This window comes from Nocardia sp. NPDC006044 (assembly GCF_042871115.1).
In the GTDB taxonomy this organism is placed as follows: Bacteria; Actinomycetota; Actinomycetes; order Mycobacteriales; family Mycobacteriaceae; genus Nocardia.
In genome coordinates, this window is record NZ_JBIAID010000005.1 from 588,951 (window position 1) to 645,021 (window position 56,071).

Consider the following 56,071-nt stretch of genomic DNA (forward strand, 5'->3'; position numbering starts at 1 on the left):
GCCTGCTCGTCGGCGTCGCCGTGCTGATGCGCCCGGACGGCGACAAGGTCGCGATCGGCGAGTGCGCGAAGCTGTCCGGCACCACGTTCAAGGCGGAGTTCGCCACCAAGGAATGCTCCGATCCGGAGGCCAATTATGTGGTCGCGCAACGGATCGACGGCGCGAACAAGGACTGCGCGACCAAGGACTACGCCAGCTACTACCAGACCGGCCGCAACGAATACACGCTCTGCCTGCGCCTCAACGTGAAGGAAGGCGACTGCGTGCACAGCAGTCCGCTCGGCGCCAGCACCAAGGTGGCGTGCACCGCGACCGCGGACTACAAGATCGGCCGCGTGGTCACCGGTTCGGCGGACAAATCCGCCTGCGGCGCGAAGTACGGCGCGGACAGCACCATCGTCTATCCGAAGCCGGACCCGATCACGCTGTGCCTGCTGCCACCGAAGTAGCGGCGGCTCAAGCCGATTCGGTGCGGGCCGGGGCGACGACCCCGGCATAGCGGCAGCACACCAGCACCGCGAGCAACGGCACGGCGATCGCGGTGGTCAGGGGGACCACCGCGGTCAGCCAGCCGATCACGGCCGGGCCGGCGAGCAGGCCGAGATAGCCGACGCTGAACACCCGGGACATGTCGGTCGCGGCCTTGCCGGAGCCGAGATTGCCTGCGGCGGTGAAGATCTGCGGGACGCTGCCGGACAGGCCGAGGCCGGTCAAGCCCCAGCCGAGCAGGGTCAGCGGGATCCACGGAGATACCAGGATCAGGGTCAGGCCGAGCGCCGAGACGAGCATGCCGTAGCGGACGACGGCGACCCGGCCGAAGGCGCCGCTCACCCGGTCCGTGGCGAGCCGCCCCGCGGTCATCGTGACCGAGAACGCGCCGAAAGCCAGTGCGGCGGTGGCCGCGTCGGCGTCCAGGTGCTCGCGCATCTGCAAGGTGCTCCAGTCGCCGGCGACGCCCTCGGTGAGCAGGACGGCGAAGGCGATCATGGCCAGCGCCAATACTTTTCGGCGGTGCGCACGGGCGTCGGTGGCGACGTGGTCCGTTGGCTCGGCGCCGTCGGGGAGCGACTCGGCGACCGAAGGCTTCGGGTCGGCGTCGCGCAGCAGCCGCGGCAGGGCGGCACAGGTCAATGCCACGCAGCCGATTGCCGCGAGGCTCAACGTTATTCGAATGTCCAGTCCGGCGCGCAGGGTGGCGGCGCCCAGCAGCGACCCGAGCAGTCCGCCACCGGAGAACAGCGCGTGAAAGGCGGCCATGATCGGCCGTCCGTACGCCCGTTCCACGTGCACCGCTTGGGTATTCATCGACACGTCCAGCGCGCCGTTGCCGAAACCGAAGCAGGCCAGCGCGATCGCCAGGCCGACCGGCCCGGTCGCGAGACCGGGACCGATGACCGCGACCGACGCGATGACCGCTGCGGCGGCGACCAGTGTCCGGCTGCCGAATCGGTCGGCGAGCGGGCCGGCGATGCGCATGCCGACGATGCCCGCGCCGGCCATCAGCAGGATGAACATCCCGAGCGTCGATTTCGCTACGCCGGTCCGATCGGTGATCGGCGGAATGTGCACGACCCACATGGCCAGCAGGAACCCGTTCAGGCCGAACACCGTGAACACGGCGGCCCTGGCGACGCGCGTCGGTCGATCGGCAGTCGGAGTCAGCATTATCTCGACGGTACCGATGATCGTTCGATCTTTGCCCCACCCCCTCGATGTCGGCCCAGACCGGCGCAACCACACGGCATCCGGGGCGGGACATCCTCGGCCCGCCGTCCGGAAGCCGGATCGCACCGTTGCGAACCGGCTCCACGGGTCGTCTGCACAGCCTGTACTCGGTCCAACGCCGCACTAGCCCTGGATGTTCCAGATTCCGGTCGATGCCGTGTGACGTGCGTATTCGGTGAAATCCCTTGGCTCCCGGCCCAACGCGCGGCGCACACCGTCGGCGGTCTTCGAGTTGCGGCCGTCCAGGATCGTGCCGAACAGGTAGTCGAGCAGGCTGACCACGTCGGCGGGTACCTGGTAGTCGGTCAGTGCCGCAACGAATTCCGTGCGGGAGACCGGGATGAAGGCGATGTCGCGCCCGGTCGCCGCCGAGATCTCCGCGACCGCCTCGGCGAAGGTCAGCGCGCGCGGACCGGTCAGTTCGTAGATCTCACCCTGATGCCCGTCCGCGGTGAGAGCGAGTACGGCGACGTCGGCGATGTCGTCGGCATGCACGAACGGTTCCGGCACCTCGCCGTTGGGCAGCGCGACCTCCCCGGCCAGGATGTAGTCGGTGAACGCGCCCTCGCTGAAGTTCTGCGCGAAGAAGCTGCACCGCACGATGGTCCAGTCGAGGCCGGACTCCTGCACGATCTCCTCGCACTCCACCGCCTCCGACTCGCCGCGACCGGACAGCAGCACGAGCTTGCGGACTCCGCTCTGCTTCGCCGCGGCGGCGAACGCGCGGAGGGTCTCGGGTGCGCCGGGCACCGCGAGGTCGGGCTGATATGCGACGTACGCGGCCTGCACGCCGGCCAGCGCGGCGGGCCAGGTGGCGCGGTCTTCCCAGCTGAACGGGATCTGCGCCGAGCGCGATCCGATCCGGATCGAATGCCCCGCCTGCTCGAGCCGGGCGGCGACGCGGCTGCCGGTCTTGCCGGTCCCGCCGGTGACGAGGATGAGGCCGGTTGTGTTGCTGTTTGTCATGATTCGAGTACACCGGCCGGAGGCGAGACGGGACATAGTTCAGCAGCTCATGGCCATGTGTAATCGTCTACTGTGGGTGGGGTGGATGCGCTCGCCAGTCTGCTCGAAGGTCCACGTGCCCGAGGCGCGTTCCTGATGTGTTCGTTGCTGAAACCGCCGTGGTCGTTGCACATTCAGGACGAGGCGCCACTCACCGTGGTGTCGATGGTGCGCGGTGGCGCCTGGGTCATGCTGGGCAAGAACTCGCCGCGCCAGCTGTGCGAGGGCGATGTCGCGATCTTCCGCGGGCCCGACCATTACACGGTCGCCGACGACCCGGCCACCGAGCCGCAGATCTTCATCCATCCCGGCAACGTGACGAAGACGCCCGACGGTGAAGTTCTCTGCGAGACACTGAGTCTCGGCGTGCGGCAGTGGGGGACCGACGCCGAAGGCGCGACCATGATGGTCACCGGCACCTACGAGTCGGCCGGTGCGGCCAGCCAGCGCCTGCTGCGTGCGCTGCCGCCGGTCATCGTGCTGCAACGCGGCGACTTCGACACCCGGCTGCTCGACATCCTGGTCGACGAGGCGATCAAGGACGAGCCCGCCCAGGGTGCCGTGCTCGACCGCCTGCTGGACATGGTGCTGATCGCCGCCCTGCGCGCCTGGTTCGCCCGCAACGACGCGCCCGCCTGGTACCACGCCTACAGCGACCCGCTGGTCGGCAAGGCGCTGCGGCTGCTGCAACACAATCCGGCGCACGGCTGGACCGTGGCCGGCCTGGCCGAGGCGGTCGGGGTGTCCCGGGCCGCGCTCGCCCGCCGGTTCACCGACCTGGTCGGCGAGCCGCCGATGTCCTTCCTCACCGAATGGCGGCTCGCGCTGGCCGCCGACCTGCTCGCCGAGTCCGACGCCACCATCGAAGCCATCGCCCGTCAGGTCGGATACGGCAGCGCGTTCGCCCTGAGCACCGCGTTCAAACGCCACTTCGGCGTCAGCCCGCGCGACCACCGGCAGGGCGCCACGCCCGCTGAGCTATCGTCGGCCGGGTGACGCAGCAGTATCCGGTCCTCTGGCCGATGCCGACCCGCTGGGCGGACAACGACCACTACGGTCACGTGAACAACGTGACGTACTACTCGTATTTCGACACCGCGGTGAACGCGTGGCTGATGCACGCCACCGGCACGGACATCCGGGAGCTGCCCGCCCTCGGCGTGGTCGCGCAGACCTCGTGCCAGTTCGTCGGCTCGCTGAGCTTCCCGGACCAGCTCCAGGTCGGCCTGCGCGTCTCCCGCCTCGGCCGCTCCAGCATCACCTACGACCTGGCCATCTTCCGCGACACCGACGGCGAACTCGAACTAGCCGCCACCGGCGTCTTCGTCCACGTCTACGTCGACGCGGAAACCCGCAAGCCCGTAGAGATCCCGCCCGTGATCCGCACCGCCGCCACCACCCTCGTCACCGACTGAGCCGACGCGGCAGCAGTCCTACCGCTGCGCGAGCACGACGATCCGCGCCGCCGGGCCTGCGACTGAGTCGGTGCCGCAACCGTTTTGCTGATAGTTTCGGTATGTCGGTCTGGGAGTGATCGCCGGGAAAGTCTGCTTCGCGGGGTGGGGGAATGATGTTCAGTCGGTTGTTCGGTGTGTTGGTGGCTGTCGTCGCATCGATCGGAAGTACTGGCATTGCCGATGCTTCGCCGGGGGTGCCGGTGTTGCCGCAGCCCGGCGGCCAATTCTCCATCGGCACAACGGTTCTGCACCTGGTCGATGTCGCACGGCCGGATCCGTTCCGGCCCGAGCGGTCGCGGGAGTTGATGGTGTCGGTGTTTTACCCGGCCGCCGAGATCGACAAGTATCCGCGATCGCACTACGCGTCCACTGAGCTGATTCCCGCGCTGGAGAAGCGTTTTGATGTCGAGTTGCCCGGTCTGCTCACCAATTCCTACAGTGGCGCACCCGCTCTCGCGGGGTCTGCGTATCCGGTAGTTCTCTTCACGCCGGGGGCAGGGGTATCGCGAGTGATCAGCACCGGCCTCGCCGAGGATCTCGCCAGCCGCGGATATGTGGTGGTGACCATCGACCACACCTATGAACCGCCGGTGGTGGAGTTTCCCGGCGGCCGCTTGGTCCGGGCGGCGCCGATACCCGCCTTCGACAAGGAAACCCGGCACAAGTTCACCGACGCCAGAATGCTGGACACCCAGCTCGTCCTGAATTCGCTCACCGCGCTGTCGCGTGGCGAAAACCCGGACGCGGAACATCGCGACCTGCCCGCGGGTCTCGACCGCGCCCTGGACCTGGACCGGATCGGCATGATCGGGCACTCCCTGGGCGGGTTCATCGCCGTCGAATCGATGCACGAAGACCGCCGCATCGACGCCGCGATCGACCTCGACGGCCAGATCGGCATCGACGAGGACTTCGGCCGCGCCGCTACCGAAGGCGTCGACCGTCCCGTACTGGTGCTGCGCAGCCAGCAGATCGCCGAGGTCGGCGACGCCGAACCATCCTTGGATGCGTTCTGGCAGCACGGCACCGGCTGGAAGCGCGAGCTGACCATCCAGGGCTCAGCCCACTACGACTTCACCGACATGCCCGCCCTGGTCCCCGACGCGACCCGCCCCGCCACCAAGCAATACATCGGCCCCATCCCCGCCGCCCGCGCCACCACCCTCGTCCGCACCTACGTCGCCGCCATGCTCGACAAATTCCTCCGCGCAAACCCCGACACCCCCCTAGACCACCCACCCACCGCCCCCGAACTCACCCAAGACCGCTAACCCCCGCACATCAGCTTTGCAGGGCGGCCTGGAAGCGGCGCATGCCGTCTAGCCAGCGGTCGTAGTCGGTGCCCTTGTAGCGGTACATCTTCAGGACCTCGGGGTGCGGGAGGATCAGGAAGTGTTCGGCGTCGACGCCGGCGGTGATGACCTCGGCTACCTCGTCCGGCGAGAGGACCGCGCCGGCGGTTTTGACCGCCTTCACCGCGAGTTCGGCTTCGGCGGCGTGCTCGGCCGGGACCAGGCCGCCGTTGAGGAGCTGGGTGTCGACACCCATCGGGCAGATGCAGCTCACGCGAATGCCCTTGTCTCCGTAGGTGACCGACAGCCACTCGGCGAAGCCGACGGCGGCGTGCTTGGAGACCGCGTACGGCGCGGAACCGAGCTGGGTGAGCAGACCCGCGGCCGACGCGGTGGTCACGAAGTAGCCGGTCCCGCGTTCCAGCCAACCGGGAACCAGCAGCCGCGCGGCCCGGACATGGGCGAGCACGTTGACCTCGAGCGCCGCCGCCCACTGCGCATCGGTGCTGTCGAGCCCGGCCCCACCGCCGATGCCCGCGTTCGCGAAATACAGGTCCACCGGGCCGAATTCGGCCTCCGCGCGCTCGATCAGCCCGCGAATCACCTGCTCGTCCGCGACGTCGCCGCCCACCGCAACCGCTGCGGCACCGAGGGATTCGGCAACCCGGTCCGCTGCCTCGGCATCGAGGTCGGCGAGCACCACCCGCGCCCCATCGGCGACCAGCTTGCGGGCGAGCGCCGCTCCGATCCCCGCACCGGCCCCCGTGACGATCGCAACCTTGCCCGAAATCTCCATCCCCGCACCCTAGCTTCAGCTACCGCGCGATAGTCGATTCAGCAGTGGAGCGGTACGCGGGCCGACCAATTCGCGCATCACCAGCGCCATGTTGGTCCGCTCGACGCCGGGAATCTTCAAGATCTGCCCCGCAATTCGATACAGGTCGTCGGCGTCCCTGGCGACCACGCGCACCGTCAGATCGGTGAGCCCGGTCATGCCGCACACCTCGGTGACCTCGGGCACTTCCGCGAGTTCGTCTACCACGGAATCCAATTGGTGCTGATCGACCACCACCGCGACGAACGCCGCCAGCGGATAGCCGAGCGCGCGCGGCTGCACCCGGCGCTCGAAACTGCCGAGCACGCCGCCGGCTTCCCAGCGCGACAGCCGCGCCTGCACGGTATTGCGGGACAGCCCGAGCCGGGCGGCGAGCTCCACGCCGGTGGCTCGCGGATTGGCGACCAGTTCCAGCAAGAGCCTGGCGTCGGTGGCGTCCAAGGTCACGTCGACGTTTTCTCTGGTCATGCAACGCAGTATGACATTGCCAAAGGGGTAAGAATTGAGCATTCTGCGCATTCGCGTGTCGATCACTTGCGCACATCGCATTATGGTGGATGCTGTGAGGTAGAGCACACCTGAATGGTGAGGAGGCGACCACCGATGCCAGACAAGGTCGAGTATCCGGTGCAATTGGTCCAGCCCGACGGTCGTCGTGTCCTCGATCGAGAACACGCCGCCCTGGTCGCCGACGTCGGACCGGAGGAGCTACACGCGCTCTACGAAGACATGGTCGTCACCCGGCGGATCGACACCGAGGCAACCGCGCTGCAACGGCAGGGCCAGCTCGGCCTGTGGGCTCCGTTGCTCGGCCAGGAGGCCACCCAGGTCGGGTCCGCGCACGCCCTGCACCCCGACGACTACGTGTTCTGTAGCTACCGCGAGGCCGCCGTCGCCTACTGCCGCGGCGTGCATCCCACCGAGATCACCCGGCTCTGGCGCGGTGTCGCGCACTCCTGCTGGGACCCGAACGCGGTCAACATGACCAACCCGAACATCATCGTCGGCTCGCAGGGCCTGCACGCGACCGGCTACGCCTTCGCCGCGCACCTGGACGGCGCCGAGATCGCGACCATCGCCTACTTCGGTGACGGCGCGAGCAGCCAGGGCGACATCGCCGAGGCGCTCGGCTTCGCGGCCAGCTGGAGCGCGCCGGTGGTGTTCCTGTGCCAGAACAATCACTGGGCGATCAGCGAACCGGTCCGGGTGCAGAGCCAGACCCCGATCGTGCGCCGGGCCTACGGCTACGGCATCCCCGGCGTGCAGGTCGACGGCAACGACGCGCTCGCGGTGCTCGCCGTGACCCGGCAGGCGGTGGCGCGCGCCCGCTCCGGCGGCGGGCCGTCGTTCATCGAGGCGCTCACCTACCGGATGGGTCCGCACACCACCGCCGACGACCCCACCCGCTACCGCGCGTCCGCGGAAACCGAGGAATGGGCCCGCCGCGACCCGATCGACCGGCTGCGCAGGCTGCTGGAACGCGAATCGCTGTTCGACCACCACTTCGAGCGTCAGGTCGCCGAACACGCCGACGAGGTCGCCCGGCAGGTGCGCACCTCGACCATCGAGATGCCGAACCCCGAACCGATGGATCTGTTCGAGCACGTCTACACCACCCCGCACGCGCTCATCACCGAAGAGCGACGGGAGTACGCGGAATACCTGGCTGGCGATCCCAGCGAGGCGGCCGCGCGACCGGAAGGAGTCCCTTCATGATCACCACTTTCGCCGGCGCACTGAACACCGGACTACGCCGCGCACTGGAGGACGACCCCAAAGTCATTCTCATGGGCGAGGACATCGGCCGGCTCGGCGGCGTCTTCCGGGTGACCGACGCGTTGCAGAAGGACTTCGGCAACAACCGGGTGGTGGACACCCCGCTGGCCGAATCCGGCATCATCGGAACGGCTTTCGGCATGGCACTGCGCGGATACCGGCCGGTGTGCGAGATCCAGTTCGACGGATTCGTCTATCCCGCGTTCGACCAGATCGTCTCGCACGTGGCCAAGATCCACTACCGGACGCAAGGAAAAGTCAACGCGCCCATCACGATTCGCATCCCGTTCGGCGGCGGGATCGGCTCGGTGGAGCACCATTCGGAATCGCCGGAAGCCTACTTCGCGCACACGGCCGGGCTGCGGGTGATGACGCCGAGCAATCCCGCCGACGCGTATCTGATGATCCGCCAGGCGATCGCGCTGGACGACCCGGTGATCTTCTTCGAGCCGAAGCGTCGTTACTGGGACAAGGCCGACGTCGACTTCCTCGCACTCGATCGCGACGGCGGGCTGCCGCTCGACCGCGCCAGGGTGTGCACCGTCGGCACCGATGCCACCGTCGTCGCCTACGGCGGCACCGTGGCCACCGCGCTGTCCGCCGCCAAAATCGCTACGGAGGAAGGGCATTCGCTCGAGGTGATCGACCTGCGCAGCCTGTCGCCGATCGATTTCGACACGATCGAGGAGTCGGTCGCGAAGACCGGCAGGCTGATCGTCACCCATGAGGCGCCGGTATTCGCCGGCCTCGGTGCGGAAATCGCCGCGCGGATCACCGAACGCTGCTTCTACCACCTGGAGGCGCCGGTGCTGCGCGTCGGCGGGTTCGACATCCCTTATCCGCCGGCCAAACTCGAAAAGTTCCACCTGCCCGACCCCGACCGCATCCTGGCCGCGGTCGACCGAACGCTCGCCGCCTGACCGCCGGTCCGTCGTAGTGAGAGGTGCCCACGTGGAAGATCGTGCCCGTCAGCCGGGGAATGTCCTGGAGTTCCAGCTGCCCGACCTGGGTGAGGGACTGGCCGACGCCGAGCTGGTGTCCTGGTCGGTCGGCGTCGGCGACGAGGTGCAGCTGAATCAGACGATCGCCGAGGTCGAGACGGCGAAGGCGGTGGTGGCGCTGCCTTCGCCGTTCGCCGGACGAGTGGTGGAGTTACTCGCGCAGCCCGGGGAGACGGTGCTCGTCGGGGCGCCGTTGATCCGGGTGCAGAGTGACGAGGCGCCGATCGGCCAGAGCAGCGCGAAGAACGGTTCCGATGTGGCGGGTGACGCGCCGGGCGCCGGACGGACCGCGGTTCTGGTGGGGTATGGGCCGGAGGGGGAGACGGTGTCGCGGCGGCGGCGGTTTGCGGCATCGGTTGTCCGGGAAGCGGATTCGGGTCAACGGGCGGAGCCGGCTGATGGCGAGGGTCGTGTCGCCGACCGGTCCGACGTTGCGGGACCGGGCAGGTCACCCGCTGCGGGGTCTGGGTCGCCTGCGGCGCAATCCGAATCTCTCGCCGCGCGAACCGGATCGCCCGCGGCGCAAGCCGGATCATCGGCCGCGCACTCTGAATCTCTGGCCGTGCAGCAGGATTCAGCCGACGTTACGTCCACCACTTCGCCGGACCTCGAATATGCAGCCGCGGAACACGTCTCGCGCGACCTCCGATCGCCGCTGACCACAACGAGGGCGGCCGCGACCCCCGCCGCCCGCCGACTGGCCCGCGAGTTGGGCATCGATCTGTGGTTCGTCGCGGGCTCCGGCCCGGACGGCGCGGTCACCGTCGAGGATGTGCGGGGCGCAGTCGAGGTCTCGCAACCACGCACGCTGGCGAATCAGCCGCACGCCGCTCCGGCCGCGACCGCAGCGACCGACGCCGACGCCGACGCGATCCGATCAACGTCGCGCGAGGTCCGCACCCCGGTCAGCGGCATCCGCAAACGCACCGCCGCGGCCATGCTGGCCAGTGCCGGCACCATCCCGCAGGCGAGCACCTTCGTTACCATCGACTGCACCGCGTCGATGGAACTGCTCGACCACCTGCGCGGCACCAAATCCTTTGCCGGACTGTCCCTTACCCCGCTGGCCCTGGTGGCGAAGTCGGCGCTGGCCGCGCTGGCCGAGTTCCCGGAGATCAACACCTACTGGGACGAGGCGAATCAGGAGATCGTCACCAAGCACTACGTCAACCTCGGCTTCGCCGTGGCCACCGACCGCGGCCTCCTGGTGCCGAACATCAAGGAGGCGCAGTCATTGAGCCTGCGCGACCTGACCCGCGAACTCGGCGGGCTGGCCGAAACCGCCCGATCGGGCGCCGCCGCCCCCGCCGACCTGCGCGGCGGCACCTTCACCATCACCAACGTCGGCGTTTTCGGCGTCGACTCCGGCGTACCCCTGGTGAACCCCGGCGAGGCCGCGATCCTGTGCCTCGGCGCGATTCGCAAGCGCCCCTGGGTATTCCGCGACGAACTCGCCATCCGCTGGGTAACCACCCTCGGCCTCAGCTTCGACCACCGCATGATCGACGGCGAACTGGCCTCCCGCTTCCTCGCCACCACCGCAAGCCTGCTCGAGGACCCGCTCACCCTACTCAGCCGCATATAGCGGATATAGGTGTGATGTCACGCGGGGGAAACATTGGGGGCGCTCGATGTAAAGAAGACCGACTAGTTCTTTAGGTATGGCAGAGGCAGCGCATCTCGTCGATACCAGGTTGCCGTGGGGGCGGCAGCTCACCTTCGGTATTCAGCACGTGCTGATCATGTACACCGGGTGCATCACGGTGCCGCTGGTGTTCGGGGCGGCCGCGGGGCTCGATCGGGCCACCATCGGGTTGCTGATCAGTGCGGATCTGCTGATCGCGGGGGTGATCACGCTGGTGCAGAGCTTGGGTGTGGCGAAGCTCGCGGGTGCGCGGTTGCCGATCATCTGCGGGGCCACGTTCATCGGGCTCGATCCGATGATCCTGATCGCCAAGCAGTACGGGCTGCCGGCGGTCTATGGGTCGATGATGATCGGCGGGGTCGTCGGCGTGGCGCTGGCGTATCCGTTCGCGCGGCTGGTCCGGTTCTTTCCGCCGCTGGTCACCGGGACGGTGCTCACCGTGGTCGGTGTTTCGCTGATCGGGGTGGCGGGTGGGCTGATCATCGGTAAGAACCCCGCGGCGCCCGATTTCGCCGCACCGTCGCACATCGGCCTCGCGGCGGTGGTCTTCGTGATCGCGGTCGGGTTCATGTGTCTCGGTCGCGGGATGGTCGCCCAGCTCGGCGTGCTGATCGGGCTGGTGGTCGGCATCGTGATCGCCGCCCCGATGGGCTTGATCGACACCGGCGGCGTCGGCGGGGCCGACTGGGTCGGCCTGCCGAAGCCGTTCCATTTCGGTGCGCCGGAGTTCCCGATCACCGGTGTGGTCGCGATGAGCGTGGTGATGGCGGTGGTGTTCGCCGAGTCGACGGCGAGCATGCTGGCGATCAGCGAGATCACCGGAAAGCCGATCAGTAAGGGCGATTTGGCGCGCGGCCTGGTGGGCGACGGACTCTCCGGCGTGCTCGGCGGGGTGTTCACCGCGTTCGTCGACACGATCTTCAACCAGAACGTCGGCGCCGTGGCCGCCACGCGCGTGTTCAGCCGCTACGTCACCGCCACCAGCGGCGCGATCCTGGTCCTGCTCGGGCTGCTGCCCCGCTTCGGCGCGGTCGTCGCGGCGGTGCCGCAGCCGGTGGTGGGCGGCGTCGGGCTGGTGCTGTTCGCCACGATCGCCGTCGTCGGTGTCGACACCCTGCGCAAAGCCGAGCTCGCCGACCGGGTCAACGTCACCATCGTCGCCACCGCGCTCGGCGTGGGCCTACTGCCGGTCATGGCGAAGGACATGTTCGTCCACTTCCCGTCGTCCGCCCAGATCCTGCTCACCAGCGGCATAACCCTGGGCGCGGTAACAGCTTTCACCCTCAACCTGCTCTTCAACCACACCAGGCTGGGTGTTCTCGCTCGAAGCGGTTCGACCCCGGCAAAAGTCGAGCAGCCCACGGGCGCCGAACCAAACATCCACCGCGACAAGGTCACTCCGGTGCCCGCAACTCCAACGCCTGCTTGATCGGCACCGCGCCACTGCGGCACCTACCTGATCGGCACCGAAACCTCAGATGCTGGCCAACCGTCACCGCAGCCCCGCACCCACCCGACCAGCACCGCAATTCCGCTGGCCCGCAATTCTGCTGGCCCGCTGGCCGCCGCCTGCCGCCTGCTGCCCGCCGCCCGCTGCTCGCCGTCCGCCCGGTTCTGACCGGTTGGGGCGCTGGCGAGCGGTGCACCGCAGCGGGTCGTTCTCAACGATTGCTGACACCACGTGCCACGCGCGGACGACTGCAATTTCGCCCGGCGTGTTGTCAGTCGCTTTGTGTCAGAACCACTTTCTCGGACCGCATCAGTCGCGCAGGGTCAGCACCTTGCGTACCACCAAGCCCGCGATGAGCGCCCAGAAGGCGGCGCCGATGCCGAGGAAACCTACGCCGGAGGCGGCGATCAGGAAGGTGATGATGCCTGCCTCGCGGTGCTTGTCGGAGCTGAGGGCGCCGGTCAGCGCGGCGGCCAGCGTGGCGAGGAGGGCGAGCCCCGCGACGGTTTCCAGGACGCCCCTGGGTGCGACGGCGATGAAGGTGACCAGGGCCGCCGAACCGAGGGCGACGATGAGGTAGATGACACCGGAGGTGAACGTGGCGATCCAGCGCTTCTTCGGGTCCGGGTGCGCCGACGGCGCGGCCGAGAGGGCGGCGCTGATCGCGGCCAGGTTGATCGCGTGCCCGCCCGCGGGTGCGCCGATGATGGTGCCGATGCCGGTGACGGTCATCGCGGCCCGCCAGGGGACCTGGTAGTCGAAGGATTTCATGACCGCGGTGCCGGGGATGTTCTGCGACGCCATGGTGACGATGTAGAGCGGTATCGCGACACCGATCATCGCCTGCCAATTCCAGTGCGGCAGAGTGAGTTCCACCGACGGCACCATCGCGGCGAAATCGAGATGCCGGTGCTGCACGGCAATACTGATGCCGGAACCGATGGCCGCCGTGCCGAACGCCGCGATCACCGCCCAGCGCTTGGCCACTCGCTGCAGGACGAGCCACACCAGGATCACCGGAATCACCACCGCCGGGCTGGACGGCACCGCCTTCACCGGCGCCAGGCACAGCGGCAACAGCACCCCGGCCAGCATCGCCTGCGCGATCTCCACTGGAATCGCGGCCACCAGCCGGCCGAGCCGCTGCCATACCCCGGTGATCACGATCAACACCCCGGCGATCGCGAACGCGCCGACCGCGGCGGCCCAGCCGCCCGCCACCGCGCCGGTGCTGGCCAGCAGCGCGGCACCGGGCGTGGACCAGGCCAGCGTGATCGGCATCCGATACCGGTAGCTGAGCAGCAGCATGCCGATCGCCTGCGTCACGCACAGCGCGAGCAACCCGGATGCGGCCTGGGCCGCGTTCGCGCCGACCGCGTTCAGTCCGCTCAGCACCACCGCGAACGAACTGGTGAAGCCCACGAGTGCGGTGACGACGCCGGCACCGACCGCCTGCGCGGGCCCAGCCTCGGGGGCAACGGGGGATTGCGGCTCGGCGGGTGCCTCGGTGGCCGGGGAAACGTTCGACATTGTGGCGATCCTGCCCGCAACTGGACTGGTCGTCACGGGCCAGTCGGCCGAAACTGGACCGAATTGCCGAAGGCGCGACCAGGGCGTTCGCCGCCGCCCGCCACCCGACGATCGGCGGTCCGGACCGTTCTTACCGGCGAGTAGCGCTGGGGTGCAGCCACATTGCCCAGTTCAGCTGCGTAGTCTGAGGGGTATTCGGTGCGCGAAGGTGCGATTACTGGACTAGGAGCCTGGGTTGAGCGCGGTACTGATCTCGCCGGTGGAGCTTCGGGAGGCGTTGTCGGACAAGCGGGTTCGCCTGCTGGACGTCCGATGGGCGCTGGGTGACCCGGACGGCCCGCAACACTATCTGGACGGCCACATTCCCGGCGCGGTGTTCGTCGACATGGAGACCGAGCTGGCCGCCCCGCCCTCGCCGGCCCGTGGCAGGCATCCGCTGCCGGACATCGCGCAGTTGCAGAAATGCGCGCGCAGCTGGGGCATCCGCAACGGCGATCCGGTCGTCGTCTACGACGCGACCGGCGGCATGGCCGCGGCCCGCGCCTGGTGGCTGCTGCGCTGGGCGGGCATCGCCGACGTGCGCATCCTCGACGGCGGGCTGCCCGGCTGGACGAACGCCGGTGACGCGCTCGCCACCGGCGCCGAGCCCGATCCGGAACCCGGCGACGTCGAATTGAGCCCGGGCCACCTGAAGGTCATCGATGCCGACGCGGCCGCCCGCTGGCGCGGCGTGCTGCTCGATGCCCGCGCGGGCGAGCGCTACCGCGGCGAGATCGAGCCGATCGATCCGCGCGCCGGGCACATCCCCGGCGCGATCAGCGCCCCGACCGCCGAAAACCTCGACGCCGACGGCCGGTTCCGCGCCCCGGCCGAATTGCGGGACCGGTTCGCCGGATTCACCGCGGAACCGGTCGCGGTCTACTGCGGCTCCGGCGTCACCGCGGCGCACCAGGTCGCGGCGCTCGCCGTGATCGGTATCGATGCGGCGCTGTACCCGGGATCGTGGTCGCAGTGGTCGAACGACCCGAAGCGACCGGTCGCGACCGGAAGCTGAGCGCCGGACACCGCTCGGTATCGGACGCGGTGGTTCCCGGGTCGCCTCCTGCTGTGACTCAGAACTGCAATGACCGGCCGGGCGGGAGGATCTGCACGGTGGTATCGGGAGCCAGGTCGGCGGAGGCTTCGCGGTAGAGCGCGGGGTCGCGGGTCGCTTTGGTCATCACGCGGTCGCCGAGCAAGCCGCTGCTGAAGGCGTAGTGGATGGGGACCGCGAGGCGGGGGCGCAGGGCGCGGGTGAGATCGGCGGCATCGACGGCGTCCATCACCACCTTGCGGTTGAAGGCGGGACGGATGCGCAGCCCGTTGATCGGGAGCAGCGCCAAGTCCAAGGCGGGGAAGCGCTGAGTGATCTCGTCCAGTTCGGCGATGCGCAGGGTGTCGGCGCCGAAGAAGACGCTGTGCTCGTCGGCGCGCAGCACGAAAGTGATCTCGGGGACGCCGTGACTGGCTGGAGTAGCGGTCACCTCGACCGGGCCGAGCTGGGTTCGCTGCCATGGGTCCAGCTCGGTGACATTGCGAAATCCGGCCGCGTGCACCGCTTTCGCGAGTCCGCGCACGACCGCGAACGGGACGTTCTTGTCCGGGTAGGCACGCAGCGCGTTCAGGTCGCAATGGTCGTAGTGGGCATGGCTGATCGCGATGCCGGCCAGCTCGGGCAACTCGGCCGCTCCGGCGATGCTCCGCGGTTCGCCCTGATGGTAGAAGGGGCGCTCGGAAAACCACGGATCGGTGAGGATCTTGGCGCCACCGAAATCGAGCAGGACGCTAGCGTGGACGATGCGAGTCACGCTGACGGACATGGGATTTCCTAACCAGACGGGTGTCTACTGATAGTGGTAAGTGGACACCCGTCTTGTTATCCTGTCAAGGTGACGGCGAAAGCTCCCAGGAATCGCAACCGGCGCGGCGACGGCGCCCGCCTGCGCGATGAGATCGTGACCGCGGCAAGCGAATTGCTGGAGAACCTGGACGGACAGGACGCACTGTCGTTGCGCGCCGTGGCGCGTGCGGTGGGTATCGCGCCGCAGAGTGTCTACCTGCATTTCGCCGATCGGCGCGACCTGCTCACCGCGGTCTACGAGGTCCGATTCGCCGAGTTGCGGACCGCGCTCGCGGTCGCGGACGAGGCGGACGGGCCTGCTCGCCTCGCTCGAATATGCCGGGCCTACTGCGAATACGGCCTGCGGAATCCGGGCCACTATCGAGTTCTGTTCGGCACGGCGGGCACACCCGGTTGGGAGCCGACCGACGCCCAGCTGCCGGGCCTGCCGGTCTTCCGTGGGCTCGTGGACGCCGTCGAGGCCTGCGGCAGCGCGGATCCGACCGCGACCGCCACCTGCCTCTGGGCCGCGATGCACGGCCTGATCACGCTGCGTCAGGACCGGCCGAGCTTTCCGTGGCCGGACCTCGACGTCCTGCTCGAAACGTTGATCACCGCACATCTGTGCGCTGCGGTGACAGCGCGACCTCGGAATTGAATTCTTCTGGCGGGCAACGATTTCGACCGTATGTCGGCTGCTGCTCAGGGGCAGGTACGTGCCACACCTTGCAGCGCCCTGCGGTCCGCCTCGGTCAGCGCCAATTCGTAGTGCACGGCCACGGTCAGGTACTTGCCCGCGTAGAAGCAGTGGTTCGCACGGGCCGGTGGCAACCACTCGGCCGGGGTCTTGTCACCCTTGGCCTCATTGGTGCGACCATCGGTGGCGAGCAGGTTGAAGTCGACGTCGTTGGCGAACCGGATGCGCCGCTCGGGCGGCCAGCCCGCCGCGCCCAGATCCCAGGCGGCGGCTAGGGGAAAGACGTGGTCGATCTGTATGTCGTTGGCGTCGGCCTTCTTGAACGGGATCTGCTTGCCGGTGTACGGGTCGTTCAACGTGCCCCCGACGACCACGCAATCGCGCGTCCCCGGCCGGAAACTCACCCCGGTGAGCTGCTTGGCCAGCACGTTGTTGCGGGTATCGCAGCCATCGTGGCCACCGGGTCCGTCATTGTCATCGGTCCAGGCCGGCCCGAACACGCATGCTTGCCCAGCCTTGCACCCGCGCTCGTAACCACCGGGATGCGGCCGATCCGGCATCACCCGCACGCCGGCCAGCAGCTGCTCCAACTCGGCTCTGGCCGGACTCCCCGGCGCGGGTGCGACCGGGCCGGCGCCGAGCTGAGCGCACCCGGCAGCGCACAGCGCCACGAGCGCGCCGACGAACCAGCGCCGAATGTCCATGGCGCCAGATGTACAGGCAGGGACCGACATTCGTAATACCTGAAGCACGAGCGGTTGTCAGAACTGGAGCGACACAACCCTCACAACCAGGCGCGAGCGAGCAGGTCGTCGTCGGCGACCTCGCTTGCCCGCGGCGGGAACCGGGTGGCCGAGATCGACTCGGAATTGGCGCCGTCGTGCCCGATCAGCCAGGAACCGCCGCGCTCTTCGCACTCGGCGAGCTTGGCGAAGGTGGCGAGCAGGAAGGCGATGGCGTCGTGCGAGTCGGGGGTTCTGGCCAGGCGCTGCGATTCACCGGGGCGGGACAGGTCCAGCCACACACCGGACTGACCGTCGAGCCGCATACCGACGATCTTCTCGGCGTTGATGAAGGTGAATTTGCGCCGTTCCCATGGCGTCGTCGGCGTGAAGCTCTGCTCGAGAACCTGGAGCAGAATCGTCATGATTGCCTCCGTTGACCAGCGGATATCCAAGTATGTTCCGCTCGCGCCCAGAAATCCAGAGAGGTGCGATCGCCGCGCCTGGATCGGTGTCGGACCCACCTGCTTGGATGGGCTGATGCTGCACGGTCTGTGGTCGCCGGGATCCGGGTTGCTGCTCTGGCACGATGCGCCCCGCACCGCGCCGGATCAACCCATCCCACCGGCCGCTGCCCCGGTGCCCGACCCGTTGGGCGGCGTGTTGAGCGCGTCCAAATTCCGGCACCGGGCCGACGTGCTGGTCACCGGTCCGGACGGCACCGGCACCGAGCAGGTGCGTGCGCACGCGCTGGCTCCCGCCGCTGCGGCGACGGCCTTGCGACAGCGACTTCCGGCCGAGTCGGTGGCGGGTGACCTGCGCTTTCTCGCGCACGTCGCGCACGGTGTGGAGCGCTGGGTGCGGGCCGGCCGGATCGTGCCGGAGTTGCGCAGGGAAGACGGTCAGTGGTGGGTGCGCTGGCGGCTGGTCGGCGGCGAGCGGCAGCGCGCCTGGCTGGCCGAGCTGGCCGTGGCCATGCCCGCCGCGCTGCGGGTGGCCGGGCGGCCGAACACGCTGCTCGACGACCTGGTCACCGAACTCACCGACCCCATCGCGCGGACCCTGCTCGACCCGCTGGACGCGGATCACCCGCTGGTGGACGCGCTCGTCCGGGATATCCCCCTGGACGCGGGCAGCTACCGGGTGGCCGAAACGCTGGAGCAGTGGCGCGCCACCCTGACCGGGGACGAGCCGGAACTGGTGTTGCGCCTGCTGGAACCGGACGGCGAGCTCGGCACCGCGGACGAGTCGGTGGCGCTGTGGCGGCTGGAGGTGTGCCTGCGGGTCGACGGCGAAGCGCCGAATCCGGTTCTGCTGCATGCCGATCCGAATCTGCTACGGATCGCGGTGGAGAAGCTCGGCGAGGCGCAGCGGGCGTATCCGCGACTGCGCGACCTGCCGAGCGACCCGCGCTCGATGGACCTGCTGCTGCCGACCGAGGTCGTGGTCGACCTGGTCGAGCACGGCGCGCACGCGCTGCAAGCCTCCGGGGTGCGGCTGCTGCTGCCCCGCGCCTGGAATGTCAGCGCGCCGACCATGCGACTGCGGGTGGAGAGCGCGGTGCCCGCCGCCGAAAGCACCGTCGGCATGCCGGGACTCGTCGCCTACCGCTGGGAACTCGCGCTCGGCGACACCATCCTCACCAAGGCCGAGATGGAACGGCTGGTCAGTAGCAAGTCCGATCTGGTCCGGCTGCGCGGCGACTGGGTGCAGGCCGACCATAAGGTGCTCGCCGCGGCGGCTCGCTATGTCGCGGCGCACACCGACACCTCGGAGATCACCTTCGCCGACCTGATCGGTGAACTCGCCGGCGGTCGCGTCGAACAGGTGCCGGTCACCGAGGTCACCGCCACCGGCTGGGCCGCCGACATCCTGGATCGCACCAGGGAACTCGAGCCGATCGCCGCGCCCGTCGGGTTGAAGGCCCAGCTGCGCCCCTATCAGGAACGCGGCCTCACCTGGCTGGCGACCATGAGCCGCATGGGTTTCGGCGCGATCCTGGCCGACGATATGGGGCTCGGGAAGACCGTTCAGGTGCTCGCACTGCTGGTGCACGAGCGGGAAGCGGCCGGTGCGAGGCAGTCGAGCAAGGGTAAGGCGAAGGGTCGTGCTCGTAAGCCGGTCGGCGCGAGTGCCGAAGGCGCGGTGGTGATCTCGCTCGACGAGGCGCGGCGGCGCAAGACGGCCGGGGGCGCGGACGAGAGCGTCGTCCAGACCGACGCTCCGGAAGTCGTTCGGCCGGACGGGATGCCGGGCCCCACCCTGCTGGTGTGCCCGATGTCGGTGGTCGGCAACTGGCAGCGCGAGACCGAGCGTTTCGCGCCGGACCTGCGGGTGTGGGTGCACCACGGGGTCGGCAGGCGCTCCGGCGGCGAACTGGACGCCGCGGTGGCCGAAGCCGACCTGGTGATCACCACGTACTCCCTGCTCGCGCGCGACCTCGACGAGCTGAAGCGGCAGTCGTGGGACCGGATCGTGCTGGACGAGGCGCAGCACATCAAGAACGCGGGCACCAGGCAGTCCCGCGCCGCCCGCAGTCTGCCCGCGCGACACCGGTTGGCGCTCACCGGAACTCCGGTGGAGAACCGCCTGGAAGAGCTGCGCTCGATCATGGATTTCGCGGTGCCGAAGGTGCTCGGTAGCCCGCAGAACTTCCGCGCCCGCTTCGCCGTGCCCATCGAGCGCGAGCGGGACGAGAACGCGATCAGCCGGCTGCGGATGATCACCCAGCCGTTCGTGCTGCGCCGGGTGAAGACCGATCCCGCGGTGATCACCGATCTGCCGGAGAAGCTGGAGATGACGGTGCGGGCCAACCTGACCGTCGAGCAGGCCGCGCTGTATCAGGCGGTGGTCGACGACATGCTGGCCAAGATCAAGGACGCGAAGGGCATGGCCCGCAAGGGCGCCGTGCTCAGCGCGCTGACCAGGCTCAAGCAGGTGTGCAACCATCCGGCGCACTTCCTCGGCGACGGCTCCGGGGTGCTGCACCGCGGCAGTCATCGGTCCGGCAAGCTCGCCCTGGTGGAGGACGTGCTCGACGCGGTGCTCGCGGACGGCGAGAAGGCATTGCTGTTCACCCAGTTCCGCGAGTTCGGCGAGCTGATCGCGCCCTACCTGGTCGAGCGCTTCGGCACGGAGATCCCGTTCCTGCACGGCGGGGTGCCCAAGGCGCGCCGCGACACCATGGTCACCCGGTTCCAGGAGCTGGACGGCCCGTCGCTGATGTTGTTGTCGCTCAAGGCCGGTGGCACCGGACTCAACCTCACCGCGGCCAATCATGTTGTGCACCTGGACCGTTGGTGGAACCCAGCGGTGGAGAACCAGGCCACCGACCGCGCGTACCGGATCGGTCAGCAGCGCAACGTGCAGGTGCGCAAGCTGGTCTGCGTCGACACCATCGAGGAGCGGATCGACGAAATGATCAACGGCAAAAGACAACTCGCCGATCTGGCCGTCGGCGCGGGGGAGAACTGGATCACCGAGCTGAGCACCGACGACCTGCGTGAGCTGTTCACCCTCGGCGCGGAGGCGGTCGGCGAATGAGTCCCTACATCGATTACAACGAGTACGGTAAGCGCCGCCCGGTGCGCGGCGGGGTCGAGGCGCGCAGCCGTCGTGGCGGTTTCGGGCGCACCTGGTGGGGCAAGGCGCTCATCGACGCGGTCGAGCAGATGGCCGACGCCGGGCGGATGTCGCGGGGCCGCACTTACGCGCGGGCGGGTCAGGTGGTGAGCTACCGGATCGAGCCGGGCTCGGTGACCGCGGAAGTGCAGGGCAGCCAGCCGCGCCCGTTCACCGCGGTGTTCACCGTCCGCCCGCTGCGCGAGGAGGAGGTCGAGTTGCTCATCGAGACCATCCGCGACGCACCGGGCATGCTCGCCGAGATCGCGTCCGGCGCGCTGCCGACCGCACTGGGCCCGCTGCTGCTGCCGACCACCGCCGCAGACCTGGATTTCACCTGCACCTGCCCGGACCAGGGATGGCCGTGCAAACACGTGGCCGCGGTCTGCTACCTGCTCGCCGAACGCCTGGACGAGCGTCCGCGCGAGATCCTCGCGCTGCGCGGCCTCGACCTGGATACCCTCATCGGCGGCATCGAACGCGACCTGCAGGCGAGCACCGATGCCGATGATCCGTACGGTGATTCGGCCCGGTTGCCGGAGCTGCCGAAGCTCGAATTCCGGCCCGCCCCCGACGACCTGGACTCGATGCTGCTGCGCAAGGCGCTGCGGATGACCTCGGCTGAGGAACCGGTGGCCGCGGCGGGACTGCGCGAACTGACCGCGCTGTATCGGATGTTCGAGACCTGAACGAGTGTGGTGAGCATCCGGCGTCGGGGCTTGCGGTTGTCTCCGGACTCTTCGGGGCGGGATCAGGTCCGGTGACACAGGGACCGGGACTTCCCGACACCGGATGCCTCACCCAGTCTGCGCGCATGGACCCCGCCCGGGAACTGCCCGAGGGTTGCCCAGCCGCTGCCCTTCGCGCCGAACTTCGGGCAGTACCCCGGCCCGCCTAGGCTGGTACCCGTGGCAGGCAAGGGTTCGTGGCCGGAAATCGGCCCGGGCAGCGACGATCTAGGCGTCGCTGTCCCGCTCGCGCGACCGCCGCGCCGGGTGGTGTCGCTGGTGCCCTCGTTGACCGAGGCGGTCGCGGTGAGCTGCCCGGAGGTCCTGGTCGCCGCGACCGAATGGTGCACGCATCCGGCCGATCTCGCGGTCGAACGGGTGCGGGGCACCAAGAACCCGGATGTGCGCAGGATCGCCGAACTCGCGCCCGATCTCGTGCTGTGCAACATGGAGGAGAACCGGCGCATCGATGTCGACCGACTGCGGTCGGCGGGAATTCCGGTGTGGGTGACCAGGATCGAGACGGTGGACGAGGCATTTGCCTCGCTGGCCCGGCTCTTCTCGGTTGCCCTCGGTACCGGCATCCCGGCGTGGCTCACCGAGGCCGAATCCGTCTGGGCGGCACCTCCGCCCACGCTGCCCCGCGCCGCGGTCATCCCGATCTGGCGCAATCCGTGGATGGTTGTGGGCCGCGACACCTTCACCGGTGACCTGGCCGGCCGGCTCGGGCTGAACCTGGTGCACGCGGACCGGCCGGACCGGTATCCCCGCCTCACCGAGGCGGAGTTGACCACGGGCATCGATCTCGCCGTACTACCCGATGAGCCTTATGTCTTCACCAGAACCGATGGCCCCGAAGCCTTTCCGGGCGTCCCGGTGGCACTGGTGGAGGGCCGAAGCCTCACCTGGTATGGCCCGTCCTTGGCCACCGCACGGCAGATCCTCACCGAGCAGTTGGCGGCGGCGTTCCCCGGCGGTGCTCAGCCGAGTTCGTAGTCGAACCACAGGTGATGCGTGCCGTCCTCGTCCACACTGAGCCCGCCGGTGCCGGTGATCCCGGCCAGGTCGCCGGTTCCGCTGGCCGGGACGATGACGAACGATTCGGCGGTGCGGTCGGTGCCGGAGGTGGTCGCCGAATGGGTGAAATTGAAGCTGCCCGCGGCACCGTTCAGCGCTCCCTCGAAGGACTCCATCGCGACGTAGGTCCCGGTGCCGGTGGCCTGGTCGAACGCCGCGGTGAACAGGGTCGCCGAGCGACCGGTGATCTCGCCGTCGAACTTCTTCTCGATCTGCGCGACGCCGACCGGCAGCGCGGTGCCGATGGCCGGCTGGGGGACCACCTCGGTCGGGACGAACGAGACGACGGAAAAGGTACCGATTGCTTTCATGCGCGGGATCGTAACGACGGCTACCGACAAGTTCGCGGGTCCTAGGCCGACGTGGCGAACCGGTAGTCGGACAGGTCGAAATGCCCGCTGCGCCAAGCCGCCTCGACCGTGGTCGAGGGCCGCAGCGGCACGTCGCCGTGCTTGTCGAAGTAGTAGCTGTTCGACACCGAGCAGCTGTCCTGCCAGAACACCTGCCCGCCGCGCCGGTCGAGCATCTCCTTGAAGAAGCGGTCGTTGGCCTCGCGGGTCACCTCGACGACCGTCGCCTTGCCCGCGCGGGCGTGCCGCAGGCAGCGCAGGATGTGCCTGGTCTGGTTCTCGATCAGCGCGAAGTAGGACGAGCCGTTGTAGCCGTACGGGCCGATGATGGAGAAGAAGTTCGGGAAGCCGGGAACGCTGACGCCCTCATAGGCCTGTAGCCGGTTCTCGTCCCACCACTTCTCCAGGTCCAAGCCGCCGATGCCGCGCAGGTCGTAGGTCGGCATGTTGCCGGATTCCATCACCTTGAAACCGGTCGCCAGCACCAGGATGTCGACCGGGTATTCGGTGCCGCCGGCGGTGCGCACGCCGGTGCCGGTGATCTGTTCGATCGGGTCGGTCTCCAGTACCACGTTGTCGCGGTTGAACGTGGCCAGGTAGTCGTTCGAGAAGCTGGGCCGCTTGCAGCCCAAAGCGTAACGGGGCGTGAGCTTTTCCCGGACCACCGGATCGTGCACCTGGCTGCGCAGGTGGGCGAGGCCGGCCCGCTCGCCGAGCGCGGCGGTCGGCAGATTCTTGTGATAGTGCGCGGCGATCGGGAAGGTGATCTCCACGTAGGTCTGGCTGATCAGCCGGGTCAGCGACCGCGCGCCGGGTAGCCGCAGCGCCCACTGCACCGGCTTGGGCAGCGGCAGGTCGAGCCGGGGCAGGCACCAGATCGGCGTGCGCTGGAAGACGACCAGCTGCTCGACCTCGGGCGCGGTCTCCGGAATCACCTGCACCGCAGAGGCTCCCGTGCCGATGATGGCGACCCGCTTGCCGCGCAGGTCCTGCCGGTGGTCCCAGCGGGAGGTGTGCATGGTGACGCCGCCGAAGTCCTCGATGCCCGGGATCTCGGGCAGCTTGGGCCGGGTCAGCACGCCGGTGGCGCTGATGACGAAGCGCGCGGTCAGCTCGCCGCCGTCGGCGGTGTGCAGCCGCCAGTGGCAGCCGTCCGCGTCGAATTCGGCCTCGGTGATGGTGGTGTCGAACCGGATTCGCGGCCGCAGCTCGTATTTGTCCACGCACGATTCGGCGTAGGCCTTCAATTCCCGTCCGGGCGCGTAGGTCCGGGACCAGCTGGCCCGCTGCTCGAAGGAGAACTGGTAGCTGAACGACGGAATGTCCACGGCGATACCGGGATAGGTGTTCCAGTGCCAGGTGCCCCCGACCCCGTCGGCCTCGTCGATGATCAGGAAGTCGTCGAATCCGGCCTCCCGCAACTTGATCGCGGCGCCGATCCCGGAGAATCCGGCGCCGACGATGATCACCTCGTGATCGATCCCGTTGCTAGTCATGCGACCTCCCGTTTTCGGCGCGGAGCTTCCGCTCGCGTCACCGCCCGTGCGTCCCGGGCCGTGTCCCGCGGCGAAGACGGCGGAGTCGACCCGTGCTGTGTGCGGCCGATCATAATTGGCCGCACATGCCACCAATTAGGCGCGCGGTGCGGTAGTTTGTCAACCATGAGCCTGCGCGTACCGCCCCGGACCTGGGGCGGCCGCACCACCGAGGAGCGCCGCGCCGAACGTCGCGCGCGGCTGATCGAGGCCGCCCTGGACATCTGGATCGAGAACGGGTGGGCGGCGGTGACCATGCGCGGAGTCTGCCAGCGCACCGCGCTCAACGACCGCTACTTCTACGAACACTTCGCCGACCGCGACGAACTGCTCGGCGCCGCCTGGGACGCGGTCTGCGCCGAGGTGTTCGCCGAGCTGGCCGCGATCTTCACCGAGCACGTCGAGCGGCCGCCGCAGGAGATCCTGCGCGCGGCGGTGACCCGCGCGGTACGCCTGCAATCCGACGACAGCGGGCGCGCGCGCATCCTGCTGGCCGAGCACGCGGGCAGCGCCGTGCTCGAGCAGCGCCGCAAGACGATGCTCGCCGACGGCACCGAACTGCTGGTCGTCACGGCCCGGCCCTACCTGCGCCCGGACGCCGACGAGCTGGAGTTCCGGATGAGCACCCTGGCCGGCATCGGCGGCTTCATCGAGCTGCTCTCCGCCTGGCGCACCGGCGCAATGGACATCGATGGCGATCGCATCATCGAACACACCTGCCGGCTGGGCGCGCTGATCGGCGCCCAGTACCTGCCGCCGGAGATCATTACTGCTGGGGGATAACCGGTTTCGGCGTCACGCCTCGATCCGGTACACGCGCCGGGCGGTATCCCGGAAGATGTGCGTGAGTTCCGTCCGGCCGCCGCCGTGCCCGGTGACCGCGGTGGCGACCGCCTCGATGCTGTTGCCGATGGTCGTAATCGGTTTGTCCACCGGGAAATTCGAGCCCCAGATCAATCGGTCCGCGCCGAACGCGTCGAGGGCGTGTTCGATGAGCGGGTGAATCCGGTCCACCAGCACGGGAACCGGGGTGGTGGCGCCGCGCGGGGGCACCGGATGGCCGAGGACCGGCATCATCAGTCCGCTGACCTTCGCGACCACGTTCGGCCGCTCGGCGAGCGCGGACAGGTCGTCGCGCCAGCGCAGATACAGCGCGCGCCGCACGCTCGGGTTGATTCCGGTGTGTTTGCCGATCGGCCCGAAAATTCCTGCGGGAGTGGCGAGATGGTTGAGCACGATCGGCACCTCCGGGTACCGCTCGGCCAGTGCCGTCACATCGGGCAGGGCATGGGAGTACACCCAGGCCTCGAACGAGAGGTCGCGCTCGGCCAGGCGGGCGAATCCGTTCAAAAACTCCTTCGTGGCGAGCGCGCCCGGATGGTCGGCGTAGGGCCGCACGCCCGGATCGGGGTGATGGGCCGCGTGCGCTCGGATGCCGCGCAGCAGGGGCGCGGCGGCCAGGTGCGCGTCGAGCAGCGCGGCGAATTCGGGCGCCGCCGGGTCCGCGTTGCCGAGAATCGCCCCCAATTCCGGGTTGTCGCCACCGAAGGGGAGCCGGGCCACCCATGCGGTCTCGTCGGCCAGGGCCAAAGGATCCGTACCGGCCCAGGCGACCTCGATATGCACGATGGTGTCGATCGGCTCGTCACCGGCGTCCGCGCGATAGTCCGCAGGGAGATACGGGCGACTGAAAGCCGTTGGATCCCCGGCGAATTCGCGATCCCGTCGCGGTGCGGCCCGTTTCGCCAGAGCCATCGGGATCGGCAACATCCGCAGCAACCGCGCGGTCGCGCTGAATGTTCGCGGGGTGGTGAACGGATCCCACTGATGAATATGTGCGTCGATGATCCGGATACCCGATAGATCCATGTCCGCCGTCCCAACACGCCGAGGGCCTTGACCCGGCGATTGTCACACGGCAACCACGCCCGTCGTCCGGAATCGGCGCATGCCGTGACACACCCGCGCTGTCGAGGGGTCAGGGCGCGCCGAATGCGGACAGGAAGGTGCCGACGGCCGCATCGGCGATGCCGCGGCATTCGGCCGCGGGGACCTCGCGGGTGCCGAGCCGGGACCGCGCCTCCAGCGGCCCGGTGAGCAAGGCGAGCAGCTGTTCTGCGGCGACCGCGGGGTCGCTGATCCGCAACTTGCCCGACAGCGCCAGCCGCGCGAGCCGGTCCGCGAGCGCCTCGGAGATGCGCCGGGAGGTGCGCTCGAGTACCTCGTCGGTGAGGTCGGGGAACGCCGCGAGCTGGGCGTAGGTCAGTGCCCGCAGGGCGCGGGCGCGCTCGCCCGCGCACACCGCGAGCAGTTCGGTGGCGACCTCGGTCAGTGCGGGCCGCAGGTTCTCGCCGGGTTCGCGGAGCCGGTCGGCGACCGCGAGGGTCTCGGCCGCGACCGCGTCGGCCGCGGCGAGCACGGCGTGCCGGAAGAGCGTCTGCTTGTCCGTGAGGTGGTTGTACACCGTGGGTTTCGCGACGCCGGCCTCGTCGGCGATCTCCTGCACGCAGGTCTTGTCGTAGCCGCGCCGGGCGAAGACGGCGAACGCGACGTCGAGGATCGCCTGCCGCTTGTCGATGCGGCCGCGCGCCGTCGTAGCTCCCGTCACCCCTGAACGATAGCGCTTACTCGAAGCGAAATGAACTCACGGGTTCACTCTTGTGGATCTACCAATCAGTTATCTAGATTGAACCCATCAGTTCAAACCGAGGAGGATCCATGATTGTCCACTTGCTGCGCTTCGGCTTCCGGGACGAGACGACCGACGAGCAGAAGGCGGAGGTGCTCGCGCTGATGCGGCGCACGGCGTCGGTCGAGTCGGTGTCGTTCTCGACCGTCGGGCAGAACCTGGGAGACAACTCGGCGGGCCTGACCCATGCCTATTGCGTGGGCATCAAGGATCTGGCGGCGCTGGAGCGGTACATGCACGACCCGGTCCACCTCGACGGCGATCCGCGGATCATCCCGCATGTCGCAAAAATCGCGATCGGGCCCGATGTTTCGGACACGCCGGATCCGGCCCTGCGCGAAAAGATCATGGCGCTGCACGAGGCGAAGCTGGCGAAGTACCCGGACTGGGCACAGCTGATGCAGACCGTCCCCGAGGTGCAGATCTTCTGAGCCGCAGCGCCTTACACGTTGCGCCGGTATTGACCGCCGACGGTGAAGAAGGTGTCGGTGATCTGTTGCAGGGTGCAGACGCGGGCGGCGTCCATCAGCACGTCGAAGATGTTGTCGTCGGTGCGGGCCACGGCCTCGAGCCGGGCGAGGGCGGCGTGGGCGGAATCGCGGTGCCGATGCTGGAATTCGCGGACCCTGGTCAGCTGGGACTGCTTTTCCGGCTCGGTACCGCGGGCCAGTTCGATCTCGTGTTTCGGTTCGCCGTGCGGATTGCGGAAGGTGTTGACGCCGACGATGGGCAGCGAGCCGTCGTGCTTGCGGTGTTCGTAGCGGATGGACTCGTCCTGGATCTTGCCGCGCTGATAGCCGGTTTCCATCGCGCCGAGCACGCCGCCGCGTTCGCTGATCCGGTCGAATTCGGCCAGCACCGCCTCCTCGACCAGGTCGGTGAGTTCGTCGATGAGAAAGCTGCCCTGCAAGGGGTTTTCGTTCATCGCCACGCCCCACTCGCGGTTGATGATCAGCTGGATGGCGAGTGCGCGGCGCACCGATTCCTCGGTGGGGGTGGTCACCGCCTCGTCGTAGGCGTTGGTGTGCAGGCTGTTGCAGTTGTCGTAGATGGCGATGAGCGCCTGCAGCGTGGTGCGAATGTCGTTGAAGCTCATCTCCTGTGCGTGCAGCGAGCGACCGGAGGTCTGGACGTGATACTTCAGCTTCTGTGAACGCTCGTTGGCGCCGTAGCGATCTCGCATGGCCACCGCCCAGATCCGCCGGGCCACCCGGCCGATCACCGAGTATTCGGGATCCATGCCGTTGGAGAAGAAGAACGACAGGTTGGGCGCGAAGTCGTCGATCTTCATGCCGCGCGCGAGATAGGCCTCCACGTAGGTGAATCCGTTGCTGAGGGTGAAGGCGAGCTGGCTGATCGGGTTCGCGCCCGCCTCGGCGATGTGATAGCCGGAGATCGAGACGGAATAGAAATTACGAACGCCGTTGCGCACGAACCACTCCTGGATATCGGCCATCATGCGCAGGCTGAATTCGGTGGAGAAGATGCAGGTGTTCTGGCCCTGATCCTCCTTGAGGATGTCGGCCTGCACCGTGCCGCGCACCGTCGCCAGGGTCTTCGCCCGGATATCGGCGGTCTCGTCCTCGGTCGGCGCCCGTCCTTCGGCGGCCGAGAACCGTTCCAGGGCTTGGTCCATCGCGGTATTGAGGAAGTAGGCGAGGATGGTCGGGGCCGGGCCGTTGATGGTCATCGACACCGAGGTGGTGGGCGAGGTCAGGTCGAAACCGTCGTAGAGCGCCTTCATGTCGTCGAGCGAGGCGATGGAGACACCCGAGGTGCCGACCTTGCCGTAGATGTCGGGGCGTTCGGCCGGATCGTGACCGTAGAGCGTCACCGAATCGAACGCGGTGGACAGCCTTTTGGCGTCGGCGTACTCGCTGAGCACCTTGAACCGCCGGTTGGTGCGGAACGGGTCGCCCTCGCCGGCGAACATTCTGGCCGGATCCTCGTTGTCCCGCTTGAACGGAAAAACGCCCGCGGTGAACGGAAAGCGCCCGGGCAGGTTCTCGGCGCGCAGGAAACGCAGCAGCTCGCCGTGGTCGGTGTACCTGGGCAGCGCGACCCGCGGAATCGAGTTGCCGGACAGCGTCTCCCGGCGCAGCGGCGTGCGGATCTCGCGGTCGCGGATCCGCACCACCTGCTCGTCGCCGCGGTAGGACTCGGCCAGCGCGGGCCATTCGGCGAGCAGCGCCGCGTTCTCCGCGGTCAGCTCGGCGCGGGCCGCGACGGCCAGCTCCGCGACGGCGGAATCGCCGGGCAGTTCGGCCGCGACCTGTTCGACGCGTTGCACCCGTTGTGCGGCAACGACTTGCGCTGCCGTCGTCGCGTGGTACTCGCGCACCGTGTCGGCGATCTCGGCCAGATAGCGCACCCGCGCCGGCGGGATGATCTGCGCGAACCGGGTCGACGTGCGGGTGTTCACCCGGGGCAGCGCACCCGCCTCCAACCGCAGGCCACGCTCGGACAGCAGCCCGGCCAGGTGCTGATACAGCGCGGTGACCCCGTCGTCGTTGAAAGTCGCAGCGCTGGTGCCGAATACCGGCATGTCCTCCGGCGACGCGGTGAACGCCTCCCGATTGCGGATCAGCTGGCGCGACACATCGCGCAGCGCGTCCGCCGCGCCCCTGCGCTCGAACTTGTTGATCGCCACCACATCCGCGAAATCCAGCATGTCGATCTTCTCCAGCTGGGAGGCGGCGCCGAAGTCCGGGGTCATCACGTACATGGACACGTCGACATGGTCGGTGACCGCGGCGTCGCCCTGGCCGATGCCCGGCGTTTCCAGGATCACCAGGTCGTAACCCGCTGCCTTGCAGGCGGTCACGATCAGTTCGATATTGTCCGGCAGCTCGCGCCCGCCGCGGGTGGCCAGCGAGCGGAAGAAGATATGGTCGCCGTCGAGGGCGTTCATCCGGATGCGGTCGCCGAGCAGCGCGCCGCCGCCGCGCCGCCGGGTCGGGTCCACCGCGAGGATCGCGACGCGCAGCTTGTCCTGCTGGTCCGAGCGCAGCCTGCGCACCAATTCGTCGGTGAGCGAGGACTTTCCGGAGCCGCCGGTGCCGGTGATGCCGAGCACCGGCACCGTGCGCGCGGTGGCGGCCCGGGTCAGGGCCTGCCGGTCGCTGTCGGGCAGCGCGTCCTGTTGCAGGCAGGTGATGGCGCGCGCCAGTGCGGCGCGTTCACCCGCGAGCACCGCGTCCAGCACCGGCGGCTCGGTGGCGAGATCGACGTCGCAGGCGCGGATCAGTTGATTGATCATGCCGGGCAAGCCGAGTCGCTGGCCGTCCTCGGGGGAGAAGATGGTCACCCCGGATTCGGCGAGTCGCGCGATTTCCTCGGCGACGATGACGCCGCCGCCCCCGCCGAATATCCGGACGTGTTCGGCCCCGGCCTTTTTCAACGCGTCGGCGAGATATTCGAAGTACTCGACATGCCCGCCCTGATATGAACTGACCGCGACGCCCTGCGCGTCCTCGGTGAGCACCGCGTCGACCACCTCGCTGACCGAGCGGTTGTGCCCGAGGTGGATCACCTCCGCACCCTGTGCCTGCAGGATGCGCCGCATGATGTTGATCGCCGCGTCGTGCCCGTCGAACAGTGCCGCGGAGGTCACGAAGCGAACGGGGTTGGTCGGCGTGTGCAGCGTGTGATCGGCCACGGCATTCCTCCGGGATATATCCAGTTGGCGCCCGATACTAGGACGTCAAACTAATCCTACGGTGATGCCGATCACAGCGCCAGGTAGTACACGCCCGGTCAATTCGGGAAAGCCGGCCATCGAGGTTCCGCTCACCGTGAATGCAAATGGCGACAACCGGTGCGGGCTCGAGTTCCGATGTGACGCGATGCCCTAAATCCGAAATCCATCTGCACAAATCCACCAAAAGGAAGATCCATGGGACGGAACTCATATCGGTTCGCCGCCGCGGTCGCCGCCCTCGGCCTGTCGACGTTCGCCGCGCCGTTCGCGCACGCCGAACCCGCGCCGCTGAACGGTCTGTTCGCCCTGGCTCCCGGCGTCTGCTCCGGCGGCGCGGTGACCGGCAGCTTCTTCCGGATGATCCTGCCGACCGGGGACGCCGGCGGCCCCTATCTGGCCAACAGTGACTCGGCGTGCAGCGATCAGACGGTGACCACGCTGTCCGCAGGCAGCGACGGCGGCCTGGTCAGCGGCAGTTATCAGCCGCAGCCCGCGGCGGCCTTCGACGGGGCGGGTAACGCGCGGTCGGGCCGGGTCACCACGCCGGTGCGGTTCTACGGCGTCGATTTCGCCACCGCGACCAACCCGACCGATCCGCAGACCGGCGGCGGCACCTCGGTGCCCGAGATCTACTCCGACGGCGGGCAGCTCTCCGGCGATCTGAGCAGCCTCGGGGTGACCTGGAACAACCAGGTGTTCAACCAGGGCGCGCCGAAGCCGGGTGGCGGGTTGCCGGGCAAGACCAGTCCCGTGCGCGGCACCATCGACGGCTCGGGCAACTTCGTGATCGAATGGACGAGTCAGATCGTCGGGGGTCCGTTCAACAACTTCACCGGGCTGTGGCATCTGGCCGGGCAGTACCGCGGCGGCAGTGTCCCGCAGGCCGCGCCCGCCGCCGCACCGATCGCCGCGCCACCCGCCGCACCCGCGGCCGGGCCGGCGGCTCCGGCGCCCGCGCCCGCGGCCCCGGCGGCGCCCGCTCCTGGCGCTCCGGTTCCGGCGCCCGCCGCCGCGCCGGTGGCGCAAGCCCAGGCGCAACCGATCCACGCCGATCCGGTGCTCGCCTCGAAGACCGTCGAAGTCCCGCGCGGCAGGCACACCCCGGCGTGGGTGGTGCCGACGCTGCTCGTCGTCGCGGTCGCGGCGGCCGGTGTGTTCTTCAACGCGGACCGGATCGTCCGTCGGCAACGGCAGTGACGGCAGTGTCGGGGCTGCCCGCCTATTCGGAATTCGTCTCGAATCCGGAACCCGCGCCGGCGCGTCCGCGGAAACGGTGGCCGTTCGTGCTGATCATCGCGATCGGCGCGCTCCTGGTGCTCGCGCCCATCGTCACCGGCATGTTTCCGCGAGCGGTCAAGGGGGAGGCGATGATCGACGCGTTCGAGCCGTACATGACGCGGTCGAGCATCGACGGGTACCGCCACGATCTGCAGGTCCTCGATGACGCGCGGACCAATGTGGTCACGTTGCAGAAGAACGGTCAGCAGCCGGGCGACTTCGAGCGGGTGGACCAGTTCGTCCGCGACTACCCGGAGATCAGCTATCACATGTCCGGGATGATCGGCGCGATCGACGACAACCGGGGCAATTACGAAAAGCTGGCCGCAGTACCGCCTTTCGGCACGCTGCCGTGGTTGTTCGCCCTGCCGGGAGTGGTCCTGGTCGGCGCGGGCGTGCTGGGTTACCGGCGCGCGAAGGAAGGCGGACAGGCCCTGGTCTGGCGCTCGGTCGCGGGATTGGCCGCGCTCGGGTTGATCGCGGTGCCGCTGCTCGGCGGGCTGTTCCCGGCCTCGCCCGCGGCGCAACCGCTGATCAACGACCTGCGCCCGATCCTGACCCACGACGAGGTCCGGAAGCTGCAGGGCTACTTCGTCACCCTGGTCGCGGCCGACGGCGAACTCAACAGCCGCTATACCGCCGCCGTCCGCGCCGCCCACCCCGAGGCAGATCTCACCGGCATCACCACGCTCGAAACCCGTTGGCAGCCGATGACTTCGCGGTTCGCCGCGTTGATCGGCGCGATGAACGACAACGTGCGCGACTTCGATGCCGTTGTCGCGCTGAACGACTCGACCCGCCCCATCGGCTTCGGCGCGTTCCGCGGACTCGGGTTCTTCTACCTGGTGCCGGGCATCTTCGTGCTGGCCGCCACGGTCGAGGGCCTGCGCCTGCCGAACCGATTGCGGGCCAACCTAGTAGGAGGGAATCCGGCATGAGCGCACGAAAGCTGATCGCGGCGACAGTCCTGGCCACGCTGGCGCTGGGGGTGTCCGGATGTTCCAGCGGCGACGACGCCCCGGCCTCGAGCGGACCGGAGCCGCTGGTCGGATTGCTGCGCTTCACCCCGGGTTCGGTGTCCGGCGACAGCGTCGCCGGCACCTGGTTCCGGATGGTGCAGCCGGGCGGCACGCCGGAGAAGGGCCCCTACATGCCCAACGGCGACTCCCCGGCGCAGAACGGGTCGACCACCTTGCTCGAGCCGGGCACGGCCGGCGGCCTGCGCATCGGCGGATACCAGAGCGAGCCGAATCCCGGATTCGCACAGGGCAATTCGCTGTCCGCGTCGATCACCAAGCCGACCAAGTTCTTCGCCGTCGAGTTCGGCATCTCCACCAATCCGACCGACCCGCAGACCCAGCGCCGGGTGCCGCCGCCCTCGGTGACGAACGACGGCGGCAAGTTGACCGCCGACGTGTCGTCCTGGGCGGCCTCGTGGAACGACCAGGAGTTCAACCAGGGCGCGCCGAAGCCGCCGGAGAAGCAGGACGCACAGGTGGCCGGCGCCGAACAGGTGCAGAAGGTCTGGGACTGGGTGGCCAAGCAGTGGTTCGACAAGCCCACCGCCGATGCCGCCCAGGGACCCCCGGCCACCGGCACTTTCGATGCCAAGACCCGCAAGTTCACCCTGCAGTGGACCAGCCTCATCGTCGGCGGGCCGTTCAACGGCTTCACCGGCGTCTGGCACCTGGAGGGCGTGTACGAACCAGCCGCCGCCGCGCCCGATTCGCCTGCGGCCCCGGTCAAATAGACAGCAGAAGGAGTACGGCCCGATGAGTTCTCGCACGACGACCAGGCCCGCGCTCGCCAGTGCCATCCGCGCGGTGGCCGCGCTGACGGTCATCGGCAGCGCGGTCGCGGTCACCGCGCTGACGGTGCGGCAGGACGACGACGTCACCAGCGTGGTGATCACCCAGGAGCAGCCGGCTGCGGCGGCCCGCCCAGCCGCGCCCGCGGCTCCGGCCGAAACGCCGTCTGCCGCACCGGCGCCCGCCCCCGCCGCGCCCGCGCCCGGCGGGCCCGCCCCGGCGGCCTCGGTTCCGCTCGGCTCGGGTGGCGCTCCCGCCGCCGTCGCCATCAACCCCGGTACGACCGCGCCGAATGCCGGTGCGCCCGCTGGTTCGGTCCCGTTGGGTGCGGGCGCGCCGAACAGCTCGGTCCCGCTCGGCGGCGCGCCGAACAGCTCCGTTCCGCTGGGCGGCGCGGGCGGGACGAACCCGTTCGCCGCCGCGCCGCTCGCGGCGCAGCCCGCGTGCCCGCTCGGCTGGCCCGCACCGAAGCAGCAGGGCGGTCTCGCCTCGCTGATCGGACTCGCCCCGCTGGCGGGCCCGTTCTCCTCGGAGGCGTTCGCGCTCGGCTCGGTCTACCAGCCGATCCTGCAACTCGCGGGCCCGGTGCTGGCCGAGATCGCCCCGATCCTGGCGCAGTACCAGCCGGCGATCGATCCGTTCATCACCCAGGTCCAGGGCGTGGAAGCCGTTGTCTTGCAAGCAATCCTGCCGTACTACGGACCCTACCGGGATCAGCTGATCGCGGCCGAGGGCAACCTCGCCAAGGTACTGGCTCCCATCCTCACCAACGCCTACAACAGCGAAGCCGCCTCCTGCTTCGTCGCCTGGCAGGGCCAGATCATCGACCAGGCCAAGGGTGGCCGCATCACCGTGGCGTCACTGGCCCACCCCGGCACCGTCGTAGAACTCGGCCCCGAGGCCTGACTCCGCGCATCCTCCATCACACCGCGCACGAATCCGGTGCACGCGAAGATAATGAGCGGATGGGTACACGCCAGAGGGTGGCTGTGCGGGAGCTGGTCGAGCAGGGTGTGCTGAGCGAGGCGCAGTTCGAGGCGGTTATGACGGCGCTGGCGACGCGGGAGTCGCGGCCGCGCGGGAAGATTCTGGCCGAGATCGCGGCCTACGTCGGTGCTGGGCTGGTGTTCTGTGGCGTCGCGCTGGTGATCGGGTCGTCCTGGGACGATCTAGCGCGCGGCGGGCGGGTCGCGGTGCTGCTCGCGGTGTCGTTCGGACTGGTGCTCGGCGCGATCGCGGTGCTCGGCGGGCCGGGCACGCTGTTCGAGCGGGATCCGCACGGATCCCGGGCTCGGCTCGCGGCGGCGTTGCTTGCGCTCGCGGCCGGGGCGATCGCCGGGTCGGTGGGCACCGCGTTGGACAACGGCACCGACGACGCGGCGTCGTGGGCGGTGATCGCGGGTCTGGTGGCGGCCGTGCTCGGCTATCGCGCGGTGCCGTCGGTGATCGGGATGCTCGCCTGCGGTGGGTTCAGCGCGTTCCTGCCCGCGGTGCTCGGCGATCTCGCCGGCGTCCACGATGTCTGGTGCGGACTCGGCATGCTGGTGGTCGGCGGAATCTGGTTCGCGCTCACCAGGATCGGCGGTTTCGTCGAGACCTGGCTGGGTTATGCGATCGCGGTGGGGATCTCGTTGATCGGCGCGGTGGTCGTCGAGGCTGATGACTGGTGGTGGGCATGTCTGCTCAGCCTGCTGGTGGCCGTCGCCTGCTTCGCCTTGTTCGCCGAGCGGCGTTCGACCGTACTGGTAATCGGCGGCGGTCTCGCGGTCGCGCTGGCCACCGCGCAGGCCGTGACCGAATGGACCGACAGCACCCTTGCCGTGGCGGTCGCCGTACTGGTGGCTGGGAGCGTGGTACTCGGAGGTGGCGCGTTCATGCTCACCAGGGCGCCGAAGCCGTCGGCCTAGATCGCGCCTTCGACGGTTGAAGGCGTTGTCCGCCGCCGGAAGGGCTCGTCATCGGCCATGCCTTTGCGCTGTATCCCGGGCGGGGAACTGTATCGCACTCGGTGAAACTGACGGTCAAGGGCACATTTCCGGCCATGTCAGTGGTCGGGAGCACACCACGCCCGGGGTGGGATGGGTCACACTCCACATTTACATGGACGTCCAACTATAGGATGACCGCATACCGCGCCAAGCGGTGTCATGGTCGGCTACCAGAACAGGACTGGCATGGTTCGCGAACTCACTCACTTCATCGGCGGGCAACACGTCGCGGGCACCTCGGGCAACTTCGGTGACGTCTTCGACCCGAATCTCGGCCAGGTGCAGGCGCGGGTGCCGCTGGCCAGTAAGTCCGAGGTCGAGGCGGTCATCGCCGATGCCGAAGCGGCGCAGCCGATCTGGGCCGCGTTCAACCCGCAGAAGCGCGCGCGGGTGCTGATGCGCTTCCTGACGCTGGTCCAGGACGAGATGGATTCGCTTGCGGCGCTGCTGTCTTCGGAACACGGCAAGACCATCGCCGACGCGAAGGGCGACATCCAGCGCGGCCTGGAGGTGATCGAGTTCGCCGTCGGCGCACCGCACCTGCTCAAGGGCGAGTACACCGAGAGCGCGGGCACCGGCATCGACGTCTACTCGATGCGCCAGCCGCTCGGCGTCGTCGCCGGCATCACCCCGTTCAACTTCCCGGCCATGATCCCGCTGTGGAAGGCGGGCCCGGCGCTGGCCACCGGAAACGCGTTCGTGCTCAAGCCATCCGAACGCGACCCGTCGGTGCCGCTGCGCCTGGCCGAGCTGTTCCTCGAGGCAGGTCTGCCGCCGGGCGTGTTCAACGTGGTCAACGGCGACAAGGTGGCCGTCGACGCGCTGCTGCACGACCCGCGGATCAAGGCCGTCGGCTTCGTCGGCTCCACCCCGATCGCCCAGTACATCTACGAGACCGCGACCGCGAACGGCAAGCGCGCCCAGTGCTTCGGCGGCGCGAAGAACCACGCGATCGTGATGCCGGACGCCGACCTCGACGATGTCGCCGACCAATTGATCGGCGCCGGTTACGGTTCCGCGGGCGAGCGCTGCATGGCCATCTCGGTGGCGGTGCCGGTCGGCGAGGAGACCGCGGATCGCCTGCTGGCCAAGCTCACCGAGCGGGTGGCGAAGCTCAACATCGGCCGCTCCGACGATCCGGGCGCCGACTACGGCCCGCTCGTCGGTAAGGACGGGGTGGACCGGGTGAACAACTACGTCCAGATCGGCATCGATGAGGGGGCCGAGCTGGTGATCGACGGCCGCGGCGTGACCGTGCCCGGCGGCGAGGACGGATACTTCGTCGGCGCAACGCTTTTCGACAAGGTCACCCCGGAGATGCGGATCTACAAGGAAGAGATCTTCGGTCCGGTGCTCGCCGTCGTCCGGGCCAAGGACTACGAGGAGGGCCTGCGCCTGGCCAACGAGCACGAATACGGCAACGGCGTCGCGATCTTCACCCGCGACGGCGACACCGCCCGCGACTTCGCCGCCCGCGTGCAGGTCGGCATGGTCGGCATCAACGTCCCGATCCCGGTGCCGATCGCGTACTACACCTTCGGCGGGTGGAAGCGTTCCGGCTTCGGCGATTTGAACCAGCACGGCCCGGACTCGTTCCGCTTCTACACCAAGACCAAGACCGTCACGCAGCGCTGGCCTTCCGGCATGAAGGAAAGCAACGCGTTCGTCATCCCCACCATGGACTGACCATGTTCATCCTCGACGAAGACGAGCAGGCCATCCGCGACACCGCGCGCGGATTCGCCGACGAGTTCCTCGCCCCGAACGCCCTGGAATGGGATGAGCAGAAGCACTTTCCGGTCGACGTGCTGCGCAAGGCGGGCCCGCTCGGGCTCGGCGGCATCTACGTCCGGGAGGACGTGGGCGGTTCGGGCCTGCGCAGGCTCGACTCCGTGCGCGTCTTCGAACAGCTCGCCACCGGCTGCCCGGCCATCGCGGCCTACATCTCCATCCACAACATGGCGACCTGGATGATCGACGCCTACGGCGATGCGGCGCAACGCGATCGCTGGCTGCCGAGGCTGACATCGATGGAGCTGCTGGCCAGTTACGCGCTGACCGAGCCGGGCGCCGGCTCGGACGCGGCGGCGTTGAGCACCAAGGCCGTTCGCGATGGCGACGACTACCTCCTCAACGGCACAAAGCAGTTCATCTCCGGTGCGGGCGCGACCGACGTGTACGTGGTCATGGCGCGCACCGGAGCGGCGGGCGCGCGCGGCGTCTCGGCGTTCATCGTGCCCGCGGATACGCCGGGAGTTTCCTTCGGCGCCAACGAAAGAAAGATGGGCTGGCACGCGCAGCCGACCCGGCAGGTGATCTTCGACGACGCCAGGGTGCCCGCGGCGAACCTGCTCGGCGCGGAGGGCGACGGCTTCCGCATCGCGATGAACGGCCTCAACGGCGGACGGCTGAACATCGCCGCCTGCTCGGTCGGCGGCGCGCAGGCGGCCTTGGAGAAGACGGTGCCGTATCTGGCGGATCGGCAGGCGTTCGGCAAGCCGCTGCTGAAGAACGACGCGCTGCGCTTCCAGCTCGCCGACATGCGCACCGAACTGGAGGCCGCCCGCACCCTGCTCTGGCGGGCCGCGGCGGCGCTGGACGCCGACGCGCCGGACAAGGTCGAGTTGTGCGCCATGGCAAAGCGATTCGCCACCGACGCGGGCTTCGAGGTGGCGAACAAGGCGCTGCAACTGCACGGCGGCTACGGTTACCTGGCCGAATACGGCCTGGAGAAGATCGTCCGAGATCTGCGGGTACACCAGATCCTCGAGGGCACCAACGAAATCATGCGGGTGGTCGTCGCCCGCGCGGTGGTAGGAGCGGCATGACGGAACCAGAAGTGCTGATCGAGAAGGCGGATGGGCTCGGGCTCATCACGTTGAACCGGCCCAAGGCCATCAACGCGCTGAATCACTCGATGACGCTGGCCATTACCGACGCGCTGCGCGCCTGGGCGGACGACGACGAGGTACGCACCGTCGTCCTGACCGGCGCGGGGGAGCGCGGATTGTGCGCGGGCGGCGATATCGTCGCCATCCACACCGACGCGACCGGCGGCGCCACCGGCGCGGATTCGCCGACCGGCCGCTTCTGGCGCGACGAGTACGTGCTCAACGCGCTCATCGGCCGCTACCCGAAGCCGTACGTGGTGGTGATGGACGGCATCGTGATGGGCGGCGGCGTCGGGCTTTCCGGCCACGGCAGCCACCGGATCGTCACCGAGCGGTCCAAGATCGGCATGCCCGAGGTGGGCATCGGCTTCGTCCCGGATGTCGGTGGCACCTACCTGCTGTCGCGCAGTCCCGGCGAGGTCGGCACGCACGTCGCGCTGACCACCGCCCGGATGACCGCGGGCGACGCCATCGCGGCCGGCTTCGCCGACTACTTCGTCGCCGCCGAACACCTTCCGGCCCTGCTGGATACGCTGCGTACCGAGGCCGCCGACGTGGCGATCGCCAAGTTCGCCACGGCCGCACCGGAATCCGGCCTGCTCGGCCGGCGATCCTGGATCGACGCCTGCTACGGGGCGGACACGGTCGAGGCGATCGTCGCCCGCCTGCACGCCGCCGATGCGCCGGAGGCCGGCCAGGCCGCGGCGGACATTCTCACGAAATCGCCTGTCGCGCTGAAGGTGGCGCTACGGTCGTTGCGTTCGGCGCGCACCGCGCCGGACCTGGAGACGGTGCTGAACGAGGAGTACCGGGTCTCCATCGCGGCGCTGTCCTCGCCCGATCTGGTGGAAGGCATCCGCGCGCAGGTAATCGACAAGGACCGCAACCCGCAGTGGTCCCCGGCGACCCTCGCCGAGGTCACCACCGCACAGGTCGACGCATACTTCGCCGAATTAGGCGATCAGGAACTGGGTTTGGTGAGCAATGACTGAAAAGATCGGATTCCTCGGGCTGGGCCACATGGGCGCGCCGATGGCGGCGAACCTGGTGAAGGCCGGATATGAAGTGCTGGCCTACGATCCGGTGCTCACCGCCCGGGAGCAGGCGGTCGAGAACGGCGCCACCGTGGTGAGCACGGCTGCCGAGGCGGCCGACGCCGATGTCGTGATCACCATGCTGCCCAACGGAAAACTCGTCCTCGACGTGTACGCCGAACTGCTCCCCGCCGCCAAGCCCGGCACCTTGTTCATCGACTGCTCCACCATCGATGTCGCCGACGCCAAGTCGGCCGCGGTGCTCGCCATCGGCGCGGGTCACCGCGCGCTGGACGCCCCGGTCTCCGGCGGCGTGGCCGGCGCGGCCGCGGGCACGCTGACCTTCATGGTCGGCGGCGGCGCCGAGGACTTCGCCGACGCGCTGCCGCTGCTCGAGGTGATGGGTGGCAAGGTCGTGCACTGCGGTGGCTCCGGCGTCGGCCAGGCCGCCAAGATCTGCAACAACATGCTGCTCGGCATCTCGATGATCGGCCTGTCCGAGGCCCTGGTGCTCGGCGAGAAGCTGGGGCTGACCCACCAGTCGTTCTTCGATGTCGTCTCCACCGCGTCGGGCCAGAGCTGGGCGCTGACCAGCTACTGCCCGGTTCCCGGCCCGGTGCCGACCAGCCCCGCCAACAACGACTATCAGCCCGGTTTCGCCACCGCGCTGATGAACAAGGATCTGGGCCTGGCCGCGAACGCGTTGCGCGAGAACGGCATCGACGGTCAGCTGGGTCTGCTCGCGGCCGAGATCTACAACCGGTTCAACGAGTCCTCGGGCGCGCGGGACTTCTCGGCGATCGTGACCGAGATCCGCGATCGCAGCGACGTCCCCGGCACCGACGCCTGACTCGTCGAACCAAACGGATGACACGTCTCGAACATGCGTTCGACTCGAGGTATTGTTCGAGCCGTGTCTCCACTTTCCCGCCAGGACTGGGCCAGGATGAACCTCGAACAGGTCCGTGACCAGCTGCTCGACGCGGCCGCGTTCGGCAAGTACCTGCCGCCCGAGCAGCTGGAGAACGCCGCGGGGAAGATCGCCGAGGGCTTGCGGGTATATGCGGAATTGACCAGCGCTCTAGACGCGGCTGGGGAGTGAATTCCGTTGTGCTGTAACAATTTCAGAATACCGTCGGGACGTTGCGAACGGGTCGGCAGGGCTGCCTCCTGTATCGTCACCGATATTCCTGACCCCCGACCGAGAAGGTGCCGAGTGACCGACTTCGAGACGATTCTGCTGGAGCGCAAGGGCCGGGTCGGCTGGATCACGCTGAACCGCCCGAAGGCGCTCAACGCACTCAATGCCCAGGTCCTCGACGACGTCATCGCCGCGCTGGACGAGCTCGAGCGCGACGACGAGATCGGCGCCGTGGTCATCACCGGCTCGGATCGGGCCTTCGCGGCCGGCGCCGACATCAAGGAGATGCAGCCGAAGTCGTACATGGACATGTTCCTGAACGACCACTTCGCGCGCTGGGACCGGCTCGCCGCGTTCCGCAAGCCGACCATCGCCGCGGTGGCGGGCTACGCCCTCGGCGGCGGCTGTGAACTCGCGATGATCTGCGACATCCTGATCGCGGCCGACACCGCGAAGTTCGGGCAGCCGGAGATCAAGCTCGGCGTCATCCCCGGCATCGGCGGCTCTCAGCGGCTCACCCGCGCGATCGGCAAGGCCAAGGCGATGGATCTGGTGCTCACCGGCCGCAATATGGACGCCGAGGAGGCCGAGCGCGCCGGACTGGTCTCGCGCATCGTGCCCGCCGCCGAGCTGCTGGATACCGCGCTCGAGGTGGCCGACACCATCGCGTCGATGTCGTTGCCGGTCGCCATGATCGCGAAGGAGGCGGTCAACCGCTCCTTCGAGACCACCCTGGCCGAGGGCCTGCGTTTCGAACGCCGAGTGTTCCACTCGCTCTTCGCGATCGAGGATCAGAAGGAAGGCATGAGCGCGTTCGTGGAGAAGCGGCCGGCGAAGTTCACCAACCGCTGAGCGGAATGCCCGTCCACTTAGGCGGCGCGAATTCGGGCTAGCCGAAACTCGACGGCGCCGGTCCGACGATCTCCACCGGCGTCGACGGGGTGCCGTGGCTCGGTTCGGTCGACGGCCGGTCCAGCGCGAGGATGCCGGCGATCGTCGCGCCGAGCGCCGCGGTGACCGCGACGGCGGCGATGAGCTTGCGCCGGTCGACCGGACCGTGCACCAGCGACGCGGACAGCCCCGCGCCCGCCCTGGCGCGGGCCATCCGCACGTCGCCGCTGTGGCGTTCGGCCGCGAGCAGCACCGCGCCGCGGGCCGAGACGTAGTCCGGTTCCGGGTCGTAGATGATCGGCAGGTCGATCAGCTCCGCGAGTTCGTCGCGGATGGCCGGGTTGCGGGTGCAGCCGCCGAGCAGCACCAGCGCCTCGGGCCGCACGCCGCTCTCCTCGATCAGCTGCCGTACGAACGACGCCGAATGATGCAGGCTCGCGGCGCACAACTCGGCGAGGTCGCTGCGGGTGACCACCTCGCGGCCGCCGGAGATCGGGTCGATCGCGGTGACCACGCGCTCGCTGCTCAGCGCCTCGCGATGTCTGCGGCTGGTCAGCTTGTCGGTGAGCACGCCGCCGCGCGCGAGCTGCCAGCGCAGCAGCGCGTCGTAGCCGTCGCCGCCGAGCACCGTGCTGCGCTTGCCGGCCAGGATGGTGTCGGTGCGGCAGTCGGCGTGCGTGATGGTCAGGCCGGACGTGCCGAGGTCGTAGAGCAGGACCGTGCCCTCGTTCGGCAGCTGGCCGGTGAATCGGAGATAGCGCAGCTGCGCCAAGGGCTCGTCGACGATGGTGAGGCGGTTGCGCCCGGCTCCGGTCCGGATCGCGTCGGCGTGCAGGGTGCAGCGGCAGGTCACGGCGGTTCCGGTGACCAGTTCGTCGCGCCGGTCGGCCGCGCCGCGCATCTGGCGGATGGCCTCGAAGACCGGTTCCTCGACCCCGCCACCGGCGCGCCGAAGTACCGCGCATCGATCGATCGGCGGGAGATGCGGCTGATCGGAGTGAGTCAGCATCGCGCGTGCGCCCCCAGCGCCCGCCGATACCCCCAAGACCAGCACCATGGTTTACATGGTGAACCTTTTTGCCGCCGCTGCCAAGACAACGGGCCGGGAAATTCGCTAGTTGGATGCCAGACTGTTGCTTCGTGGTCAATTCGCGGGTGTATTGAACCGACCGGTACGGCCGATGCTTTTCGATCAGGTCGCGGACCAGCGCGCCGGTTCGTCGCCGGTGTCGAAGTCGCCTGCGGCATGTCGGAATTCCGCCAATAGCTGCAACAGCGTATGCAGCCGGTCCGGTGCGAGGCCGGGTACCGCGAAGACCCGGGTGTTGAGTTCCTCGGTCGCCTGCGCGACCAATTCCCTTCCGGCATCGGTGATCTCGATGAGTGTCGCACGCCGGTCGGTGGGGTGCGGCACCCGTTCGACCAGCTTCGCCGCCTCGAGCCGATCGACGGTGTTGGTCACGCTGGTCGGGTGCACCTGCAGGCGGGCGCTGGCCTTCGCCATCGGCAGTGCGCCGGTCTTGCTGAAGCTCAGCAGCATGAGCAATTCGTAGCGGGAGAAGGTCAAACCGGTCGGTTTCAGCGCCTCGTCCACCCGGGCCATCACGATTTGCTGGGCGCGTACCAGCGAGGTCACCGCCGCCATGCCATCGGCCACGTCACCCCAGCCGTGGCCGACCCACTGGCGATGGGCCTCCTCGATCGGGTCGAGCGGAAGCGGGCGTGGCCGAGACATTCTCCGATCATTCCATGCGGGTGGGCGCGGTTCGGGGACATCGAGGTGGCTTCGGGTCACACCCGCTTCGAATCAGGGTGAGCGCAAGGGTGGGTTCTAGGGGCCTCGAACGGCACTATCAAACGCGAGGCGGGCGTGGCTGAGTGGTTGAGGCAACGGTCTGCAAAGCCGTTTACGCGGGTTCAATTCCCGCCGCTCGCTCCAATGGGTTCGAGGGTCGCCTCCAGCGGTAACGCTCGGTCCGGCCGGTGCCACGGCCGGACCGGGCGCCTCGAACCAGCCGCGGCGCTCAGCCGAGTCCCGAGAAATCGCGCAGCACAACGTGATTACGGTCCGCTGCGCTGCCGAGGGTGTAATCCGGCAGCAGGCCGAAGTACTCGGATCTGGTGGCCGCGCTCCAGCGGCGAGCTGCTTCGGTGCGCGTCTTGTAGAAGTTGAGCATGTAGCCGCCTTCGTAGAGGCGCAGCAGGCAGTAGCCGCCCGGATATTCCTTCACCGCAGCGACTTCCAGGAATTCGACGGCGCAACCGGTGTCGGGGCGGGTGCGGCGATTGCGGTGGGTGTGGCCGCTGTGGTGCAGGAAGACGCCGGGGGCGCGGTCGTAGCCGGCTTGCAGTTCGGCGCTGTCGCGGCCGTTGAGCACGAAGCCGGGGCCCGCGAGATTGGTCAGGCCCGATTCGATGGTGACCGGATGATGGCCGAAGACCAGGGTCGGGCGGTCGGGGTCGTCGCGGAGTCGCTCGGCGAACAGGTCGAATTGAGGGCGGTCGATGGTGCCACCGGAGCCGTCGAGTTCGCTGGTGTCCAGGCCGAGCACGCGCAGGCCGCGGGACTCGTGCTCGATCAGTTGCCCGCGCGGGGTGAAAGCCTCGGCCCAGCAGTCGCGGTGGTCGGCCGGGGCGGGCCGGCAACCCGCGTACTCGGGGCCGGTGTGCGGGCGATCGTGGTTGCCGCGGACGACGAGGTAGTCCTCGCCCAGCGAGCCCCAGGCGTCGAGCTGGGCGCGGACGGCGCGCGAATCGTCCAGGGCCGCTTCGCTGGTGAGGTCGCCGGCGATGAGTAGTCGTTCGGCGGCGCGGTCCGGGCGGCGCAGATCGTCGAGCATCGCGGCCAGCATCACCTCGGGGTACGGCGGGACATCTTGCCGGACACCGGGTGGCAGGCCGGCAACGAGCAGACCGCTGACCTCCTCCCCGAAGTGCACGTCGTTGGCCAGGGCGAGAGTGTGCAGTGGACGGCCGGGCGGGGGCACCAAAGTGGTGAATCGGCCGGTGGTTTCGGGAGTGCCGGGGGTGAGCGTGGTCAGGGAGAGCGCGGGGATCGCGCACACGCCGTTGGACCGAGCCTCGAAACGGTAAGTGCGACCGGGTTCCAGGCCGTCGATCTCTGCGTAGTGGAAGGGGGTCGGCTGCGCGTCGGCGTAGACCGGAACCGGCGCGCGCAGCGAATCTGCCGGGGCCAGAAGCAGTTCCGCGTCGGCGTCCACCGGCATCAGTCGCCCGGCCGGATCGGGCGCGACCGTTGTCCAGGTCACGATCACCGACCGGTCGGTGATCGTGACCACTTCCAGATCGGTGGCGATCAGCGGATTCGGCTGGGCCCGAGCCGAACCCGCGCGCGCCAGCGGTAGTAGCGCGGCAAAACCGATGGCGCCGAGCACAGTTCGCCGGGACGGCCCGCAACACGAGACTCGTTCGTTCATGCGCGCGGGTGTGGCGTCAATTCTTGCCGGTGACCGCTGAGCAGACCTTCCACTTACCGTCTTCCTTCGTCAGGTGTTCGGTGGTGCTGGTGTCGGTGTCGGGCGCCTGGCCCGGCACCTCGAGGGTGAGCTTGCCGACGATGTGCGCGGTCGCGGTGTCGCCGGTGATCACGATGTTCTCGATCTTATCGATGTGCACCGCGACCGTCGCGGACTCGAACTGCTGCCGCTGTTCCTCGGGCAGTGCCTCGAACTCGGCCCGGTCGGCCGCGCACGCCTTCGCCGCGGCGGCCTGGAATCCCTTGTTGTCCAGCGTGTCGTAGAAGTCGCGGATCGCGTTCTCGATCCGCTTTCCGTCCGAGGCGAGCGGTCCCTTGCCCTGTGCGGTCAGCACGGCGCCGAGCACCACGACACCGCCGAGCGCCAGCAGCACGACCGCGATCAGTCCGGCGATCAGGCCGATCTTGCCCCGGCGCGACGGCTGATGCCCGGGCGACGGTGGTGGATAGGCGGCTTGCGGGTAGCTCGGCGGCGGATATTCGGTGGGCTGCTGCTGCGGTCCCTGCTGCGGCGGCTGCCCGCCCGGCGGATAAGTCATAGTCTCGTCCTCCGTCAGCCCCCCTCGGCTTCCTCGAAGGTTACGTCAACGGGGCGCCCGGGTGAGCGGGAAATGGTCCCGGCCGACTCGCTGGTCTGCGGCTCGGGCATGTCCCTCGTCGGCGCGCGGCCGGCGGACTATATTTGCCGGGTGCGGCTGACCGCCCATGTTCGTTCGTGCAGAAGGAGATTCGAATGCGCAGATTGATCGGCATGTCCGTCCTCGGCGTCGGGTTGCTGGCGATCGCGCAGGGCGCGGGCACCGCGGGGGCCGATCCGGCGCCGGCCGGGCAGGGCACATTGCGGGTGCAGGCCCAGATGACCGGCGCCGAGCCGTATGCCGTGGCCGGTGCGCAGATCGGCATCACCACCTGCGAGGCAGGCCCGATGCTCGCCACCCTGACCACCGGACCCGACGGCACCGCCGCCACCAACCTGCCCCCCGGTTGCTACCAGGCCCAGTTCACCTCGGCCTCGGGCTGCGAGCCGAAAAGCTCGACCTCGGTCAAGGTAGACGTCGTCCCCGCCACCACCCAGACCGCCGACTTCAAGGTCAGCTGCGCCTGACCGAGCCGCGAACGGGACACCCCTGAGCCGCCACCCGCACTTCCGCACAGCCGGGTCCCGCTCGGTGTGTCGTTCTTGATGTCACCACTTCGTAGGATGTGCCGGCGATAGTGCGCGGGATACGTTCGCGACGTGGTGCTTTCGGCGAAATCTCAGAGTTCGCGGCCGGCCCTGGTCGTCCGGTTGGCGGCCGTGTTCGTCGCGGTGACGATCTGGTGGCTGGTGCTGTATCACGGGGTGAACGCCGTGGTCGGCGACGACGAGTACACCCGCGGCGGGCATGTGCTGCGTGCGGTCGGTGCGACGCTGGGTACGGTGCCGTTGATTTACCTGGCGCTGCGTTTTCTCGACCGGCGGTCGTGGTCCGCTCTCGGCTTGACCTCGGTCGGCCGCGGTTGGCGCGCATTCCTTTTCGGCGTCGGGTGCTGGGGAATTCCCGCCGCCGTTTCCGCGGCCATCATGCTGGGGCTCGGCTGGGCCGATCTCACCGTGCGGTCGTCACTGCCGGAAATCCTGTGGGGTTCGATCGCCCTCGTCGCGCTGGTGCTGCTTTACGAAGCCGTGCCCGAGGAATTGATCTTCCGCGGCTATTTCTTCACCAACCTCGCCGAGCGCTGGCCGACCGCGATAACCGTGCTGGCTCAAGCGATTCTGTTCACCCTGTGGGGCGTCCTGATCGGCGCGGCCGGCTCGATCGAGCGGCCCATCCTGTTCTTCGCCTTCTCGCTTGTGCAAGGTGCGCTGCGCGCGACTACCGGAAACCTCTGGGCCTGCATCGGATTTCACGCGACCTTCCAGCTGGCCACCCAGTTTCTCGGCAACCAATGGAACTACCTCGACCTGCACGACCCCGATCTGAACGTCACCGGCCTGTCGTTCGTCGTCATCCCCTTCCTCAGCACCGCGCTCGTGCTCTGGTTGGTGGCTCGCAAACGTCGCCAGAGCACGAACAGGAGTCGGAACTCGATGGCGACCGGCCGGAACCGTGCCGGAAACCAGAACGGCCCCTGATCGCATATTGCTGATCAGGGGCCTCTCCGCGGTGCCCTCGGCAGGATTCGAACCTGCGGCCTTCTGCTCCGGAGGCAGACTCGGGCAGGATTCCGGGGTTCCTGACTGGTCGCGACGGTCTGGCGGCCTGGCGATTCAGTTCGATCCAGTCCGGTTCTGTCCGGGGATGTTTGCAGCACTTGTGACACTGTCGTGACACCAAAGTCTTGGATTCGCGGCGTTGTCTGGGTTCATTCACGCGATGGCGCAGACTGCACAAGCCCGATGTGCTCAATCCTCGGCGGACCGGGGGCGAATGTCGGGTATCGCAGCATGGTGGTGGGTAGCCTGGATTGACCTTTGACAGCCTGGATTTGCGGTTCCTCCGCGTTCACGAGGCGTCGTAGAGTCAAGATGAGATACCAGGATCGACCTGGAGGGAACGACCGAGATGATCGATGGAGTCGAAAAACCGGGCGATGCGACGGTTCAAGTGCCCATAGCGACAGCCTCGGCCTCAGCGTCGGGAGAGGGGACGCTGTCGGTGGTCGTTGTCGCTACGCGACAGAACATGGCGACACAGCACCTTTGGACTGCGCGGCATGCAGCACGAAAGTGCGGTGAGCGCGAATCAGCGGTTTTGCTGGAGAACAGGATTGATCTGGAGCATCGCTCACTGACGATGAGTGCGGTTATCTCGTCTGTCTGTTTCCTGGAGGCGTTGGTGAACGAAGCGTTTGCCGATGTCGCCGACAATGCCGGTCGGCCGACTACAGGGACGGAGGGGATCTCCGATCATGCAGCCGCGGTTATGGCGGAACTTTGGAACGGTGCCGAGAGTCTTGAGAAGCGCCTGTCAATCCTTGAGAAGTATCAGTTGGCATTGGTGAGCGCGGGCAAGCCGCGAATGGATCCCGGGGCCATGCCGTACCAGGGAGCTAAGAAGCTGATTGATCTGCGAAACGCCTTGGTTCACTTCAAGCCTGCGTGGGAGCAGGTCGACGTCGAGCACAAGCTTCGCAAGAGCGTGCGAGATCTTTTCGCGGAGAACCAGCAGCCGGTCGGGCTTCCCTGGTTCCCGAACAGGTGCCTTGGCGCTGGTTGCGCCGAATGGTCGTGCGCAGTCAGCGTTAAGTTTGCTGACCATTGGTGGGAACAGATGGGCTTGGTCCGAGATTTCCATTCAGATTTCGCTGCGTGGCCGGAGCCGTAGTCGGACTGACTGCTCCTTTCTGCTGCGACTTCAGGGCATTTCGGCGTGGCTGCCCGCCGTAGTCACCGGAGCGTGCGTACCGTCGCCGAATGGTGGAAATCTGGGTAGGCGATCAGATCGTATGCGTCCGGCAGAGCGGTCCGACAGTCGACGGCGAGACACCGATGGTGACGCTTCACGGCGTTGTACTCGAAGTGCATAACAAAGATGAGTATGGCAAACCCGCTGAAGACGGCCAGTACGCCGACTGGTACTGGGTCCGATCCAACCAAGGCGACGAGTTCTGTGTCTCCGCGCAGGAAGCTGTAACCAGGCAGAACACCCACCCCACCGACGGGTAGCAACGTCGGCTCGTTGCCCATTCGCCACCTACACCACCTGCTTCCTCGTATCGGCCATCCTGTGCTGAGGGAGGGATAGTCAAGGGTGCCGGAGGCATCGCGTAGCGACGCGAAGCGCCCTTTACTCTCCCGTGGTGAAGTCAGATCGTATGGGCCATGAGGAGGCAGGGATCTACGTGCCTCATTGCCACCGTGTCACCGCGACTTTCGTTCGTCCTCGCTTCCGTCGGCCGGACCACGGCCAGTCACCCCGTTAGGTGCCGGTCGATTCGTGAGCGGCTGCGGAGGCAGCGTCGGGTACGACTCTCGTCGTGCCCACACTTACTCGGATATGCCCAAAGCGACCAAGGGTGTCGTAGAGTGGCAGTTGTGAACGCAAGCGCGGTTACCGACGTGCCGACGCGCCCGCCTGCCGTAGCTTGCGGAGGCCGGCGGGCGCGCGGCGCGGCGCGGCGGTGGCCGCGCGGGCGGCGCGCAGCGCCGCTCTTGATCCTCAATGGCGGAATTCGGCAGTGGCCCGCGGGTAATTGCGGAACGTGCTCGACGCACGATCGAAACGTCGTCAGCTAGAGCAACTTAGAAGCGGATTGCGTCGTAGTAGTACGACAGCTTGCCAGTGGGCCCGCGGGACAGGTGGCGGCACGGCTGGCGAAACAGGTGTCGAAACAGCTTCGGAAACAGGTGAAAAATAGCCGCTACCCAGCAGGAACCCTGCTGTTTGTGGGTGATGTCTGCGACTCAAGAAGCTATCATGATCGCATATTAGCGTGCTAACACTGCGTAGAATGGCACTCGTCCGTGTACGTCTGCGGGCGGCAGGCCCGGAAGCTCCGAAGAGCTCCCGAGCTGCTCATCCACTAGCGATGCGGTCTCAGTTTCCTAGGCCGAGGACCGCAGCTAGCGTCTGCGCCGCCAGTTCGGTGATCACCATGATTGCTGAGCTGGCGGTGTCGGAGTGCGACACAGAGACCAGCAGCGAGCAGGCGGTTACCGCTGCGCGAACCCACGTCAGTGAGTCGAGCAGAGTCCGGAATTTCGTCCGGCGGTTTGGCGGTGTGTTCGATTCGGGTGCTGGAGTATCCGCCATGCACCCTCCTCTCCTTGTTTGCAGTTGCCCCGCCGCGGGTGCGGCGGACGAGACCGCTCCGAACTTGTCAGAGAGGCCCCGGCTGCCGCGCTCGCGCATCTACAACTGAAGCAAGGATGCCGACCGAATCAGGTTGCCCTGGTTCAACGCTGGCCGACTGCGTACATGCTAATCGGCGAACGCCCGTGAAACTCGTTGGCTTGGTGTTCTTGTCGGCCGCTATCGCCTGCCTGAGTTCTCGACGGCGTATCCCTGTACGGGTACAGATCTGTACAGGTCTGTAGCGGACGATATGCCGCGCACCAAATGTGGTGTAGATCACAGACGACGAAAGTAGCTGGTCTTGCGGAATTCGTCAGCTGAACCGAGTTCTTATAGAGCGGCAAGCAGTTCGGTGACTGCGGTGACGATGATGACCGGCTGTTGAGCGCGGAACCGGTCTACTTTCTCTGGCCGGTTCGCGAAGGCGATCGCAGCTACCTTCGCCGCGTGAGCTGCTTGGATTACCTCACACCTGAAGGTGACTCCGGTCGAACCCGGCGATAAGTCCCGGCCGTTGCGGGAGCACCTGATCATGGGCGCGATCGCTCGGCGCACCACCTGGCGCGCGGAATACATCCGAGCGCAACTTGCCGCCGGTCCACCCGGTGCGCAAGAAACTTCGGCAACTCGGCAAGCAGCGTAGGAGGGAGGGCGCATGTCCAGACTGTTGAACGAGCAAGAGGTCCGCAAGTTGATCCCTGTTGGGCACAGCAAGTACTACGAGCTGATCGGCACGGGGGAGTTGCGCTCGGTGAAGATCGGTCGTCGTCGGTTCGTCACCGAGCAGGCGGTAGTGGAATACATTGCGGGACTTGATCAGGCGGCGGCATGAGCAGGCAACAACTGCCGCCGCAGATCACGAAGATCGAGGTGACTGATCGGCGCACCAAGAAGCAGGTGGTCCGCTATCAGGTCGTCGCCGACGTCGGCGTGAACCTGGAAACCGGCAAGCGGCAACAGGTTCGTCGGCGGTACAACACCGAGAAGGAAGCGCGCGCTGCGCTGAGCAAGTTCATGGAGCTGGCATCAACAGACAGTTTCGTGCCCACTTCGGAGTACACCGTCGAACAGGTGTGTACGGACTGGTTGGACAGCTTGCATTGGGCGCGGGAAACCACTCTCGCTGGCTACCGGTACAACTTGGCTCCGTTGCGGGAGGCACACGGAAATCTCGCCGTGCAGAAGCTGACTCGGTTGCATCTTGATCGCTTGGTAGCGGCCTTGAAGAAGGGCGGGACTACGACCGAGAAGGGACATGTTCGGCGGCCGTGGAGCGCAAGGTCGCTGAAGCGAACCGTGGAGACGACAGTCATGGCGTTGGACTACGCGATTGAACGAAAGTTGCTGTCACATAACGTTGCTGCTGCGATGAAGCCGAAGCGCGGCAAGACCGTGAAGCCGAAGCCGTACACCCCCGGCCGAGGTATCGAAGGTGCTCAAGAGCCTCGAAGGCAACCGCGACGGGCACGTGTGGTTCCTCGCTCTGTCGGGCCTTCGGCGTAGTGAGCTCGGCGGGTTGCGCTGGAGTGGTGTGCATTTCGGTGCGAATACGCTCGATGTGCAGATCGGTCGGGCATCGGCCGGCGGGACCGCCGTGGAGGACGACCCCAAGACCGAGAGCGGCATCCGGACTCTGCCGATGGATGACGAGATGGTTGAAGTGCTGCGCCGAGCTCATCGGATTCAAGCCGGGGAAAAGCTCGCGCTGGGGGAGGCGTACAACGATGGGGACTACGTCGCCTGCAACCAGGACGGGACGCCGTACCACCCGGACACGTTGACGCACCGGTGGGCGAAGATGATCAAGAAGGCTGGCGTCCGGCACATCCGGCTGCATGATGCGCGTCACACCTGCGGCACCACGATGCATCTCCGGAGGGTCCCACTCGCTGTGATCGCCGCGTGGCTGGGGCATGCCGATGCCAGCGTGACAGCGAGGATCGACACCCATTCTCAGCTGGAGGCGTTGGAGGCTGCGACGAAGACTTTGGGCGAGGTTGTGACAACTCGTGACATCGAGGCCGGGTGAGCGTTCGGACGAGAAAGGCCCCAACCAGATTCGCACTGGTTGGGGCCTTTTCTTTCGGTGCCCTCGGCAGGATTCGAACCTGCGGCCTTCTGCTCCGGAGGCAGACGCTCTATCCCCTGAGCTACGAGGGCGGGATAGGTGTCGAGCGGTGACGGTGACGCCGCCGCTCGGGCGGGGAAAGCGTATCGCATCGGTGGCCGGGAGCCAAAAAGGGTTGTCGGGGGCGGCGGTTCGGGGTCAGTTCGGGGGGAGCGGTACGGCGCCTCGTGCGGTGAGCATGGCGGTGATGAGCTGGGCTTCGCCGCGCTGGGTCTGGTCCATGGTGTCGGCGAGGGTGCGCACGGCGGTGGTTTCGGCGTGCTCGGCCGCGTACTCGATCATCGGCAGGCCGCCCTGGTGGTGGCGCAGCATGAGTTGCAGGAACAGGGTGTCGAGGGCGGGACCGGAGGCCTGGCGCAGGGCGGCGAGGTCGCCGGGGGTGGCCATGCCGGGCATCGTCGCCATGGGGCCGGACATGGTCTGGGTGCCGCCGGAGTGGCCGTGGCCGCCCGGCTGCGTGCTCATCCAGCCCATGTAGCCGTCGACGCTCTGTGCGGGCTTGCCCCACAGCTGCAACCAGCCCTGCATGCGGCCGACCTGGTTCTGCTGGGTGGTCATGATGTCGTAGGCGAGGCGGCGCACGTCGGTGTCGGTGGACCGGACCAGCACGACACCGGCCATCTCGACGGCCTGCGCGTGATGGGCCGACATGTCCTGGGTGAAGCCGACGTCCACCGCGCCGGGATCGGGTTCGGACGAGCTGTTCAGCGGCAGCCGGATCAGCGTGCCGATGGCGACGCCGATCAGGATGGCGCCGATCACGCCGAGAATCAGCAGCGCGGTGCGCTGCCCGCGGACCTGGGCGCCGAGGCCGGATTCCGTGGAATCCGGCGCGACCTCGGTGGGCACTACCGGCTCGGCTGCGGCTGAGCCGGACCGGGCTGAGCCGGGTTCGGCACCGGCCGGGGCTGGTTCGGCGCGGGCGCGCCGGGCAGACCGGGCAGCCCCGGAACTCCGGGCACGCCCGGCAGCCCGCCGGGCATCCCGCCGACCTCGCTCGCGTCCTGCTGCAGGCCCTTGCCGTCCATCGGCACCGCGCCGGGTCCGGGCGGCGTCGGGTCGAACGGCGGCGGGTTGTCGGTGTCGAACGCGATCGTCGAGCAGTCCGCGCCGACCTCGGGGTAGGTGTAGTTGTTCAGGCGCAGCGCGGTGATGAACTGACCGACGCGCTTGTCGTCGGCGCTGTCCAGCTTCAGCTGATGCCCCCACGATTGCAGCGAAACCGCGTGGTCGAGACCGGGGTACGGCGACATGAGCGAGTACGCCTTGCCCTGCACCTTGCTCTTCAGCGAGTCGATACCCGCGGCGTCGACCTTGTCCGGGTTGTAGGCGATCCACACCGCGCCGTGCTCGAGCGAGTGCACGGCGTTCTCCATCCGGATCGGCTTGTCGTACACCACGCCGGTGCAGGTGGCCCAGGACGCGTCGTGCGGTCCGCCGAACGCGGGACTCTGGTCGTAGGCCACCCGCTGGGTCGGGCCGATGTGCAGCCCGGCCGGGTATTCCTTCTTGACCACGCCGGGGATCGAATCCGAGGGGTCCTTGCGGTCCGCGCTGGGCGTGAACTTCTCCAGGTCGGCCTTCTCCTGGTACTTGGGTACCAGGCTGTAGGCGAGAGCACCGATGAGTGCGATGATGACTACGGCCGCGCCGATGGCCAACCAGGGGATCTGACGATTCTTCTTCGGCAGTTGTCCACGCCCGCCCCCTTTGCGGGACCCGGACAACTTGGCGGCGGCCTTGGCCGATTTGGCGCTGGGACTACTCGGCATCGCTCGTTGTGCTCTCTCGAGGTGATGGATCCGCAGGGTGCTGTGGGTTGCGGACGGTTCCGGCGCAGTGCCCACTCGAGGTGTACACCCGCCAAGACCATAGGATAGAGACTCGTGACTCCAGCTGACCTTGCAGATCTCCTTCGCGCCACTGCGGCGAAGGTGCTTGTCGAACGCGGACTGGACCCCGCGGTCCTGCCCGACGAGGTCACTGTCGAGCGCCCCCGCAACCCCGAACACGGCGACTATGCCACGAATGTGGCGATGAAGGTCGCGAAGAAGGCGGGCGCGAATCCGCGCGATCTGGCGACCTGGCTGGCCGAGGCGCTGAGCGCGGCCGACGAGGTGGCCTCCGCCGAAGTCGCCGGTCCCGGCTTCCTGAACATCCGGCTGGCCGCGTCCGCGCAGGGCGCGATCATCGAGCAGGTGCTCGCCGCCGGCGCCGCCTACGGCACCGGGGAAACGCTGAAGGGCGCCCGGATCAATCTGGAGTTCGTCTCGGCGAACCCGACCGGCCCGGTGCACCTGGGCGGCACCCGCTGGGCCGCGGTCGGCGACGCGCTCGGCCGGATCCTGGCCGCGCAGGGCGCCGACGTGGTGCGCGAGTACTACTTCAACGATCACGGCGCGCAGATCGAGCGGTTCGCCCGGTCGCTGGTCGCGGCGGCCACCGGCGCGCCGACCCCGGACGACGGCTACGCGGGCGCGTACATCACCGAGATCGCGAACACGATCGTGACCGCGCACCCGGACGCGCTGTCGCTGCCCGAGGACGAGCGGCAGGAGCTGTTCCGCGCCGAGGGCGTCGAGCTGATGTTCGCCCAGATCCGGCAGACGCTGCACGAGTTCGGCACCGACTTCGACGTGTTCTTCAACGAGAGCTCGCTGTTCGAGTCCGGCGCGGTGGAGCAGGCCGTGGCCAAGCTCAAGGATTCCGGCGATCTTTATGAAAAAGACGGCGCCTGGTGGATCGCGAGTTCGGAATACGGGGACGATCAGGATCGCGTCGTCATCAAAAGCGACGGCAAGCCCGCATATGTGGCCGGCGATATCGCCTACTTCCAGAACAAGCGGGACCGCGGTTTCGATCTGTGCATTTACATGCTCGGCGCCGACCATCACGGATATATCGGCCGGCTGAAGGCGATCGCGTCGGTTTCCGGCGACGATCCGGCCACCGTCGAGGTGCTGATCGGGCAGATGGTGAATCTGCTCAAAGACGGTGTCGCGGTGAAAATGAGCAAGCGTGCGGGCACCGTGGTCACGCTGGAGGATTTGGTCGAGGCGATCGGCGTCGACGCCGGGCGGTATGTGCTCGTGCGGTCGTCGGTGAATTCGAGCATCGATATCGACCTGGACCTCTGGACCAGCCAGAGCAGCGAGAACCCGGTCTACTACGTGCAGTACGCGCACGCCCGCACCGCCTCGATCGCGCGCAACGCGGCCGAGCTCGAATACGACAAGGTGACACCGGATCTCGCGCTGCTGACCTCCGACGAGGAGGGCGAGCTCATCCGCACCCTCGGCGAGTACCCGCGGGTGGTGAGCAGCGCCGCGAGCCTGCGCGAGCCGCACCGGGTCGCCCGCTACCTGGAGGAACTGGCCGGTACCTACCACCGCTTCCAGACCAACAAGAACCTGCGCGTGCTGCCCCTCGGGGACGAGCCCGTGCGCCCCACCAACGCCGCGCGCCTGGTGCTGGTCAACGCTACCCGTCAGGTCCTCGCGAACGGCCTCGCCCTGCTCGGCGTCAGCGCACCGGAGCGCATGTGAACGGGCACAAGGACTTTCAGACGAGCGCCAGGGAGGAACTATGGCCGTGAACGAGCGTAGCGAGCGAACCGAAGGCGCAGCCGCCTGCGCGGTCACGACGGAGCCGAGCGTCAGCGAGGTGGAGTCGTGAGCGCGCACCCCGCCGGGCCTCGGCATGCCGAGATCCCGCACGCCCCCAACTTGCCGGAGCGCCCTCGCGACCCGCAGCAGCTGATCGATTTGCCGGCGAATGTCTGGCCGCGCAACGCGTCGCGGGACGACGACGGCGTGGTGCGGCTGGCCGGTGTGCCGGTGCACGAGCTGGCCGCCGAATTCGGTACGCCGCTGTTCGTGATCGACGAGGACGATTTCCGTTCGCGCTGCCGCGACATGGTGCGCG

At 68.1% G+C, this 56,071-nt stretch carries 54 protein-coding genes and 3 tRNA genes (2 of these 57 only partly in view); 36 read left to right on the forward strand and 21 right to left on the reverse strand.

Annotated features, from left to right (window positions below; translation table 11 throughout):
- Positions 1-449, forward strand: the 3' portion of a protein-coding gene (locus ACFYO1_RS38835) for a hypothetical protein (protein ID WP_387242926.1). 325 nt of this gene lie to the left of the window's left edge; the window shows 449 of its 774 coding nt (coding positions 326-774); its start codon lies off the left edge, out of view; the stop codon is at positions 447-449.
- Positions 450-456: 7 nt separating this feature from the next.
- On the opposite strand, the gene ACFYO1_RS38840 is transcribed toward ACFYO1_RS38835, so the two are convergent.
- Positions 457-1,665, reverse strand: coding sequence for an MFS transporter (locus ACFYO1_RS38840; RefSeq protein ID WP_387242929.1), 1,209 nt, complete (start codon positions 1,663-1,665; stop codon positions 457-459).
- A 183-nt stretch (positions 1,666-1,848) separates the two neighbouring features.
- Positions 1,849-2,691, reverse strand: a complete 843-nt coding sequence (locus ACFYO1_RS38845; RefSeq protein WP_387242932.1) for an NAD(P)H-binding protein — start codon at positions 2,689-2,691, stop codon at positions 1,849-1,851.
- An 81-nt stretch (positions 2,692-2,772) separates the two neighbouring features.
- Here ACFYO1_RS38845 and ACFYO1_RS38850 point away from each other — a divergent pair, with 81 nt between their 5' ends.
- The 3 genes from ACFYO1_RS38850 (at position 2,773) to ACFYO1_RS38860 (ending at position 5,458) form a co-directional block, all read left to right on the forward strand.
- The gene (locus tag ACFYO1_RS38850) at positions 2,773-3,726 is read left to right on the forward strand and encodes an AraC family transcriptional regulator (protein WP_387242935.1); all 954 of its coding nucleotides are present in this window, start codon (positions 2,773-2,775) and stop codon (positions 3,724-3,726) included.
- A gap of 26 nt (positions 3,727-3,752) precedes the next feature.
- The gene (locus ACFYO1_RS38855; protein ID WP_387243200.1) at positions 3,753-4,145 is read left to right on the forward strand and encodes an acyl-CoA thioesterase; all 393 of its coding nucleotides are present in this window, start codon (positions 3,753-3,755) and stop codon (positions 4,143-4,145) included.
- 245 nt (positions 4,146-4,390) lie between these two features.
- Positions 4,391-5,458: an alpha/beta hydrolase family protein gene (locus tag ACFYO1_RS38860; RefSeq protein WP_387242938.1), complete on the forward strand. Its 1,068-nt coding sequence runs from the start codon at positions 4,391-4,393 to the stop codon at positions 5,456-5,458.
- Between the two features lie 10 nt (positions 5,459-5,468).
- On the opposite strand, the gene ACFYO1_RS38865 is transcribed toward ACFYO1_RS38860, so the two are convergent.
- Together ACFYO1_RS38865 and ACFYO1_RS38870 are read right to left on the reverse strand one after the other, a co-directional pair.
- On the reverse strand, positions 5,469-6,275 hold the full coding sequence (locus ACFYO1_RS38865; RefSeq protein ID WP_387242941.1) for an SDR family oxidoreductase: 807 nt from the start codon (positions 6,273-6,275) through the stop codon (positions 5,469-5,471).
- Positions 6,276-6,290: 15 nt separating this feature from the next.
- Positions 6,291-6,782 carry an Lrp/AsnC family transcriptional regulator gene (locus tag ACFYO1_RS38870; RefSeq protein ID WP_150407983.1) on the reverse strand — a complete coding sequence of 164 codons (492 nt, stop codon included), beginning with the start codon at positions 6,780-6,782 and terminating at the stop codon, positions 6,291-6,293.
- 135 nt (positions 6,783-6,917) lie between these two features.
- Between ACFYO1_RS38870 and pdhA the strand changes: the two genes are divergently transcribed.
- From pdhA to ACFYO1_RS38890, 4 genes are all read left to right on the forward strand, one after another.
- Complete coding sequence (gene pdhA / locus ACFYO1_RS38875; RefSeq protein ID WP_387242944.1) at positions 6,918-8,030, forward strand: pyruvate dehydrogenase (acetyl-transferring) E1 component subunit alpha; 1,113 nt, start codon at positions 6,918-6,920, stop codon at positions 8,028-8,030.
- On the forward strand, positions 8,027-9,010 hold the full coding sequence (locus ACFYO1_RS38880) for an alpha-ketoacid dehydrogenase subunit beta (RefSeq protein ID WP_150407985.1): 984 nt from the start codon (positions 8,027-8,029) through the stop codon (positions 9,008-9,010). Before pdhA ends, ACFYO1_RS38880 begins: the two co-directional genes overlap by 4 nt.
- Before the next feature lie 31 nt (positions 9,011-9,041).
- Entirely contained in the window at positions 9,042-10,676 is a 1,635-nt protein-coding gene (locus ACFYO1_RS38885) for a dihydrolipoamide acetyltransferase family protein (RefSeq protein ID WP_387242949.1), read from the forward strand.
- Between the two features lie 76 nt (positions 10,677-10,752).
- On the forward strand, positions 10,753-12,165 hold the full coding sequence (locus tag ACFYO1_RS38890; protein WP_387242952.1) for a uracil-xanthine permease family protein: 1,413 nt from the start codon (positions 10,753-10,755) through the stop codon (positions 12,163-12,165).
- Positions 12,166-12,495: 330 nt separating this feature from the next.
- On the opposite strand, the gene ACFYO1_RS38895 is transcribed toward ACFYO1_RS38890, so the two are convergent.
- Complete coding sequence (locus ACFYO1_RS38895; RefSeq protein ID WP_387242955.1) at positions 12,496-13,716, reverse strand: benzoate/H(+) symporter BenE family transporter; 1,221 nt, start codon at positions 13,714-13,716, stop codon at positions 12,496-12,498.
- A 235-nt stretch (positions 13,717-13,951) separates the two neighbouring features.
- Here ACFYO1_RS38895 and ACFYO1_RS38900 point away from each other — a divergent pair, with 235 nt between their 5' ends.
- Complete coding sequence (locus ACFYO1_RS38900) at positions 13,952-14,770, forward strand: sulfurtransferase (protein WP_387242958.1); 819 nt, start codon at positions 13,952-13,954, stop codon at positions 14,768-14,770.
- Between the two features lie 58 nt (positions 14,771-14,828).
- Here the strand turns inward: ACFYO1_RS38900 and ACFYO1_RS38905 are convergent, their stop codons facing one another.
- Complete coding sequence (locus tag ACFYO1_RS38905; RefSeq protein ID WP_387242960.1) at positions 14,829-15,575, reverse strand: MBL fold metallo-hydrolase; 747 nt, start codon at positions 15,573-15,575, stop codon at positions 14,829-14,831.
- Between the two features lie 69 nt (positions 15,576-15,644).
- Here ACFYO1_RS38905 and ACFYO1_RS38910 point away from each other — a divergent pair, with 69 nt between their 5' ends.
- Positions 15,645-16,253: a TetR/AcrR family transcriptional regulator gene (locus ACFYO1_RS38910; RefSeq protein WP_387242963.1), complete on the forward strand. Its 609-nt coding sequence runs from the start codon at positions 15,645-15,647 to the stop codon at positions 16,251-16,253.
- 44 nt (positions 16,254-16,297) lie between these two features.
- Here the strand turns inward: ACFYO1_RS38910 and ACFYO1_RS38915 are convergent, their stop codons facing one another.
- A complete protein-coding gene (locus ACFYO1_RS38915) occupies positions 16,298-16,996 on the reverse strand; it encodes an HNH endonuclease family protein (protein ID WP_387242966.1) in 699 nt (232 codons plus the stop codon).
- 80 nt (positions 16,997-17,076) lie between these two features.
- Entirely contained in the window at positions 17,077-17,439 is a 363-nt protein-coding gene (locus ACFYO1_RS38920) for a hypothetical protein (RefSeq protein WP_378717260.1), read from the reverse strand.
- A gap of 115 nt (positions 17,440-17,554) precedes the next feature.
- Between ACFYO1_RS38920 and ACFYO1_RS38925 the strand changes: the two genes are divergently transcribed.
- The 3 genes from ACFYO1_RS38925 (at position 17,555) to ACFYO1_RS38935 (ending at position 22,359) form a co-directional block, all read left to right on the forward strand.
- Complete coding sequence (locus tag ACFYO1_RS38925; protein WP_387242970.1) at positions 17,555-20,557, forward strand: DEAD/DEAH box helicase; 3,003 nt, start codon at positions 17,555-17,557, stop codon at positions 20,555-20,557.
- Complete coding sequence (locus tag ACFYO1_RS38930) at positions 20,554-21,324, forward strand: SWIM zinc finger family protein (RefSeq protein WP_387242973.1); 771 nt, start codon at positions 20,554-20,556, stop codon at positions 21,322-21,324. Before ACFYO1_RS38925 ends, ACFYO1_RS38930 begins: the two co-directional genes overlap by 4 nt.
- Positions 21,325-21,543: 219 nt before the next feature.
- The gene (locus ACFYO1_RS38935; RefSeq protein ID WP_387242976.1) at positions 21,544-22,359 is read left to right on the forward strand and encodes a helical backbone metal receptor; all 816 of its coding nucleotides are present in this window, start codon (positions 21,544-21,546) and stop codon (positions 22,357-22,359) included.
- On the opposite strand, the gene ACFYO1_RS38940 is transcribed toward ACFYO1_RS38935, so the two are convergent.
- The gene (locus ACFYO1_RS38940) at positions 22,344-22,751 is read right to left on the reverse strand and encodes a DUF3224 domain-containing protein (protein WP_387242979.1); all 408 of its coding nucleotides are present in this window, start codon (positions 22,749-22,751) and stop codon (positions 22,344-22,346) included. The two genes, ACFYO1_RS38935 and ACFYO1_RS38940, sit on opposite strands and share 16 nt — an antisense overlap.
- A gap of 41 nt (positions 22,752-22,792) precedes the next feature.
- Positions 22,793-24,286, reverse strand: coding sequence for a flavin-containing monooxygenase (locus ACFYO1_RS38945; RefSeq protein WP_387242982.1), 1,494 nt, complete (start codon positions 24,284-24,286; stop codon positions 22,793-22,795).
- A 165-nt stretch (positions 24,287-24,451) separates the two neighbouring features.
- On the opposite strand from ACFYO1_RS38945, the gene ACFYO1_RS38950 reads away from it, so the two are divergent.
- Positions 24,452-25,108 (forward strand): TetR/AcrR family transcriptional regulator, encoded by a 657-nt coding sequence (locus tag ACFYO1_RS38950; protein WP_387242985.1) that lies wholly within the window; start codon positions 24,452-24,454, stop codon positions 25,106-25,108.
- A gap of 12 nt (positions 25,109-25,120) precedes the next feature.
- Here ACFYO1_RS38950 and ACFYO1_RS38955 read toward each other — a convergent pair whose 3' ends face one another.
- Positions 25,121-26,194 (reverse strand): amidohydrolase family protein, encoded by a 1,074-nt coding sequence (locus ACFYO1_RS38955; RefSeq protein WP_387242988.1) that lies wholly within the window; start codon positions 26,192-26,194, stop codon positions 25,121-25,123.
- A 109-nt stretch (positions 26,195-26,303) separates the two neighbouring features.
- Entirely contained in the window at positions 26,304-26,933 is a 630-nt protein-coding gene (locus tag ACFYO1_RS38960) for a TetR/AcrR family transcriptional regulator (protein WP_387242991.1), read from the reverse strand.
- Positions 26,934-27,043: 110 nt separating this feature from the next.
- Between ACFYO1_RS38960 and ACFYO1_RS38965 the strand changes: the two genes are divergently transcribed.
- The gene (locus ACFYO1_RS38965; RefSeq protein ID WP_387242994.1) at positions 27,044-27,445 is read left to right on the forward strand and encodes a Dabb family protein; all 402 of its coding nucleotides are present in this window, start codon (positions 27,044-27,046) and stop codon (positions 27,443-27,445) included.
- An 11-nt stretch (positions 27,446-27,456) separates the two neighbouring features.
- On the opposite strand, the gene icmF is transcribed toward ACFYO1_RS38965, so the two are convergent.
- Positions 27,457-30,672 (reverse strand): fused isobutyryl-CoA mutase/GTPase IcmF, encoded by a 3,216-nt coding sequence (gene icmF, locus ACFYO1_RS38970; RefSeq protein ID WP_387242997.1) that lies wholly within the window; start codon positions 30,670-30,672, stop codon positions 27,457-27,459.
- Positions 30,673-30,909: 237 nt separating this feature from the next.
- Here icmF and ACFYO1_RS38975 point away from each other — a divergent pair, with 237 nt between their 5' ends.
- The 11 genes from ACFYO1_RS38975 to ACFYO1_RS39025 all read left to right on the forward strand — a co-directional run bounded on the left by ACFYO1_RS38975 (position 30,910) and on the right by ACFYO1_RS39025 (position 41,706).
- Positions 30,910-31,911, forward strand: coding sequence for a hypothetical protein (locus ACFYO1_RS38975; protein WP_387243000.1), 1,002 nt, complete (start codon positions 30,910-30,912; stop codon positions 31,909-31,911).
- On the forward strand, positions 31,908-32,930 hold the full coding sequence (locus tag ACFYO1_RS38980; RefSeq protein WP_387243003.1) for a hypothetical protein: 1,023 nt from the start codon (positions 31,908-31,910) through the stop codon (positions 32,928-32,930). The genes ACFYO1_RS38975 and ACFYO1_RS38980 overlap by 4 nt, the downstream gene beginning before the upstream one ends.
- Positions 32,927-33,742, forward strand: a complete 816-nt coding sequence (locus ACFYO1_RS38985; RefSeq protein ID WP_387243006.1) for a hypothetical protein — start codon at positions 32,927-32,929, stop codon at positions 33,740-33,742. The genes ACFYO1_RS38980 and ACFYO1_RS38985 overlap by 4 nt, the downstream gene beginning before the upstream one ends.
- Before the next feature lie 22 nt (positions 33,743-33,764).
- Positions 33,765-34,706 (forward strand): hypothetical protein, encoded by a 942-nt coding sequence (locus ACFYO1_RS38990; protein WP_387243008.1) that lies wholly within the window; start codon positions 33,765-33,767, stop codon positions 34,704-34,706.
- Between the two features lie 59 nt (positions 34,707-34,765).
- Entirely contained in the window at positions 34,766-35,707 is a 942-nt protein-coding gene (locus ACFYO1_RS38995) for a DUF2157 domain-containing protein (protein WP_387243011.1), read from the forward strand.
- A gap of 267 nt (positions 35,708-35,974) precedes the next feature.
- Positions 35,975-37,474, forward strand: a complete 1,500-nt coding sequence (locus ACFYO1_RS39000) for a CoA-acylating methylmalonate-semialdehyde dehydrogenase (RefSeq protein ID WP_387243014.1) — start codon at positions 35,975-35,977, stop codon at positions 37,472-37,474.
- Between the two features lie 2 nt (positions 37,475-37,476).
- Positions 37,477-38,616 (forward strand): acyl-CoA dehydrogenase family protein, encoded by a 1,140-nt coding sequence (locus ACFYO1_RS39005; protein WP_387243017.1) that lies wholly within the window; start codon positions 37,477-37,479, stop codon positions 38,614-38,616.
- On the forward strand, positions 38,613-39,671 hold the full coding sequence (locus ACFYO1_RS39010; protein WP_387243020.1) for an enoyl-CoA hydratase/isomerase family protein: 1,059 nt from the start codon (positions 38,613-38,615) through the stop codon (positions 39,669-39,671). Before ACFYO1_RS39005 ends, ACFYO1_RS39010 begins: the two co-directional genes overlap by 4 nt.
- Positions 39,664-40,563: a 3-hydroxyisobutyrate dehydrogenase gene (mmsB, locus tag ACFYO1_RS39015; protein WP_387243023.1), complete on the forward strand. Its 900-nt coding sequence runs from the start codon at positions 39,664-39,666 to the stop codon at positions 40,561-40,563. The genes ACFYO1_RS39010 and mmsB overlap by 8 nt, the downstream gene beginning before the upstream one ends.
- Positions 40,564-40,626: 63 nt before the next feature.
- Positions 40,627-40,815 (forward strand): DUF6374 family protein, encoded by a 189-nt coding sequence (locus ACFYO1_RS39020; RefSeq protein WP_387243026.1) that lies wholly within the window; start codon positions 40,627-40,629, stop codon positions 40,813-40,815.
- Between the two features lie 114 nt (positions 40,816-40,929).
- Positions 40,930-41,706: an enoyl-CoA hydratase gene (locus ACFYO1_RS39025; RefSeq protein WP_387243029.1), complete on the forward strand. Its 777-nt coding sequence runs from the start codon at positions 40,930-40,932 to the stop codon at positions 41,704-41,706.
- Positions 41,707-41,743: 37 nt separating this feature from the next.
- Here the strand turns inward: ACFYO1_RS39025 and ACFYO1_RS39030 are convergent, their stop codons facing one another.
- Both ACFYO1_RS39030 and ACFYO1_RS39035 read right to left on the reverse strand, forming a co-directional pair.
- Complete coding sequence (locus ACFYO1_RS39030) at positions 41,744-42,802, reverse strand: Hsp70 family protein (RefSeq protein WP_387243032.1); 1,059 nt, start codon at positions 42,800-42,802, stop codon at positions 41,744-41,746.
- Positions 42,803-42,937: 135 nt separating this feature from the next.
- Positions 42,938-43,480: a MarR family winged helix-turn-helix transcriptional regulator gene (locus ACFYO1_RS39035; RefSeq protein ID WP_387243035.1), complete on the reverse strand. Its 543-nt coding sequence runs from the start codon at positions 43,478-43,480 to the stop codon at positions 42,938-42,940.
- 129 nt (positions 43,481-43,609) lie between these two features.
- Between ACFYO1_RS39035 and ACFYO1_RS39040 the strand changes: the two genes are divergently transcribed.
- Positions 43,610-43,684 (forward strand) — tRNA-Cys (locus ACFYO1_RS39040).
- Between the two features lie 85 nt (positions 43,685-43,769).
- On the opposite strand, the gene ACFYO1_RS39045 is transcribed toward ACFYO1_RS39040, so the two are convergent.
- Both ACFYO1_RS39045 and ACFYO1_RS39050 read right to left on the reverse strand, forming a co-directional pair.
- A complete protein-coding gene (locus ACFYO1_RS39045) occupies positions 43,770-45,182 on the reverse strand; it encodes a metallophosphoesterase (RefSeq protein ID WP_387243038.1) in 1,413 nt (470 codons plus the stop codon).
- 16 nt (positions 45,183-45,198) lie between these two features.
- On the reverse strand, positions 45,199-45,780 hold the full coding sequence (locus tag ACFYO1_RS39050; protein WP_387243041.1) for a hypothetical protein: 582 nt from the start codon (positions 45,778-45,780) through the stop codon (positions 45,199-45,201).
- Between the two features lie 194 nt (positions 45,781-45,974).
- Between ACFYO1_RS39050 and ACFYO1_RS39055 the strand changes: the two genes are divergently transcribed.
- Together ACFYO1_RS39055 and ACFYO1_RS39060 are read left to right on the forward strand one after the other, a co-directional pair.
- A complete protein-coding gene (locus ACFYO1_RS39055; RefSeq protein WP_387243044.1) occupies positions 45,975-46,346 on the forward strand; it encodes a hypothetical protein in 372 nt (123 codons plus the stop codon).
- Between the two features lie 132 nt (positions 46,347-46,478).
- Positions 46,479-47,357 carry a CPBP family intramembrane glutamic endopeptidase gene (locus ACFYO1_RS39060; RefSeq protein WP_387243047.1) on the forward strand — a complete coding sequence of 293 codons (879 nt, stop codon included), beginning with the start codon at positions 46,479-46,481 and terminating at the stop codon, positions 47,355-47,357.
- A 35-nt stretch (positions 47,358-47,392) separates the two neighbouring features.
- Here ACFYO1_RS39060 and ACFYO1_RS39065 read toward each other — a convergent pair.
- Positions 47,393-47,473 (reverse strand) — tRNA-Arg (locus ACFYO1_RS39065).
- 314 nt (positions 47,474-47,787) lie between these two features.
- Between ACFYO1_RS39065 and ACFYO1_RS39070 the strand changes: the two genes are divergently transcribed.
- The 5 genes from ACFYO1_RS39070 (at position 47,788) to ACFYO1_RS39090 (ending at position 52,048) form a co-directional block, all read left to right on the forward strand.
- Positions 47,788-48,549 carry a hypothetical protein gene (locus ACFYO1_RS39070; protein WP_387243050.1) on the forward strand — a complete coding sequence of 254 codons (762 nt, stop codon included), beginning with the start codon at positions 47,788-47,790 and terminating at the stop codon, positions 48,547-48,549.
- 89 nt (positions 48,550-48,638) lie between these two features.
- Complete coding sequence (locus ACFYO1_RS39075; RefSeq protein ID WP_387243053.1) at positions 48,639-48,890, forward strand: hypothetical protein; 252 nt, start codon at positions 48,639-48,641, stop codon at positions 48,888-48,890.
- Between the two features lie 1,784 nt (positions 48,891-50,674).
- Complete coding sequence (locus ACFYO1_RS39080) at positions 50,675-50,851, forward strand: helix-turn-helix domain-containing protein (RefSeq protein WP_387243056.1); 177 nt, start codon at positions 50,675-50,677, stop codon at positions 50,849-50,851.
- A complete protein-coding gene (locus ACFYO1_RS39085) occupies positions 50,848-51,522 on the forward strand; it encodes an Arm DNA-binding domain-containing protein (protein ID WP_387243059.1) in 675 nt (224 codons plus the stop codon). The genes ACFYO1_RS39080 and ACFYO1_RS39085 overlap by 4 nt, the downstream gene beginning before the upstream one ends.
- Positions 51,452-52,048: a site-specific integrase gene (locus ACFYO1_RS39090; RefSeq protein ID WP_387243062.1), complete on the forward strand. Its 597-nt coding sequence runs from the start codon at positions 51,452-51,454 to the stop codon at positions 52,046-52,048. The genes ACFYO1_RS39085 and ACFYO1_RS39090 overlap by 71 nt, the downstream gene beginning before the upstream one ends.
- Before the next feature lie 58 nt (positions 52,049-52,106).
- Here the strand turns inward: ACFYO1_RS39090 and ACFYO1_RS39095 are convergent.
- The 3 genes from ACFYO1_RS39095 to ACFYO1_RS39105 all read right to left on the reverse strand — a co-directional run bounded on the left by ACFYO1_RS39095 (position 52,107) and on the right by ACFYO1_RS39105 (position 53,919).
- A tRNA-Arg gene (locus ACFYO1_RS39095) sits at positions 52,107-52,179 on the reverse strand.
- A gap of 106 nt (positions 52,180-52,285) precedes the next feature.
- On the reverse strand, positions 52,286-52,996 hold the full coding sequence (locus tag ACFYO1_RS39100) for a DUF305 domain-containing protein (RefSeq protein ID WP_387243065.1): 711 nt from the start codon (positions 52,994-52,996) through the stop codon (positions 52,286-52,288).
- Positions 52,996-53,919, reverse strand: a complete 924-nt coding sequence (locus tag ACFYO1_RS39105) for a DUF3105 domain-containing protein (RefSeq protein ID WP_387243067.1) — start codon at positions 53,917-53,919, stop codon at positions 52,996-52,998. Before ACFYO1_RS39105 ends, ACFYO1_RS39100 begins: the two co-directional genes overlap by 1 nt.
- A gap of 114 nt (positions 53,920-54,033) precedes the next feature.
- On the opposite strand from ACFYO1_RS39105, the gene argS reads away from it, so the two are divergent.
- On the forward strand, positions 54,034-55,692 hold the full coding sequence (gene argS, locus ACFYO1_RS39110; protein ID WP_387243070.1) for an arginine--tRNA ligase: 1,659 nt from the start codon (positions 54,034-54,036) through the stop codon (positions 55,690-55,692).
- Between the two features lie 126 nt (positions 55,693-55,818).
- A protein-coding gene (lysA, locus tag ACFYO1_RS39115; RefSeq protein WP_387243073.1) for a diaminopimelate decarboxylase crosses the window boundary here: on the forward strand, positions 55,819-56,071 show its beginning. It continues 1,169 nt past the right edge of the window; 253 of the gene's 1,422 nt are visible here — the first part of the coding sequence; its start codon is at positions 55,819-55,821; its stop codon lies off the right edge, out of view.

Bases quoted from the DNA above. Each gene is read 5' to 3' on its own strand.
- ACFYO1_RS38840 (WP_387242929.1), bottom strand. From the start codon at position 1,665: ATGCTGACTCCGACTGCCGATCGACCGACGCGCGTCGCCAGGGCCGCC.
- ACFYO1_RS38845 (WP_387242932.1), bottom strand. From the start codon at position 2,691: ATGACAAACAGCAACACAACCGGCCTCATCCTCGTCACCGGCGGGACC.
- ACFYO1_RS38855 (WP_387243200.1), top strand. From the start codon at position 3,753: ATGCCGACCCGCTGGGCGGACAACGACCACTACGGTCACGTGAACAAC.
- ACFYO1_RS38865 (WP_387242941.1), bottom strand. From the start codon at position 6,275: ATGGAGATTTCGGGCAAGGTTGCGATCGTCACGGGGGCCGGTGCGGGG.
- ACFYO1_RS38870 (WP_150407983.1), bottom strand. From the start codon at position 6,782: ATGACCAGAGAAAACGTCGACGTGACCTTGGACGCCACCGACGCCAGG.
- pdhA (WP_387242944.1), top strand. From the start codon at position 6,918: ATGCCAGACAAGGTCGAGTATCCGGTGCAATTGGTCCAGCCCGACGGT.
- ACFYO1_RS38880 (WP_150407985.1), top strand. From the start codon at position 8,027: ATGATCACCACTTTCGCCGGCGCACTGAACACCGGACTACGCCGCGCA.
- ACFYO1_RS38890 (WP_387242952.1), top strand. From the start codon at position 10,753: ATGGCAGAGGCAGCGCATCTCGTCGATACCAGGTTGCCGTGGGGGCGG.
- ACFYO1_RS38895 (WP_387242955.1), bottom strand. From the start codon at position 13,716: ATGTCGAACGTTTCCCCGGCCACCGAGGCACCCGCCGAGCCGCAATCC.
- ACFYO1_RS38905 (WP_387242960.1), bottom strand. From the start codon at position 15,575: ATGTCCGTCAGCGTGACTCGCATCGTCCACGCTAGCGTCCTGCTCGAT.
- ACFYO1_RS38915 (WP_387242966.1), bottom strand. From the start codon at position 16,996: ATGGACATTCGGCGCTGGTTCGTCGGCGCGCTCGTGGCGCTGTGCGCT.
- ACFYO1_RS38920 (WP_378717260.1), bottom strand. From the start codon at position 17,439: ATGACGATTCTGCTCCAGGTTCTCGAGCAGAGCTTCACGCCGACGACG.
- ACFYO1_RS38925 (WP_387242970.1), top strand. From the start codon at position 17,555: ATGCTGCACGGTCTGTGGTCGCCGGGATCCGGGTTGCTGCTCTGGCAC.
- ACFYO1_RS38930 (WP_387242973.1), top strand. From the start codon at position 20,554: ATGAGTCCCTACATCGATTACAACGAGTACGGTAAGCGCCGCCCGGTG.
- ACFYO1_RS38940 (WP_387242979.1), bottom strand. From the start codon at position 22,751: ATGAAAGCAATCGGTACCTTTTCCGTCGTCTCGTTCGTCCCGACCGAG.
- ACFYO1_RS38945 (WP_387242982.1), bottom strand. From the start codon at position 24,286: ATGACTAGCAACGGGATCGATCACGAGGTGATCATCGTCGGCGCCGGA.
- ACFYO1_RS38950 (WP_387242985.1), top strand. From the start codon at position 24,452: ATGAGCCTGCGCGTACCGCCCCGGACCTGGGGCGGCCGCACCACCGAG.
- ACFYO1_RS38955 (WP_387242988.1), bottom strand. From the start codon at position 26,194: ATGGATCTATCGGGTATCCGGATCATCGACGCACATATTCATCAGTGG.
- ACFYO1_RS38965 (WP_387242994.1), top strand. From the start codon at position 27,044: ATGATTGTCCACTTGCTGCGCTTCGGCTTCCGGGACGAGACGACCGAC.
- ACFYO1_RS38975 (WP_387243000.1), top strand. From the start codon at position 30,910: ATGGGACGGAACTCATATCGGTTCGCCGCCGCGGTCGCCGCCCTCGGC.
- ACFYO1_RS38985 (WP_387243006.1), top strand. From the start codon at position 32,927: ATGAGCGCACGAAAGCTGATCGCGGCGACAGTCCTGGCCACGCTGGCG.
- ACFYO1_RS38990 (WP_387243008.1), top strand. From the start codon at position 33,765: ATGAGTTCTCGCACGACGACCAGGCCCGCGCTCGCCAGTGCCATCCGC.
- ACFYO1_RS38995 (WP_387243011.1), top strand. From the start codon at position 34,766: ATGGGTACACGCCAGAGGGTGGCTGTGCGGGAGCTGGTCGAGCAGGGT.
- ACFYO1_RS39000 (WP_387243014.1), top strand. From the start codon at position 35,975: ATGGTTCGCGAACTCACTCACTTCATCGGCGGGCAACACGTCGCGGGC.
- ACFYO1_RS39005 (WP_387243017.1), top strand. From the start codon at position 37,477: ATGTTCATCCTCGACGAAGACGAGCAGGCCATCCGCGACACCGCGCGC.
- ACFYO1_RS39010 (WP_387243020.1), top strand. From the start codon at position 38,613: ATGACGGAACCAGAAGTGCTGATCGAGAAGGCGGATGGGCTCGGGCTC.
- mmsB (WP_387243023.1), top strand. From the start codon at position 39,664: ATGACTGAAAAGATCGGATTCCTCGGGCTGGGCCACATGGGCGCGCCG.
- ACFYO1_RS39030 (WP_387243032.1), bottom strand. From the start codon at position 42,802: ATGGTGCTGGTCTTGGGGGTATCGGCGGGCGCTGGGGGCGCACGCGCG.
- ACFYO1_RS39035 (WP_387243035.1), bottom strand. From the start codon at position 43,480: ATGTCTCGGCCACGCCCGCTTCCGCTCGACCCGATCGAGGAGGCCCAT.
- ACFYO1_RS39045 (WP_387243038.1), bottom strand. From the start codon at position 45,182: ATGAACGAACGAGTCTCGTGTTGCGGGCCGTCCCGGCGAACTGTGCTC.
- ACFYO1_RS39050 (WP_387243041.1), bottom strand. From the start codon at position 45,780: ATGACTTATCCGCCGGGCGGGCAGCCGCCGCAGCAGGGACCGCAGCAG.
- ACFYO1_RS39055 (WP_387243044.1), top strand. From the start codon at position 45,975: ATGCGCAGATTGATCGGCATGTCCGTCCTCGGCGTCGGGTTGCTGGCG.
- ACFYO1_RS39070 (WP_387243050.1), top strand. From the start codon at position 47,788: ATGATCGATGGAGTCGAAAAACCGGGCGATGCGACGGTTCAAGTGCCC.
- ACFYO1_RS39075 (WP_387243053.1), top strand. From the start codon at position 48,639: ATGGTGGAAATCTGGGTAGGCGATCAGATCGTATGCGTCCGGCAGAGC.
- ACFYO1_RS39080 (WP_387243056.1), top strand. From the start codon at position 50,675: ATGTCCAGACTGTTGAACGAGCAAGAGGTCCGCAAGTTGATCCCTGTT.
- ACFYO1_RS39085 (WP_387243059.1), top strand. From the start codon at position 50,848: ATGAGCAGGCAACAACTGCCGCCGCAGATCACGAAGATCGAGGTGACT.
- ACFYO1_RS39105 (WP_387243067.1), bottom strand. From the start codon at position 53,919: ATGCCGAGTAGTCCCAGCGCCAAATCGGCCAAGGCCGCCGCCAAGTTG.